Origin of the sequence: Fulvimonas sp. R45 (assembly GCF_030504985.1) — a bacterium.
Taxonomy (GTDB): Bacteria; Pseudomonadota; Gammaproteobacteria; order Xanthomonadales; family Rhodanobacteraceae; genus Rhodanobacter_A.
On the sequence record NZ_JASERU010000004.1, the window covers coordinates 57,438 to 114,315 of the forward strand.

Annotated in this window: 48 protein-coding genes and 1 tRNA gene (1 of these 49 running past the window's edge); 27 read left to right on the forward strand and 22 right to left on the reverse strand. The window is 70.7% G+C overall.

The genetic code is table 11. The features are described 5' to 3' along the window. The 4 genes in view from QMK61_RS04805 to QMK61_RS04820 are tightly spaced (at most 50 nt apart) and all read left to right on the forward strand, a layout consistent with a single transcriptional unit that may run on beyond the window. On the forward strand, window positions 1-797 hold the 3' portion of the coding sequence (locus QMK61_RS04805; RefSeq protein WP_302070856.1) for a LegC family aminotransferase. 376 nt of this gene lie to the left of the window's left edge; the window shows 797 of its 1,173 coding nt (coding positions 377-1,173); the start codon falls outside the window, past its left edge; the stop codon is at window positions 795-797. 50 nt (window positions 798-847) lie between these two features. Next, entirely contained in the window at window positions 848-2,035 is a 1,188-nt protein-coding gene (locus tag QMK61_RS04810; RefSeq protein ID WP_302070870.1) for a UDP-N-acetylglucosamine 4,6-dehydratase, read from the forward strand. Window positions 2,036-2,037: 2 nt separating this feature from the next. Beyond that, window positions 2,038-2,715, forward strand: coding sequence for a sugar transferase (locus QMK61_RS04815; protein ID WP_302070872.1), 678 nt, complete (start codon window positions 2,038-2,040; stop codon window positions 2,713-2,715). 5 nt (window positions 2,716-2,720) lie between these two features. Next, window positions 2,721-3,305 carry a GNAT family N-acetyltransferase gene (locus QMK61_RS04820; protein WP_345783619.1) on the forward strand — a complete coding sequence of 195 codons (585 nt, stop codon included), beginning with the start codon at window positions 2,721-2,723 and terminating at the stop codon, window positions 3,303-3,305. A gap of 38 nt (window positions 3,306-3,343) precedes the next feature. Here the strand turns inward: QMK61_RS04820 and QMK61_RS04825 are convergent, their stop codons facing one another. The 6 genes from QMK61_RS04825 to QMK61_RS04850 all read right to left on the reverse strand — a co-directional run bounded on the left by QMK61_RS04825 (window position 3,344) and on the right by QMK61_RS04850 (window position 11,460). Further along, window positions 3,344-4,486 carry an undecaprenyl/decaprenyl-phosphate alpha-N-acetylglucosaminyl 1-phosphate transferase gene (locus QMK61_RS04825; protein WP_302070874.1) on the reverse strand — a complete coding sequence of 381 codons (1,143 nt, stop codon included), beginning with the start codon at window positions 4,484-4,486 and terminating at the stop codon, window positions 3,344-3,346. 362 nt (window positions 4,487-4,848) lie between these two features. Next, window positions 4,849-6,666, reverse strand: a complete 1,818-nt coding sequence (locus QMK61_RS04830) for an SLC13 family permease (protein WP_302071166.1) — start codon at window positions 6,664-6,666, stop codon at window positions 4,849-4,851. 614 nt (window positions 6,667-7,280) lie between these two features. Beyond that, complete coding sequence (gene trmB / locus QMK61_RS04835; RefSeq protein ID WP_302070875.1) at window positions 7,281-7,976, reverse strand: tRNA (guanosine(46)-N7)-methyltransferase TrmB; 696 nt, start codon at window positions 7,974-7,976, stop codon at window positions 7,281-7,283. A 175-nt stretch (window positions 7,977-8,151) separates the two neighbouring features. Next, complete coding sequence (locus QMK61_RS04840) at window positions 8,152-8,952, reverse strand: thiazole synthase (RefSeq protein WP_302070876.1); 801 nt, start codon at window positions 8,950-8,952, stop codon at window positions 8,152-8,154. A gap of 87 nt (window positions 8,953-9,039) precedes the next feature. After that, window positions 9,040-9,240 carry a sulfur carrier protein ThiS gene (gene thiS, locus QMK61_RS04845; RefSeq protein WP_302070877.1) on the reverse strand — a complete coding sequence of 67 codons (201 nt, stop codon included), beginning with the start codon at window positions 9,238-9,240 and terminating at the stop codon, window positions 9,040-9,042. Window positions 9,241-9,300: 60 nt separating this feature from the next. Then, window positions 9,301-11,460 carry a DUF6600 domain-containing protein gene (locus QMK61_RS04850; protein ID WP_302070878.1) on the reverse strand — a complete coding sequence of 720 codons (2,160 nt, stop codon included), beginning with the start codon at window positions 11,458-11,460 and terminating at the stop codon, window positions 9,301-9,303. A gap of 184 nt (window positions 11,461-11,644) precedes the next feature. Between QMK61_RS04850 and QMK61_RS04855 the strand changes: the two genes are divergently transcribed. The 6 genes from QMK61_RS04855 (at window position 11,645) to QMK61_RS04880 (ending at window position 15,794) form a co-directional block, all read left to right on the forward strand. Then, window positions 11,645-11,718: transfer RNA gene (locus QMK61_RS04855), tRNA-Gly, on the forward strand. Window positions 11,719-11,803: 85 nt separating this feature from the next. Then, on the forward strand, window positions 11,804-12,271 hold the full coding sequence (locus QMK61_RS04860; RefSeq protein ID WP_302070880.1) for a RimK/LysX family protein: 468 nt from the start codon (window positions 11,804-11,806) through the stop codon (window positions 12,269-12,271). 74 nt (window positions 12,272-12,345) lie between these two features. Then, on the forward strand, window positions 12,346-12,621 hold the full coding sequence (locus tag QMK61_RS04865) for a DUF2845 domain-containing protein (RefSeq protein ID WP_302070882.1): 276 nt from the start codon (window positions 12,346-12,348) through the stop codon (window positions 12,619-12,621). 37 nt (window positions 12,622-12,658) lie between these two features. Then, window positions 12,659-13,537: a 30S ribosomal protein S6--L-glutamate ligase gene (gene rimK, locus QMK61_RS04870; protein ID WP_302070884.1), complete on the forward strand. Its 879-nt coding sequence runs from the start codon at window positions 12,659-12,661 to the stop codon at window positions 13,535-13,537. 300 nt (window positions 13,538-13,837) lie between these two features. Next, window positions 13,838-14,524: a response regulator transcription factor gene (locus QMK61_RS04875; protein WP_302070886.1), complete on the forward strand. Its 687-nt coding sequence runs from the start codon at window positions 13,838-13,840 to the stop codon at window positions 14,522-14,524. Then, window positions 14,508-15,794 (forward strand): HAMP domain-containing sensor histidine kinase, encoded by a 1,287-nt coding sequence (locus tag QMK61_RS04880; RefSeq protein WP_302070887.1) that lies wholly within the window; start codon window positions 14,508-14,510, stop codon window positions 15,792-15,794. The genes QMK61_RS04875 and QMK61_RS04880 overlap by 17 nt, the downstream gene beginning before the upstream one ends. Window positions 15,795-16,153: 359 nt before the next feature. Here the strand turns inward: QMK61_RS04880 and QMK61_RS04885 are convergent, their stop codons facing one another. Next, window positions 16,154-17,536, reverse strand: coding sequence for an L-serine ammonia-lyase (locus QMK61_RS04885; RefSeq protein WP_302070889.1), 1,383 nt, complete (start codon window positions 17,534-17,536; stop codon window positions 16,154-16,156). An 86-nt stretch (window positions 17,537-17,622) separates the two neighbouring features. After that, complete coding sequence (locus QMK61_RS04890; RefSeq protein WP_302070891.1) at window positions 17,623-19,779, reverse strand: TonB-dependent siderophore receptor; 2,157 nt, start codon at window positions 19,777-19,779, stop codon at window positions 17,623-17,625. Between the two features lie 138 nt (window positions 19,780-19,917). Here QMK61_RS04890 and QMK61_RS04895 point away from each other — a divergent pair, with 138 nt between their 5' ends. Then, window positions 19,918-20,172: a glutaredoxin family protein gene (locus QMK61_RS04895; protein WP_302070893.1), complete on the forward strand. Its 255-nt coding sequence runs from the start codon at window positions 19,918-19,920 to the stop codon at window positions 20,170-20,172. A 229-nt stretch (window positions 20,173-20,401) separates the two neighbouring features. Here QMK61_RS04895 and QMK61_RS04900 read toward each other — a convergent pair whose 3' ends face one another. From QMK61_RS04900 to QMK61_RS04920, 5 genes are all read right to left on the reverse strand, one after another. Next, window positions 20,402-21,721, reverse strand: coding sequence for a GTP-binding protein (locus QMK61_RS04900; RefSeq protein WP_302071168.1), 1,320 nt, complete (start codon window positions 21,719-21,721; stop codon window positions 20,402-20,404). Between the two features lie 42 nt (window positions 21,722-21,763). Next, window positions 21,764-22,309, reverse strand: a complete 546-nt coding sequence (locus tag QMK61_RS04905) for a YceI family protein (RefSeq protein WP_302071170.1) — start codon at window positions 22,307-22,309, stop codon at window positions 21,764-21,766. Between the two features lie 11 nt (window positions 22,310-22,320). After that, window positions 22,321-22,902, reverse strand: coding sequence for a cytochrome b (locus QMK61_RS04910; RefSeq protein WP_302070894.1), 582 nt, complete (start codon window positions 22,900-22,902; stop codon window positions 22,321-22,323). Next, window positions 22,899-23,519: a YceI family protein gene (locus QMK61_RS04915; protein ID WP_302070896.1), complete on the reverse strand. Its 621-nt coding sequence runs from the start codon at window positions 23,517-23,519 to the stop codon at window positions 22,899-22,901. The genes QMK61_RS04910 and QMK61_RS04915 overlap by 4 nt, the downstream gene beginning before the upstream one ends. Before the next feature lie 90 nt (window positions 23,520-23,609). Beyond that, the gene (locus tag QMK61_RS04920; RefSeq protein ID WP_302070898.1) at window positions 23,610-25,088 is read right to left on the reverse strand and encodes an Era-like GTP-binding protein; all 1,479 of its coding nucleotides are present in this window, start codon (window positions 25,086-25,088) and stop codon (window positions 23,610-23,612) included. A 136-nt stretch (window positions 25,089-25,224) separates the two neighbouring features. Here QMK61_RS04920 and QMK61_RS04925 point away from each other — a divergent pair, with 136 nt between their 5' ends. Next, a complete protein-coding gene (locus QMK61_RS04925) occupies window positions 25,225-28,845 on the forward strand; it encodes a hybrid sensor histidine kinase/response regulator (RefSeq protein WP_302070899.1) in 3,621 nt (1,206 codons plus the stop codon). A 54-nt stretch (window positions 28,846-28,899) separates the two neighbouring features. Next, entirely contained in the window at window positions 28,900-32,511 is a 3,612-nt protein-coding gene (locus QMK61_RS04930; RefSeq protein WP_302070900.1) for a hybrid sensor histidine kinase/response regulator, read from the forward strand. A gap of 27 nt (window positions 32,512-32,538) precedes the next feature. On the opposite strand, the gene QMK61_RS04935 is transcribed toward QMK61_RS04930, so the two are convergent. Together QMK61_RS04935 and QMK61_RS04940 are read right to left on the reverse strand one after the other, a co-directional pair. Beyond that, the gene (locus tag QMK61_RS04935; protein ID WP_302070901.1) at window positions 32,539-32,961 is read right to left on the reverse strand and encodes a DNA polymerase III subunit chi; all 423 of its coding nucleotides are present in this window, start codon (window positions 32,959-32,961) and stop codon (window positions 32,539-32,541) included. A 138-nt stretch (window positions 32,962-33,099) separates the two neighbouring features. Further along, entirely contained in the window at window positions 33,100-34,584 is a 1,485-nt protein-coding gene (locus QMK61_RS04940; protein ID WP_302070902.1) for a leucyl aminopeptidase, read from the reverse strand. Between the two features lie 96 nt (window positions 34,585-34,680). On the opposite strand from QMK61_RS04940, the gene lptF reads away from it, so the two are divergent. The 5 genes from lptF (at window position 34,681) to QMK61_RS04965 (ending at window position 39,469) form a co-directional block, all read left to right on the forward strand. Then, on the forward strand, window positions 34,681-35,784 hold the full coding sequence (gene lptF / locus QMK61_RS04945; protein WP_302070903.1) for an LPS export ABC transporter permease LptF: 1,104 nt from the start codon (window positions 34,681-34,683) through the stop codon (window positions 35,782-35,784). Further along, window positions 35,784-36,887 (forward strand): LPS export ABC transporter permease LptG, encoded by a 1,104-nt coding sequence (lptG, locus tag QMK61_RS04950; protein WP_302070904.1) that lies wholly within the window; start codon window positions 35,784-35,786, stop codon window positions 36,885-36,887. Before lptF ends, lptG begins: the two co-directional genes overlap by 1 nt. Window positions 36,888-36,891: 4 nt before the next feature. Further along, window positions 36,892-37,329 carry a PIN domain-containing protein gene (locus tag QMK61_RS04955; protein ID WP_302070905.1) on the forward strand — a complete coding sequence of 146 codons (438 nt, stop codon included), beginning with the start codon at window positions 36,892-36,894 and terminating at the stop codon, window positions 37,327-37,329. A gap of 68 nt (window positions 37,330-37,397) precedes the next feature. After that, on the forward strand, window positions 37,398-38,414 hold the full coding sequence (gene ltaE / locus QMK61_RS04960) for a low-specificity L-threonine aldolase (RefSeq protein WP_302070906.1): 1,017 nt from the start codon (window positions 37,398-37,400) through the stop codon (window positions 38,412-38,414). 71 nt (window positions 38,415-38,485) lie between these two features. Beyond that, on the forward strand, window positions 38,486-39,469 hold the full coding sequence (locus QMK61_RS04965) for a glycoside hydrolase family 43 protein (protein ID WP_302070907.1): 984 nt from the start codon (window positions 38,486-38,488) through the stop codon (window positions 39,467-39,469). 114 nt (window positions 39,470-39,583) lie between these two features. On the opposite strand, the gene phaZ is transcribed toward QMK61_RS04965, so the two are convergent. Beyond that, window positions 39,584-40,849 carry a polyhydroxyalkanoate depolymerase gene (phaZ, locus tag QMK61_RS04970; protein WP_302070908.1) on the reverse strand — a complete coding sequence of 422 codons (1,266 nt, stop codon included), beginning with the start codon at window positions 40,847-40,849 and terminating at the stop codon, window positions 39,584-39,586. A gap of 95 nt (window positions 40,850-40,944) precedes the next feature. Then, entirely contained in the window at window positions 40,945-41,445 is a 501-nt protein-coding gene (locus QMK61_RS04975) for an RDD family protein (RefSeq protein WP_302070909.1), read from the reverse strand. Between the two features lie 44 nt (window positions 41,446-41,489). On the opposite strand from QMK61_RS04975, the gene xerD reads away from it, so the two are divergent. The 6 genes from xerD to QMK61_RS05005 all read left to right on the forward strand — a co-directional run bounded on the left by xerD (window position 41,490) and on the right by QMK61_RS05005 (window position 50,153). Further along, window positions 41,490-42,404 (forward strand): site-specific tyrosine recombinase XerD, encoded by a 915-nt coding sequence (gene xerD, locus QMK61_RS04980; RefSeq protein ID WP_302070910.1) that lies wholly within the window; start codon window positions 41,490-41,492, stop codon window positions 42,402-42,404. Between the two features lie 91 nt (window positions 42,405-42,495). Next, complete coding sequence (locus QMK61_RS04985; protein WP_302070912.1) at window positions 42,496-43,254, forward strand: disulfide isomerase DsbC N-terminal domain-containing protein; 759 nt, start codon at window positions 42,496-42,498, stop codon at window positions 43,252-43,254. A 462-nt stretch (window positions 43,255-43,716) separates the two neighbouring features. Beyond that, window positions 43,717-47,577, forward strand: a complete 3,861-nt coding sequence (gene purL / locus QMK61_RS04990; RefSeq protein ID WP_302070913.1) for a phosphoribosylformylglycinamidine synthase — start codon at window positions 43,717-43,719, stop codon at window positions 47,575-47,577. Between the two features lie 14 nt (window positions 47,578-47,591). Then, window positions 47,592-48,317: a hypothetical protein gene (locus tag QMK61_RS04995; protein WP_302070914.1), complete on the forward strand. Its 726-nt coding sequence runs from the start codon at window positions 47,592-47,594 to the stop codon at window positions 48,315-48,317. A 49-nt stretch (window positions 48,318-48,366) separates the two neighbouring features. Beyond that, entirely contained in the window at window positions 48,367-49,254 is an 888-nt protein-coding gene (locus QMK61_RS05000) for a glycosyltransferase family 2 protein (protein ID WP_302070915.1), read from the forward strand. Further along, window positions 49,251-50,153 (forward strand): DMT family transporter, encoded by a 903-nt coding sequence (locus QMK61_RS05005; RefSeq protein WP_302070916.1) that lies wholly within the window; start codon window positions 49,251-49,253, stop codon window positions 50,151-50,153. Before QMK61_RS05000 ends, QMK61_RS05005 begins: the two co-directional genes overlap by 4 nt. 20 nt (window positions 50,154-50,173) lie before the next feature. On the opposite strand, the gene QMK61_RS05010 is transcribed toward QMK61_RS05005, so the two are convergent. The 4 genes from QMK61_RS05010 to QMK61_RS05025 all read right to left on the reverse strand — a co-directional run bounded on the left by QMK61_RS05010 (window position 50,174) and on the right by QMK61_RS05025 (window position 54,097). Beyond that, window positions 50,174-51,073, reverse strand: a complete 900-nt coding sequence (locus QMK61_RS05010; RefSeq protein WP_302070917.1) for a TraB/GumN family protein — start codon at window positions 51,071-51,073, stop codon at window positions 50,174-50,176. A gap of 65 nt (window positions 51,074-51,138) precedes the next feature. Next, the gene (locus tag QMK61_RS05015; protein WP_302070918.1) at window positions 51,139-51,645 is read right to left on the reverse strand and encodes a DUF2127 domain-containing protein; all 507 of its coding nucleotides are present in this window, start codon (window positions 51,643-51,645) and stop codon (window positions 51,139-51,141) included. Between the two features lie 150 nt (window positions 51,646-51,795). Then, entirely contained in the window at window positions 51,796-51,996 is a 201-nt protein-coding gene (locus QMK61_RS05020) for a YbdD/YjiX family protein (protein WP_302070919.1), read from the reverse strand. Window positions 51,997-52,006: 10 nt separating this feature from the next. After that, on the reverse strand, window positions 52,007-54,097 hold the full coding sequence (locus QMK61_RS05025; RefSeq protein ID WP_302070920.1) for a carbon starvation CstA family protein: 2,091 nt from the start codon (window positions 54,095-54,097) through the stop codon (window positions 52,007-52,009). A gap of 187 nt (window positions 54,098-54,284) precedes the next feature. Here QMK61_RS05025 and def point away from each other — a divergent pair, with 187 nt between their 5' ends. After that, on the forward strand, window positions 54,285-54,824 hold the full coding sequence (gene def / locus QMK61_RS05030; RefSeq protein ID WP_302070921.1) for a peptide deformylase: 540 nt from the start codon (window positions 54,285-54,287) through the stop codon (window positions 54,822-54,824). Between the two features lie 29 nt (window positions 54,825-54,853). Here def and ftrA read toward each other — a convergent pair whose 3' ends face one another. Then, window positions 54,854-55,825, reverse strand: a complete 972-nt coding sequence (gene ftrA, locus QMK61_RS05035; RefSeq protein ID WP_302070922.1) for a transcriptional regulator FtrA — start codon at window positions 55,823-55,825, stop codon at window positions 54,854-54,856. 113 nt (window positions 55,826-55,938) lie between these two features. Between ftrA and QMK61_RS05040 the strand changes: the two genes are divergently transcribed. Beyond that, complete coding sequence (locus QMK61_RS05040; RefSeq protein ID WP_302070923.1) at window positions 55,939-56,346, forward strand: rhodanese-like domain-containing protein; 408 nt, start codon at window positions 55,939-55,941, stop codon at window positions 56,344-56,346. A gap of 6 nt (window positions 56,347-56,352) precedes the next feature. Beyond that, window positions 56,353-56,832, forward strand: a complete 480-nt coding sequence (locus tag QMK61_RS05045) for a GNAT family N-acetyltransferase (RefSeq protein ID WP_302070924.1) — start codon at window positions 56,353-56,355, stop codon at window positions 56,830-56,832. Window positions 56,833-56,878: the final 46 nt, after the last annotated feature.

A 56,878-nucleotide genomic window follows, 5' to 3' on the forward strand; every position in this document is an offset into this window, starting at 1 on the left:
CGCTGGGCATGAGTCCCGATGCACTGCGAAGGTTTCTTGCTGCCCATGTTACACGCAGGAGTGGCCAAGCCTTCAACAAGAGGACCGGGAGGCGCATTGCGGCGTGCGTACCGATGCATACATTTGGCTTGCCGTGTCGCATCGAGGAAATCGTGGCGCTGTGTCGGGATTCCGGTATCACGGTGATCGAGGATGCCGCCGAATCGTTGGGCAGCTATGTGGGGCGACGTCACACTGGCACGTTTGGTAAGATGGCCACATTGAGCTTTAACGGCAACAAGGTGATCACCACGGGCGGCGGTGGCATGATCATCACGGATGATGACGAGCTGGCCGTGCGCGCCAAGCACCTCACCACTACAGCCAAGATTCCGCATCCGTATGAGTTCGTACACGATCTCACGGGCTTCAACTACCGCATGCCAAATCTCAATGCTGCACTGGGGTGCGCGCAGATGGAGGAACTCCCGCGGTTCCTAGCCATCAAGGCTGATGTGGCGCGGCGCTACGGCGAGTTTTTCGATCGGCATGACATCCAATATATGCGTGCGCCTGCGGGGACCAAGTCCAACTATTGGCTCAATGCCATTGTGCTCGATTCGCTAGCTGAGCGTGATGCATTCCTTGAATACAGCAATGCCCAAGGCGTGATGACGCGGCCGATCTGGCGGCTGATGACTCGGCTGGAAATGTACAAGGACTGTCAGCATGACGGTCTGGAAAATTCACGTTGGCTGGAGGAACGGGTGATCAACCTGCCTTCCAGCGTGCCGGATAGTGCAATAGTTGCGACTTGAGCACGGACAGCGTGTTCCGGGAGGAAGAACCTCGATGTATATGGAATCACATGAACATACTTGAGTTGATTGGCCGTACCAAGCCCCTTTTCGACACGGATGTGTCCCGGGAAGAGGCGATGCTGTCCGAACTTGTTGGTGCTGGTCGCTTTCTGGTCATCGGCGGTGCCGGTTCCATCGGCCAGGCGGTGACGCGTGAGATCTTCAGGCGCAAGCCGCGGGTGTTGCACGTGGTGGACATCAGCGAAAACAACATGGTCGAGCTGGTGCGCGACATCCGCAGCACGCTCGGTTACATCGATGGTGACTTCCGTACTTTTGCCATCGATTGCGGTAGTCGTGAATTCGATGCGCTGCTCGCATCGGGCGACGGCTATGATTATGTATTAAATCTGTCAGCGCTTAAGCATGTGCGTAGCGAAAAGGACCCCTTCACGCTGATGCGCTTGATAGAGGTAAACGTGTTGAACACGGTCAAGACGATTGAGCTGGCCGCTGCCACTGGCGCACGGAAATATTTCTGTGTATCTACAGATAAGGCGGCAAACCCGGTCAATATGATGGGAGCGAGCAAGCGCATTATGGAGATGTTCCTGATGCGCGCGAGCGAACGACAGCCGGTCTCGACGGCGCGCTTTGCCAACGTGGCATTCTCGGACGGTTCGTTGCTGCACGGATTCAATCAGCGTTTTGCCAAGCGGCAACCGATCTCTGCTCCCAACGACGTACGTCGCTATTTCGTCACGCCGCAGGAGTCGGGTGAGCTTTGTCTGATGTCCTGCCTGCTGGGTGAGAATCGCGACATCTTCTTCCCGAAGCTGAGCGAGGCTCTGGATTTAACCCGATTCTCGGATATAGCGGTGCGCTACCTCCACGCGTTGGGGTATGAGGCTTATCCATGCGCCACCGAGGAGGAAGCCCGATCGCGTGCTGCCGAGCTGACTTCTCAGAAGAAATGGCCTTGCTACTTTTTTGCCAGCGATACCACCGGCGAGAAGGATTTTGAAGAATTCTTCACCGATCGCGAGAATTTGGACATGAATCGGTTTGCTAGTATTGGTGTGATCAAAAACGCTCCGGTTTATGATCAGATCAGGCTCGAGGTGTTCATGGAGAAACTCAATGCATTACGAAATCAATCGACCTGGAGCAAGATGCCGATCGTGGACTTGTTCAATTACATGATTCCCGATTTCGCTCACAAGGAAACCGGTAAATATCTCGACGGCAGGATGTGACCATGCAGCGGTTGCTCGATGTCATTTTCTCTGGCCTTGCCTTGCTGGTGCTCTCTCCGCTGCTGGTGCCCATAGCCATCGTGCTGCGGCTTAGCGGAGAAGGTGAGGTGTTCTACGTGCAGCAGCGAGTGGGGCTTGGCGGCAAGCCGTTCGGATTGTACAAGTTCGCCACCATGCTCAAGAACAGTCCTAATCTGGGCACCGGTACTGTGACAGTGAAGGACGATCCGCGCATTCTTCCGGTGGGCAGGTTCCTACGCAAGACGAAGATCAATGAGTTGCCTCAATTACTCAATATCCTGAAAGGTGACATGAGCATCATCGGGCCGCGGCCGCAGACTCAGCGCTGCTTCGATGCTTTTCCTGCTCCTTCGCAAGCCGAGATCGTCAAGGTGCGGCCGGGACTTTCAGGAGTGGGCTCCATCGTCTTCCGCGATGAGGAAGAGCTGATGCACGCTCACGCCGATCCGGACCACTTCTATGACGAAGTCATCATGCCTTACAAAGGCCAATTGGAAGAGTGGTACGTACGGCATCAGGGTGCGCGTACGTATCTCACATGTATTGCGCTGACAGCTTGGGTCGTGCTGTTCCCGAAGTCACGCGCAGCCTGGCGGATGCTGCCTGACCTCCCGGTGCCGTCGGCCGTGCTTGAGTCTGCGCTTGAGGCCGCTGCTTGATGGAGATGGATCGCCGGGAGATTTGCAGGCAAGTCGCGCGATTGCATATCTCCTGCATCGGCCAGGGGTTTCTTCCCCAATTGGGGGAGAGGTTCCTGGCACTGATGTATGAGGCGATCGATGAATGCGACGATAGCGTGCTTATCGTATCGATGGAAGGCAAGCGCGTGGTTGGGTTTGTCTCTGGCGCGATAGGAATGAAGCCGGTCTATACCCGGATGATATGCAAATTTCCTCGCCTTGCTTGGGCTTTGGCGCCGTCAATATTCAAGCCCACGCGTATTCGGCGGATACTGGAAATAATTCGGTATGGTAGTAAAGAAAACGATTCTAGCTTGCCGCATGCCGAGCTGCTGAGCATCGCAGTAGACGCTTTGTTTCGCGGACAGCAACGAGCCGACGGGCTCTATAGCAGGTTATGTGAGTACTTCGCATCAGATGGACAGGACTCTTTCAAGATTATTGTAGGCAAGGCATTGCAGCCTGCACATCGCTTCTACACTAGGATGGGTGCTACTCCTGCCGGCGAGACAAGGGTGCATGCAGGCGATGATGCCTCGATTATCTACGTGCAGCAGCTAGCGCGTTAGGCAAACGCCCTATAGCGGTAAAATCCGTTGCCGGCGAACTAGTCGTTCAAAGCGTTTTGGCTGTTGCCAAGCAGCGTGCCAAGGGACGCATTCGAGCGAACACGGGTCGTGATATCGGAATCGTTTGCTGCCTGCAGGCTTGCGATTCCTTCCTGCTTCGCGACTTGCCGTACCCACAATCGCGTAGCCATCACGGTGTAGACGGCAACAAGTACACCGAACGCAGCAAGGTTCGCTGCTGTACCGAACAGCCTCACCACCGAACCAAAAAACGCCAATGCTGCGGCAAATGCGATCAGACAAATCAGCGTGGAACGCGGCCCCAGCCCGGCACCCATGATGATGTGATGGATATGCCCGCGATCCGGCTTGAACGGCGACTTGCCTTGGCGAAGCCGGCGATACATCACGGCCAGGGTATCGAGTACCGGCAGCGCCACGCACCACAGCACATCAACAGGTGACAGGTGTCGCGGATTGCCCTGGCTGAAGTCGATCAGGGTCCAGGCGAACAGGTAGCCCAGCACCATGCTGCCGGCGTCGCCGAGGAAGACCTTGCGGCCGACCAGGCCCAGGTTGGCGGCCAGGTAGGGCAGCAGGGCGGCGCCCATCAGCAGCATCAGGGCGGCGGGGCCATGGACCTGCGCGGCGTTGCCGTACAGCAGGATGGCGCCGATGCTGACCAGCGACAGGCTGCCGGCCAGGCCGTCGATGCCATCCATCATGTTGAAAGCGTTGAGCAGGCCGATCACCGCGACCACGGTGAACGGTATGCCCAGCCAGCCCAGCATCAGCTCGTGGCCGAACAGGCTGCCAAGGCTGTGGATGTAGACGCCGGTGGTGGCAATGACGGCGAGGATGGCGATGGTCTGCACCAGCAGGCGAGCGCGCACGCTCAGGTCGTAGCGGTCATCGAGGGCGCCCAGCAGGGCCAGCGTTGCGGCGGTGGCGAGCAGGACGTGGACGAAATGCCCGAAGCCGCCCAGCCACAGCGCGCCGGCCAGCATGCCGATGAACACGGAAAGCCCACCCACGAGGGGGATTTCGCCCACGTGGTGCTTGCGGACGTTGGGGCGGTCGACCAGGCCCAGGGACGCGGACCAGCGCACCAGGATGGCCAGGGCGGCCACCGATACGCCCGCTGCGATGGCGCAGGCCAGAACTGTCCGTGTGTCAAGCATGGGATTCTCCTCGCTTATCCCCCTTGAGGGCGGGCCAGGGCCCGTCTCGGCAGGGGCGTCATGCGGCAACCATCCTGGGCACAGCCGTGCTGCGTCCTGATGACGCGCACGAGAAGTTTCGGAGTCGTTCCCCCTGCTTGACGAGTCCTGCCCGTTCCGTGCTGCTTGCGTCAAACGTCCGGCGAGTTTATCACGCGGAACTGGCTGGGGGCTAAATGAAAATGCCCCTTGGCCGATATAGAGGGGTTTGACCTCCGGTTTTCGCAAGGCGCTACGAAAAACTGCAAACCCCGGGTGAAAAGGGTTTTCACGGCGATACTGCGCCCTTTTCATGCGGTTGCCGAAAAGGGTGTGCTGGCGCCTCAATGGAACATGAGGTTGATCGCCACCAGGGTAATGGCCAGCACCAGCAGGGTCAGCGGCAGGCCGGCGCGCAGGAAATCCTTGCCTTTGTAGCCACCGGGGCCGGTGACCATCATCAGCGCGGGATGGCCGGAACTGATCAGGAAGGTGTTGGACGAAGACACCGCCACGATCAGCGCATAGGCGGACGGGTTGCCGCCGGTGGCCACGGCCACGCTGATCGCCACGGGCACCATCATCACGGTGGCGCCCACGTTGGACATCACCTGCGAGAACAGCAGGGTGAGCACCGCCAGCGCCAGCTGCAGGATCCACGGCGAGGCCCCGCCCATGTGCGCCAGCACCTCCTGCGCCAGCCAGGCGGCAGTGCCGGTGGAGTCCATCGACCAGCCCAGCGGGATCAGGCAGGCGGTGACGAAGATGGTCTTCCAGTTGATCGCCTTGTAGGCCTCGTCCATGTTCAGCACGCCGGAGAGCAGCATGCCGATGGCGCCGGTCATCATGGCGATGGACAGGTCGAGGTGGGTGAACAGGGCCAGGCACTTGGCGGTTAGGAAGAAGCCCACGGCCTGCCAGATCTTGTTGGGCCGCTGTTCCTCGCGCGGAATGTCGGTGACTACCACCAGGTCGCGGTCCTCGGCGGTCTGCGCCAGCTCGCGCCAGCTCGAATGCAGCACCAGGGTGTCGCCGGGGCGCAGGCTCACCGAACGCACGTCGTCGCGGTACACGTGGTCGCCGCGGGTCACCGCCAGCACCGAGATGCCGTGGCGCTTGCGCAGACGCAGGTCGCCGACGGTCTGCTTGATGAAGCGCGAGCCGGGCGGGATCACCGCCTCGGAAATGCCCGCCCGGCTGGGGTTGAACAGTTCGCCGAGTTGGCGCATGCGCGGCGACAGGCGGCACAGCTGGTTGTTGGCGAACTGGTTGATCTGCTCGCGCGGGCCCAGCACGCCCAGGACCGAGCCTACCCAGATCACGTGGTCCACCGGCGGCGCCATGCGCGCCTCGTTGCCGCTCTTGATGGCCAGGATCAGCGGCGCGCCGTGCAACTGCTCGGCCTCGCCGATGCTCATGCCCACCAGCGGGCTTTCCGCGGTGACGGTGAGTTCGGCGGCCTCGCCCACGATGCCGTAGGTTTCGGCGAAATAGCTCTCGGTGCGACCGGGGGTCACCTTCTGCCGTGCGTCCTCGCGCTCGGGCAGCAGCTTGCGGGTGAACAGCCAGAAGAACGCCACGCCGGCCACCGCCAGCGCCAGGCCCACCGGGGTCACGCTGAACAGCCCGAACTTGGGGATCGTCTGCGCGCCCGGCGGCAGGTTGTTGTTGGCGCTGGCGATCAGGTCGTTGAGCACGATCAGCGGGGAGTTCGCGATCAGCGTCGTGTTGGTGGCGGTGAGGATGCAGAACGCCATCGGCAGCAGCAGCCGCGAGATCGGCACGCCGGTGCGCGCGGACAGGCGGCTGGTCACCGGGATCATCAGCGCCGCCAGCGCCTGGCTGGGGATCACCGCACTGAACAGGCTGGTGACCGAGTTGATCACCACGCCCAGCCGCGATTCCTTGCCGCGCGCCATGTGCATCACGAAGCGGGCGGTGAGGCTGAGCACGCCGGCGCGGTCCAGTCCCTCGCCCATGATCATGATCGCGATGATGGCGATCACCGCGTTGCCGGCGAAACCGTTGAACACGCGGTCGGCGGGGATCAGCCCGGTCAGGCCGATGGCCACCACCACCAGCAGCGCCACCATGTCGGCGCGGATCCATTCCAGCACCAGCATGAGCATGGTGAAGACCACCAGCCCCAGCACCAGCATCATGTCGGGGGTAAGCGTCAGCCCCACTAGCGGTCGTCCCGGCTGGGCGGGCGGTCAGGTTGGATGCGGATGGGCAGTGGAAGATTCACGCTGCGGCAGCTCGGTCCCCGTTTGCCCGCAAGTATAAGCGGCTTGTCGCACGGGCCGGTGAACACATGGCATATCCATGGTCCGCCGCTTTGCGCTTCTCCCAATGATGACGGGCCGCAGCCTTCCTCTCCGAGTGCAGGGGAGGAGGGGTAGGCAACCTTGCGGCCAGGTTGGGTTGACCCCCTCCCAACCTCCCCCTGCAAGCAGGGGGAGGAGCCGGAGCGTTGCGAGGTTGGGTCTGGCGGAGCAGCTTTTACGCACCCGCACCCGCACCCGCACCCGCACCCGCACCCGTACCCGCACCCCGTACCCGCACCCCGCACCCCGCACCCCGCACCCCGCACCCCGCACCCAGCACCCAGCACCCAGCACCCAGCACCCAGCGCGCGGAGGGCAACGAGGCTGTTGCCCCCTCCCCTGCGTGCAGGGGAGGGCTGGGAAGGGGTAGGCAACCTCGCGACCAGTTCGGTTTGACCCCACTCCCAACCTCCCCCAGCACGCAAGGGAGGGACTGGAGCATTGCATGGTCAGGCGCGGCGGTAGAGCAGGTCCCGCACGCCGTGGCCCAGCTTCAGCCCGCGTCGCTCGAAGTGGGTCTCGATGCGCCATGCCGGTTTCTCGGCGTACTGGCCGGGGGCGATGGCGTTGCGCCAGGCCGGCGCGGCCTCCATCACCTCCAGCATGTGCTCGGCATAGGGCTGCCAGTCGGTGGCCAGGTGCAGCAAGCCGCCGGGGACCGTGCGCGAGGCGAGCAGGGCGACGAATTCCGGCTGGATGATGCGGCGCTTGTTGTGGCGTTTCTTGTGCCAGGGGTCGGGGAACCAGATGCGCGCCTCGGCCAGCGTGCCGGGGACGATCTCGTGTTCCAGCACCTCCACCGCGTCGTGCTTGTAGAGGCGCACGTTGGCGGCGTCGCGCGCGGCCAGCGCGTTCATCAGCCGGCCCACGCCGGGGCCGTGCACTTCCACGCCCAGGTAGTCGCGCGCCGGGTCGTGCTCGCTGGCCCAGGCCAGCGCCTCGCCGTTGCCGAAGCCGATCTCCAGCACCAGTGGCGCCTGCCGTCCGAAGAGGGTGGCATGGTCCTGCGCGGCGCCCGTGTAGTCGATGCCGTAGCGGGCCCAGTGTTCGTCGAAGGCGCGCTGCTGGGCGGGCGTCATGCGGCCTTCGCGCAGCACGAAGCTGCGGATGCGGCGGAGGTGTCCGGAGGGAGTGTCGTCGGTCATGTCAGGCGAAACGCGTCGAGTGAATCCCTCTCCCTTCGGGAGAGGGGGCCGGCAGGCGGGTGAGGGTGCGGGCGGAGCGAATTATGGATGGCTTGCGCAAGACTTCGGCCGCGTACTGCAACCGAACCCTCACCCCCGACCCCTCTCCCACAGGGAGAGGGGAGAAAGCAGCGAATCAGCCGATGGTGCCGTCGAGCGGGCTGGAGGCCGAGGCGTAGCGCTTGCGCGGGATGCGGCCGGCCTTGAACGCGGCGCGGCCGGCCTGGATCGCCAGCTTCATCGCGTGCGCCATCAGCACCGGATCCTTTGCGCCGGCGATGGCGGTGTTCATCAGCACGCCGTCGCAGCCCAGCTCCATCGCCACCGCCGCGTCGGAGGCGGTGCCCACGCCGGCGTCGACGATGACCGGCACCTTCGCGTTCTCCACGATCTCCAGCAGGTTGTAGCGGTTCTGGATGCCCAGGCCCGAGCCGATCGGCGCGGCCAGCGGCATCACCGCCACACAGCCGATCTCCTCCAGTTTCTTGGCCAGGATCGGGTCGTCGCTGGTGTACACCATCACCTCGAAGCCGTCGGCCACCAGCGTCTCGGCGGCCTTGAGGGTTTCCACCACGTCGGGGAACAGGGTCTTCGCGTCGCCCAGTACTTCCAGCTTCACCAGGGCATGGCCGTCCAGCAGCTCGCGCGCCAGCTTGCAGGTGCGCACGGCGTCGACGGCGTTGTAGCAGCCGGCGGTGTTCGGCAGCAGGGTGAACTGGTCCGGCGGCAGCGCGTCGAGCAGGCTGGGCGCGTTCGCGTCCTGGCCGATGTTCACGCGCCGGATCGCCACCGTGACGATTTCCGCGCCGGCGGCCTGCGATGCCGCGCGGGTCTCGTCGAAGTCCCGGTACTTGCCGGTGCCGGTGAGCAGGCGCGAGGCGTAGGGCTTGCCGGCGATGACCAGCGGGTCGGCGATGTCGATGGGCTTGAGGTTCATGGGAAAGCCGGTTTTGAAGAAGCGGCCGCTGCGCGGCCGGAACGGTGCGCCAGGTCGTGCCGTTGGCCAGGCATCGACCGGGCGCGCTTACCCGCCGCCGATGGCGTGGACGATCTCGACGTGGTCGCCCTCGGCCAGCACGTGTTCCGGGTGGCGGCTGCGCGGCACGATCTCGTGGTTCACCTCCACCGCCACGCGGCGGCCGGCATAACCGGCCGCTTCCAGCAACCGGGCGAGCGTGGTGGCGGGGGCGCAAACGTGCGGCTGGCCGTTGAGCTTGATCTGCATGCGGCCATTGTAGCGGCATGCCACCGCAGGCGCCGGTGAATGCCGTGCATGCGCGGGCTTCTAGTGCTCCCGGTATGCGGGCGCCTTGCGCGCGGGCGCCGCATTGTTGCCGCGACGCGGCGCTTCCGCCGGGCGGGACGGCTGGTAGCGAGGCATCGCCGGCGGGGAGGCGCGCTGGAGTTCCGGCTGCGGCCGCCAGGCCGGGCGCGGCGCGGGCTCGCGCATGGGCTCGATCCGCGGCGGCTGGCGGAACACCGGGCGGACCGGCTCGGCGCGCGTGTAGGAAGGCGCTGGCGGCGCCTGCCGCAGGCGCTCGAAGTGCGGCGGTTGCGGCAGCATGGGCGCGCGTTCGTCGCGGTGTCCGGCCGGCGGACGGTAGGCGGTGGGGCCGCCGATGAAACTGACGCCCGGCCGCAGGCCGCCCTGCGTGGGCGGCCTGCGCTCGATGCGCGCGGTCTCGCCCGGGCGCCAGCCGCGATCCTGCGGCGAGGGATGCGCGAAGCGCGCGGAGGGAAGCTCGCCCGGGCGTAATGGTTCAGCCCGTTCGAAGCGTGGAGCCACCGGCAGGCGGCCGGCCGCGATGGGGTGGACCGTGTCATGCCAGGCGCCGGCCGGCCGCGCCGGCGGCCGGCCGGCCGCAGGAGGCGCCGCACCGCGATGGCCCAGCACGCGGACGTTGGTGAAGGGGGCTGCCGGTCCGCGTTCGCCGCGCATGGCGGCGTGCGTCGCGGCCGCGAGCGCGGCGGGCGGCGGGGTGTGCGCCACCACGGCGCGACGGAACCCGGCGACCGGCAACGTCCGCGCATGCGGCGCGCGCCATGCGGTCGACGCGCGCGGCTCGGGGCGCGGCATGCCGACGCCGCGCGTCAGCACCGGCGCGGCGGCGAGCGTGCGCGGATCCACGTGCAGGCGCCCATGCGGCACGCGCTCGCCGCTGGCGAAGGCACGGCCCGGCATCGCGGTGAAGCCGCGCGTGCGGTCGCGGTCGACGTAGCGGCCGTCGCGCGGCGGGCGGCCTGCACGATACCAGCGGTAATGGTTGTCGATGTCGTTGATGATGGTGGTGCGGTTGTAGATGTTGCGCACGCGGATGTTGGTGATGTTGACGCGCTGGTAGTACGCGCGGTCGCAGCGGTACCACGGGTTGTAGACCTCGCCCGGGCCCAGCGGGAACCAGCCCACCGGCGCGGGGCCGAAGCCGAGAGATACCCGCCAGCCGGCGCCGCCGACGAAGGCGACCAGCGCCGGCGCGTACACCGGGCGGACCATTGCCGGGCCCGGGATCCAGCCCCAGGCGCCGCCGATCCAGGCCCAGCGGCCGTAGTGGTAGGGCGCGAAGCCCCACGGCGAGTCGTCCACCCAGGTCCAGCCCCACGGCGCGATCCAGGCCCAGTGGCCGTCACGGTACGGCGCCCAGTCCGCCGCCACGTCGCGCGGATACCAGACTTCGCCGTAGCCGGGGTCGCTGCGCCAGTCGCCGTAGTCGTCCAGGTCCTGGTAGCCGACCACGTCGGTGGAGACGTAGCGGCTCGTGGCGGACTGCGCGTAGCGGCGGTCGCGCCCGGTGCACCAGGCGTCGAAGGCGTCGCCGCCGCCGAGGTCGGCGATCGACACCATGCCCAGCGAGGCGTCGTCGAACCGGTAGCTGCGGCCGGCGAACACGTCGTGCCGGGCGCCGTTCTCGCCGTACACGGTGGCCTGGCCGTCGAACACCTCGACGCGGGTGCCGTTGCCGTCCCCGTCCACGTCCACCCGGTAGGTGCCCGGGCTGTTCACCACCAGCGCCACGGTGGGGGTGTCGATCTCGTAGCTCTGGCCGGGGTCGAGGCGGCGCACGCCGAGGTTCAGGGTGCCGCGGGTCAGTTCCAGCTGGGCAAGGTTGTCGTCGAGGTTGAGCAGGCCGACGTCGGTGTCGCCGGCCATGCGCAGGCTACCGCCGCCCAGCTCCAGCTCGGCGCGCGCACCGTCGCCGGTGGACAGGCGGTCGCCGGTGGTCAGCGGCCGGTTGACGTCGGCGCTGCCCCAGTCCTGCGCGCCCGCCGGCTGGAAGCCGAGGTCGCCGGCGACGTAGGACAGTCGCGCCACCCGGTCCGGCGGGGCGGCGCCGGTGTCGTCGGCGGACTGCGCCCGGCCCGGCCCGGCCGCGAGGCCGAGCAGGAGCAGCCCGGCCAGGGCAAGCCAGTGGCGGCGGGAGACGAACCGTTCGGTGAAGACGCGCATGGGATCCTCCGCGGGCCACGACGTGCATCGACGGACCGATTATGCGCACGCCGCGGATCAGGACTTGCTTAGTTTCCCTGCCGTCCGCGCCGGCGGTTCAGCCGGCGGATATCCGGCGCTGGGCGACGATTCATGCCGACCGGTTCCCTGCGCGCGCATCGCCCTGCTACCATCCGCCGGCGACGCGGGTGTAGCTCAATGGTAGAGCTGTAGCTTCCCAAGCTACTGACGAGGGTTCGATTCCCTTCACCCGCTCCAGTTTTCCCGCCGCCGCCGCACCGGCGTCGGCACGACCGGCCCGCTCCCCACGGGCCACCCGACCACCAGCCGCAAGCGTGTGCCGATGACCGCAGACGTGATCACCCTCGGTTGGCGGGAACGGGTCGCCCTGCCTCGGCTCGGCATCGAGCGGCTGCGGGCCAAGCTCGACACCGGTGCGCGTTCCAGCGCGCTGCACGTGGACTCCCTCGACGTGTTCGAACGCGACGGCGTCACCTGGCTGCGCTTCGGCGTGGGCCTGGGCCGGAGCGCGCGCCGCGTGGCGGCCTGCGAGGCGCCGGCGCTGGGCCGGCGCGCGGTGACCGACAGTGGCGGCCATCGCGACGAACGCTGGTTCATCCGCAGCCGCATCGTGCTGGCCGGGCGTGCCTTCGAGGCCGAGATCGGCCTGGCGGACCGGCGCGGCATGCTGTTCCCGCTGTTGCTCGGGCGCACCGCGCTCGGTGGCCGGTTCAGGGTGGACCCGGCGTTGTCCTACGCGGCGGTGACGCCGGGACATGGATCAGCCGTCGCACTTTCCTTCCCGGGATGAGCCGGTAGTCGTGCACGCCGATTCCTGTCGCTGCATGTATAAGCTTGGATTACTCAATGGCATGGAGAAAAGCGATGAAACGAGGGATTGTCCTTGCGGCCGGCCTGGCGCTGGCGTTCGCTGCGGCGGCATCCGACAGTGTGCGCTTCGGAAACCAGCTGGTGGTACTCGGGGACGCGGAGGCGCACGTGCTGAAAGTGGCGGGCCGGCTCAGCCTGCGCGCCGACGTGCAGAACCAGTACGGGGCCGTGGTCGGCCATCGGCTGGATTACGACGTAGGCAACAAGACAGTATCCATCTATGTCGGTCAGGATGGACGCGTGACGAAGATCGCCGAAACGTACAACTGAGCCGTAACGGTCCAACAGCCCCGCTTCCACCGACGCCATGAAGATCGCCATCCTCTCGCGCAATGCGCGGCTGTATTCCACGCGCCGGCTGGTCGAGGCGGCGCGCGCGCGCGACCACGTGGTGCGCGTGCTCGACCCGTTGCGCTGCTACGTGCGCATCGCGCCGGAGGCGGTGGAGATCCGCTACAAGGGCAAGCCGCTGCGCGACATCGACGCGGCGATCCCGCGCATCGGCAGCACCAGCACGTTCTACGGCACCGCGGTGCTGCGCCAGCTGGAGATGATGGGCGTGTACACGCCCAACCCGTCCGACGCGGTGCTGCGCGCGCGGGACAAGCTGCGCTGCCTGCAGATCCTCGCCGCGCAGGGCATCGCCATGCCGGTGACGGTGTTCGGCGACAACCCGGACGACACCGACGACGTGCTGGCGATGCTCGGCGACCCGCCGCACGTGATCAAGCTCAACGAGGGTAGCCAGGGCACCGGCGTGGTGCTGGCGGAAAAGCGCAGCGCCTCGCAGAGCGTGGTGGAAGCCTTCCGCGGCCTGTACGCCAACTTCCTGGTGCAGGAGTTCATCGCCGAGGCGAAGGGCTGCGACCTGCGCTGCTTCGTGGTCGGCGGCAAGGTGGTGGCGGCGATGCAGCGCGAGGCCAGTCCCGGCGACTTCCGCGCCAACCTGCACCGTGGCGGCAGCGCGAGCGCGGCCGACCTCAGCGCGGCGGAGAAGCGCATCGCGGTACGCGCCGCCGGGGCGCTGGGCCTGGGCATCGCCGGCGTGGACCTGCTGCGTTCCCGGCGCGGCCCGCTGGTGCTGGAGGTGAACGCCTCGCCGGGCCTGGAGGGCATCGAGGCCGCCACCAGCGTGGACGTGTCCACCTGCATCATCCGCCACCTGGAGCGGCACGCCGCGAAGTAGCGTGCGGCCGTTCGCATTCTCCACCGTTCATGAACGGCGCGGCGGGCGGTTAACCGTCACGTAACCGGAGCGCCCCTATAAAGGCCCCACTGTTTTTTGCTCGGCACTCAACCGCAAGGTCTCGGTGGCAGCAGACGACGGTATCGGGGCAAGTAGCTTCAGCCCGGGCGGGATGGCCAATGGCCGGACGCCCGGGCTTTTTTATGCGTGCCGTTCAGCATGAACGGCTTACCCGGCGCGCCTCCGCCTATTAAGCTTGGGGTTCCGCCGGCCCGCGCCGGCAGCGTAGCGGAGCGACGCATGCGCGTACTGGTGATCGAAGACAACAGCGATATCGCGACCAACATCGGCGATTATCTGGAAGACCGGGGCCATGTGGTGGACTTCGCCGGCGATGGCGTGACCGGCCTGCACCTGGCGGTGGTGCACGACTTCGACGTGATCGTGCTCGACCTGACCCTGCCAGGCATGGACGGGCTGGACGTGGCGCGCAAGCTGCGCCACGAGGCGCACAAGCAGACGCCCGTGCTGATGCTGACCGCGCGCGACGCGCTGGAGCAGAAGCTCACCGGCTTCGAGTCCGGCGCCGACGACTACATGACCAAGCCGTTCGCGCTGCAGGAGCTGGCCGCGCGGCTGGAGGTGCTGGCGCGCCGCGGCAAGGGCCCGCAGAGCCGCGTGCTCAAGGTGGCCGACCTCACCTACAACCTCGACACGCTCACCGTGAACCGCGACGGCAAGGCAATCCAGCTCAATCCGATCGGCCTGAAGCTGTTGCAGGCGCTGATGGAGGCCAGCCCCTCGGTGGTGACGCGGCAGGACCTGGAGCAGAAGGTGTGGGGCGAGGAACTGCCCGACAGCGACAGCCTGCGCGTGCACATCCACGGCCTGCGCGCCGCGATCGACAAGCCGTTCGACAAGCCGCTGATCCACACCCGGCACGGCATCGGCTACCGCATGGTCGATCCGGATGCAGTCCAGGCGTAAGCTGCGGTTCCGTTTGGTCGTCTCGTTCGCGCTGTTCGGTTTCGGCCTCAGCGCGTTGTTTGCTTTTGCGGCATTGAACATCCGCACGCGGGTGGAGGACCAACTGGTCAACTCCAGCCTGCTGGACGATGCCAAGTATGCGAACCATTACGCCCAGGAGCACCCGGATTCGCCGGGCGTCGCCTCGCGCCTGCTCACCGGCATGACCAAGAGCGACCGCACCTTGTACAAGGCGCCGCTGGCCTGGCAGAACATGGGTACCGGCGTGCACGACATTACCGAGCAGGGTGACGACGGCAAGCCGCACCATTACAAACTGGCGGTATATCGCGAGAACCACATCATCAGCTTCGTGCGCTACGACGTCACGCGCGAGGAGCTGGGCAAGCGGCAGCTCCTGTTCAGCGTGATTGGTGCGGTGTTCCTGTTCGGCCTGCTCTCGCTGGCGATCGGCCTGTGGCTGTCGCGCAAGGTGCTCAAGCCGGTCACGCAACTGGCGCAGCGCCTGCGCGATTTCCGCAGGGCGGGCAAGGCCGAGCCGCTGGCGGGCCATTTCGCCGACGACGAGGTGGGCGAGTTGGCGCTGGCGCTGGACGAATACGCCGAGCGGCTCACCGCGATGGTCGAGCGCGACCGCGAGTTCAACTCCGACGTCAGCCATGAACTGCGCACGCCGTTGGCGGTGATCTCCAGCACCACCGAGCTGCTGCAGGGCTCGCCCGACCTCACGCCCAAGCTGGCCGAGCGGCTGAAGCGCATCGAACGCGCCTCGCGCCAGGCCACCGAGCTGATCGAGGCGCTGCTGCTGCTGTCGCGCGCCGAGCGGCGCGGTCCCACCCGCGGCGAGACCACCAACGTGGGCAAGGTCGCCGCCGACGTGATCGAGAGCCAGCGCCCGCAGCTGCGCGGCAAGCCGGTGGAGGTCAAGCTGGACGAGCGCGAGGCGGTGAGCGTCAATGCGCCGGCCTCGGTGTTGTCGGTGGCGCTGACCAACCTGATCGGCAACGCGATCAAGTACACCCTGGAAGGCACCGTGCGGGTGGACGTGGGGCAGGGGCGCATCGAGGTGATCGACACCGGCCCGGGCATCAAGCCGGAAGACGCCGAGCGCCTGTTCCAGCGCGGGGTGCGCGGCGAGGGCGCCGGCGGCAGCGGCGCCGGCCTGGGCCTGGCCATCGTGCGCCGGCTGTGCGACCTGTACGGCTGGCAGGTGTCGATGCGCCCGCGCCAGGACACCAACGGGGCGATCGCCAGCATCGTGTTCGGCTGAGCGGCTGCGTTGGATCCTTCTCCCCCTCGGGGAGAAGGTGCCCCGCAGGGGCGGATGAGGGGCGGGTGCTCGCGGTGACGCGTGTCGAAACCCGCTTCGAAGGTGTGTTGTCGCGAGGTTGACCCCTCACCCCGACCCTCTCCCCGGCGGGGAGAGGGAGCAAGGCATCGGCAAGCGCAGCGCGGCTTTGAATCCTTCTCCCCGCCGGGGAGAAGGCGCCCCGCAGGGGCGGATGAGGGGCGGGTGCTCGCGGGAGCACTTGATCGAAGCCCGCTTCGAAGGCACGTCACCGCGAGGCCCCAGCCCCCTTCGACATGCTCAGGGCGGCGCTCTCCCCGAAGGGGAGAGGGAGAAAGGCGTCAGCACTCGATGACGTTCACCGCCAGCCCGCCGCGGCTGGTTTCCTTGTACTTGTCCTTCATGTCGCGGCCGGTGTCACGCATGGTCTTGATGACCTTGTCGAGCGAGACGCGGTGCTTGCCGTCGCTCTTCAGCGCCATGCGGCTGGCGTTGATCGCCTTCACCGAGGCCATCGCGTTGCGCTCGATGCAGGGGATCTGCACCAGGCCGCCGATCGGGTCGCAGGTGAGGCCGAGGTTGTGTTCCATGCCGATCTCGGCGGCGTTCTCCACCTGGTGGATGTTGCCGCCCAGCGCGGCGGCGAGGCCGCCGGCGGCCATCGAGCAGGCCACGCCCACCTCGCCCTGGCAACCCACCTCGGCGCCGGAGATCGAGGCGTTCTCCTTGTACAGGATGCCGATGGCGGCGGCGGTGAGCAGGTAGTCGATGATGCCGTTCTCGTCGGCCTTGGGACAGAAGCGCAGGTAGTAGTGCCCCACCGCGGGGATGATGCCGGCGGCGCCGTTGGTGGGTGCGGTGACCACCCGGCCGCCGGCGGCGTTCTCCTCGTTGACGGCGAGCGCGTAGAGGTTGACCCAGTCGAGGATGGTGAGCGGATCGCGCAGCGAGGCTTCGGGCTGGTTGCGCAGTTCCTCGGCCATCGCCGGGGCGCGGCGCGCCACGTGCAGGCCGCCGGGCAGGGTGCCGGGCGAGCGCAGGCCGCGCGTCACGCAGTCCTGCATGGCCTTCCATATCGTCAGCAGGCCGGCGCGGGTCTCCGCCTCGGGGCGCCACACGCTTTCGTTCGCCAGCATCAGCTGGGCGATGCCGAGGCCGTGTTTCTCGCACTGCGCCAGCAGCTGTTCGCCGGTGGAGAACGGGTAGGGCTGCTCGGTGGTGTCGGCGACGATGCGGTCCTCGGCGGCCTCGTCGGTGTTCACCACGAAGCCGCCGCCGACGGAATAGTAGTCGCGCGTGGCCAGCTCGTTGCCTGCCGCGTCGTAGGTGGAGAAGCGCATGCCGTTGGTGTGGAAGGGCAGCTTCTGGCGCTTGTTGAACACCAGGTCGCCCTTCTCGTCGAAGGCGATCTCGCGCTTGCCGAGCACGCGGATGCGGCCGCTGCCGCGGATGCGCTCGAGGATGCCGGGGATCGCATCGGGATCGACCGTGTCCGGATGCTGGCCCTCGAAGCCCAGCAGCACCGCCTTGTCGGTGCCGTGGCCGCGGCCGGTCATCGCCAGCGAGCCGTAGAGCTCGGCGCGCACGCGCGCCACGCGGTCCAGCACGCCCTTCTCCTCCAGCCAGCGTTCGGCGAAGCGCGCGGCGGCGCGCATCGGGCCCACCGTGTGCGAGGAGGACGGCCCGATGCCGATCTTGAACAGGTCGAATACGCTGACGGCCATGGCTGCGCTGCGAAGAGGGTGAAACCACCATTCTACGCGGTGCATCGCCATCCGGCAGTCCATTCGCGGACGAATGCGCGCGGCGTTCAGAACCGGTAGCGCAGGTCCAGCATCCAGCGGCGCGGCGCGCCGTAGTAGGCCTGGTCCCAGTACAGGCTGGTGAGGTACTTGCGGTTGGTGAGGTTGTCGAGGTTGAGCGTGGCGCTCCAGCCCGGCGCGAAGTCGTAGCCGGCCATCAGGCCCAGCAGGGCATAGCTGCCCTGGCGGGTGACGATCTCGCGGCCCTGCGTGTCGAGCGCGCCCTGGTCGCGGCGGATGGCGTCCTGCCAGCGCAGCGTGGCGCCCAGGCGCAGGCCGGGCACGGCGGCCACGCGGTAGCGTGCGGCGAGGTGGACGTTGCGCCGCGGCACATAGGTGCGCACGGCCTTCCCGTCCGGCGCGTCGAGGCGCAGCTGGGTGTAGCCCGCGGACAGTTCCCAGTCGCGGCCGAGCCGGCCGCCCGCGTCGAACTCGAAGCCGCGCGAGGTGGCGTCGATGCCGCGGTAGTAGTCGCGGTTGGTCTGCGCGTTGTGGCCGGCCGCTTCGGCGAGGTGGTCCTGCTTCGCCCGGAACAGCGCGAACGAGGCGTTGAGCGCGCCGTCGTACCACGCACCCTTGAGGCCGGCTTCCAGGTTGGAGCCGGTGACCGGGTCGAGCACGCGGTTGTCCGCGTCCAGCTGCGTCTGCGGATTGAACAGCCGCGCGTAGCTGGCGTACAGCGAGTAGTGTTTGGAGAGGTCGAGCACCGCGCCGGCGAAGGGCGTGGCGCGGGTGCGGCTGTAGGCGTTGGGCACGCCGTAGTTGGCGCCCTCGGCGCGCACGTGGGCGAGGCTGCTGCCGGTGATCAGGGTGAGGCCGTCGGCCAGGTTCCAGCGCGCGGTGAGGTAGGCGCCCTGGCGCTCGCTGCGGATGTGCGCGCCGCTGTAGGAGTCGTCGAAGTCCGGGCGCGGGAAGTCGCCGTGCCAGTCCTGCAGCGGTGGCAGCGGCTGGCCGATGGTGCCGTTGGAGTAGCCGGAAAGTTCGCTGTCGTCGTCGCGCGCCCAGTCCACGCCGACCACCAGCTCGTGCTGCCGTCCACCGAGCATGAACGGGCCGCTGGCGTAGACGTCGGCCACGTACTGCTTTTCCGCGCCGCCGTAGCGGGACGGGTAGGAGAGCAGGCCCAGGCCGGTGGCCGCGTCCGGCGTGCCATAGACGTAGAACAGGTTGCTGTCGTTGACCAGGCGGCGGTAGTTGAGCGCGGCCTTCAGGCTCCAGCCGCCGGCCAGTTCCCGTTCGAGCCGGACGAAGGCGCGGGTGTCGTCGGTGTCCCAGAACGACCAGTCGGCCGAGGTGCTGGCGGAACGGGCGTAGCGGGTGGGCGTGCCGTCGGTGTGGTACAGCGGCAGCGCGCCCCACAGGCCGCCGCGCGACGCGTTCTTCTGCGCCGTGAGGCCCACGCTGAGCAGGGTGCCGCGGCCGAGGTCGGCCTCCAGCGTGCCGGATACCACCTTGCGGCGCGGGCGGTAGCGGTCCAGGTAGCTGTCGCCGTCCTGTGCGGCGGCCACCAGCCGGCCGCGCACGCTGTGCGCCGCGTTCAACGGGCCGGACAGGTCCATGTCCAGCCGCCGGGTCGCCCAACTGCCGAGACCGAACCCCATGCTGCCCTGGAAATCCGCGGTGGGCCGCTTGCGCACGAAATTCACCGTGGCGGACGGGTTGCCGGTGAAGGCGAGCAGGCCGTTGGCGCCGCGCAGCACTTCGATGCGCTCGTAGACCGCGGTATCCAGGTCGCCCCACTGCGCCCCGTTGGCGAGGGGCAGGCCCAGGCCGTCGACGAGGAAGTGGCCCACGTCGAAGCCGCGCGCGCTGAAGTAGGTGCGGTCGGTCTCCACGCGCTCCACGTTCACGCCGGTGGTGTTGGCCAGCACCGCGTTGATGTCGTTGAGGCCGAAGTCGTCCATCTGGGCGCGGGTGACCACGCTCACCGACTGCGGCGTCTCGCGCAACGACAGCGACAGGCGGGTGGCGCCGCGGCTTTCGTGCACGCCGTAGGCATCGGGGTCCTGCGCCGCGACGGCGGTGACCTCGACGCCCTTCAGCGTCACCGGGTGGTGCTGGTCGTGGACCGGCGGCGGATCGGTTTCCGCCGCCGCCGTGGTGGCGGCGAGGCCGATGGACAGGACGAACGGCAGGCAACGCGGACGAAGACGCGGCAAAGGCATCGTGGAGAATCCTCGGGAACGGAACGGCGGGGCAGCGGCGGCGTTCCCGGATTGAATCAAATGATAATCGTTATCATTTGATGGTCAAGGGCGGCATGCCGGTTCACGTCCGCCGGGCGAGCGGCTATCGTCGTCGCCATGTCCCTGCGCTTCGTGCTCTACCAACGCGACTACTGCCACCTGTGCGACCTGGCCCTGGCCGCGTTGGCCGAGGCGCGCGCGCCGGAATTCGACAGCGTGTGGGTGGACGACAGCGCGGAGCTGGAACGTCGCTACGGCACGCGCGTGCCGGTGCTGCGCGACCTGCGCGACGGCCGCGAGCTGGACTGGCCGTTCGACGCGGCGGCGGTGCGTGATTTCCTGGACGTCAAGCCCCGCCCGGCTGTCCTCTGATCGCGTCGCCACGACTCGAAAATCCCCCTGTAGGAGCGCACCTTGTACGCGAAAGGCTCTGGCGCCTGACCGGAGCGAAGAGCCTTCGCGCACAGGATGCGCTCCCACACGGCTTCGACGGTCTGTAGGAGCGGCTTCAGCCGCGATGCTCCTGGCAGGATGTCGCGAAAAGCTAGAGGCATCGCGGCTGAAGCCGCTCCTACAGGGGGGAAGCCGGGGGCGGTTGGGGTTACGGCGACCGCTTCAGCCGCTTGAGGATTTCCTCGCGCGCCTCGCGCAGGATCGAGTCGCGGTCGAGGCCGGCGACGATCTCGGCCACCGCGCGCTTGGCGCCCTGTTCGCCCCACGACTTGCCGGCGATGAGGTAGCGCTCGGCGGCGCGGCCGATCAGCACCGTGGCGTACCAGCCCAGCGCGCCCTGCGCCGCGGCGGTGAGCACGGTGGACAGCCCCGCGCTGACGCCCTTCAGCGCCGAGGCCACCAGCTGCACGCCCCAGATCGCGCCCATCAGCGCGGCGAGCTGGGCGGAGATCACCGCCACCAGCCGGCCGGATTCCGCGCGCGTCAGCGGCAGGCCGTACACGCGCGACAGCTGCACCACCATCGCCGCGTCGAGGCCGGCGGCGGCGAGCAGGTCGGCCACGGGGACGGGGTTCAGTGCCACCGCCACGCCCTTGGCCAGGCAGTAGTTGCGGATCACCCGGCTCGCCATCGCGCGCCGGGTCGCGGCGATGCGCGCGCTGACCTGGTCGGTGAGCCGGCCGGCGTAGAGACCGGCGTTGAGCGCGGAAAGCGTCCTGCCTTCGCGCGCGGCGATGGCCAGCAGGCGCTCGCGCAGCGCGGCGACGTCGGGCGGCACCGGCTGCGCGCGCGTGGCGTCACGGCCGTGCGCGCCTTCGTCGAGCACGTGCAGCGGGGCGGGGCGCGCCGCCACCGCCAGCACGTCCTGTCCGCGCACCAGCCCCTGCGTGCGCTGGCGCAGGTGGTCGAGCAGGCTGGCCAGCTCGTCGGCGCCATAGCGGTCGGCCTTGTTCAGCGCCAGCAGCAGCGGGCGCTGGGTCGCGGCCAGGGTCTTCAGCGCGTCGAGTTCCTCGCGGGTGAGGTCGCCGTCGCAGACGAACACCACCAGGTCGCAGACCTCGGCCACCTCGAAGGCGAGCTTCTCGCGCGCCTCGCCGTCCAGTTCGTTGATGCCGGGGGTGTCGATCAGCACCAGGCCGTCGTGCGCCGCTTCGTCCAGCGGCGCCTGCGCGGCCTCGGTGGTGGTGCCGTGCAGGACGCCCACCGCGAACGCCTCGCGCCCGAGCAGCGCGTTGCCCAGCGCGGACTTGCCCGCGGAGACGCGGCCGAACACCGCCACGTGCAGTTCGCCGCGTTCCAGCCGCGCCAGCATGCTTTCGATGCGCGCGAAGTCGGCGGCCAGCTCGTGGCGCAGCGCGGGCGGGATCGCGGGGTCGTCGAGCAGGCCGCGCAGGCTGTCGGCCATGCGCGCGTCGGCGCCGGCGGCCGGTTCACCGCGCGCGGGCGCCGGCGCGGCGGGCGGGGCCAGCCGCGCGCGCAGTCGACGCCACAGCGCGTCGAGGTCCACGTGCTACTTCGCGACCAGCACCAGGTGCGCGCTGACCTTCACCTCGGCGCCGATCACCGAGGCGTCGGCGTACTGGCCGCCGCCCACGCCGAAGTCGAGGCGCTTGAGCGTGGTGGCGACGTCCAGCGTGGCGCCCTGGCCCTGCGGCCTGAAGTCCACCGCGAGGCTCACCGGCCGGGTTACCCCGCGCAGGGTGAGCTGGCCGTCGGCGACCACCTTGCCGCCGACGCGGCGGAAGCCGGTGGTGACGAAGTGCGCCCGCGGGAATTTCGCCGCGTCGAAGAAATCGGGGCCGGGCAACGCGCCGTCGCGGTCGTCGTCGCCGGTCTTCGCGCTCGACAGGTCCACGCTGACGTCGAACTTCGAGGTCGCGAGGTTGGCCGGGTCGTAGCTGATCGCCGCCGTCCACTGGCCGAAATGGCCGTCGAAGGCCTGGCCCTGGAAGGTGTCGCTGAAGCCGAGCGTGCTGGCGCCCGGCTGCACGGCATAGTCGGTGGCGCCAGCGGCGCCGGGCAGCGCCAGCGCGGCGAGCAGCAGCAGGCGTTTCATCGCGGCGGGGGTCATGTCGGGTCTCCTTCGTGCGGGGAGCGGGGAAGCGGGCGGCCGAACGGCAGCATGCGGCGCAACACGTTGTCGCGGTCGAACACGTGGTGCCTGATCGCCGCGCCCACGTGCGCCACCAGCACCAGCAGCAGCAGCCAGAACAGGTACTCGTGCACGGCATGGGCGACGTGCGCCATGTCCGGGTTCTTCGCCGCCAGCGCGGGCAGGTTGAACAGCTTGAACCACTGCAGCGGGTAGCCGTGCAGCGAGTTGAACCACCAGCCGCTGAGCGGGATCGCCGCGATCAGCAGGTACAGCAGCACGTGCGTGGCGTGCGCGGCCCGGCGCTGCCAGCGCGGCATCGGCTCGTCCGGCGGCGCGCGCTCGGTCATGCGCCAGGCCAGGCGCAGCAGCAGCAGCGCCAGCAGGGTCAGGCCGATCGACTTGTGCAGCGCGTACACGTTGATCTTCGCCATCGACGGCGACATGCCGGTCATCAGCAGGCCCCACACGCCGTTGCCGAGGATGCCCAGCGCCATGATCCAGTGGAAGGACTTGATGACCGCGCCCCATTGGCGGTCGTCGTTGCGCAGTTTCATGGCGTGGTTCCGTGGTGGGTCCGGGCGTGGTCGTCGCGGATCGCCTCGATCTCCAGCCACATGGACACGCCATGGCCGATGGAGTTCGGGAAGGCGCCGATACCGAACGCGGTGCGGTCGAGCGTGGCGGTGGCCGAGAAGCCGGCCACGGTGTGCAGGCCGTACAGGGTGCGGCCCAGCCGGTTGAGCCGGAACGGGATGTCCAGCGGCCGGCTGGCGCCGTGCAGGGTCAGCGTGCCGTGCAGCACGCCGTGGGTGGCGTCGGTGCGTTCCACCGAGGTGCTGGCGAAGTGCGCGTAGCGATCATGGCCGCAGTCGAGCAGCGAGGCGCCGCACACCGCGGCATTCCATTTCGCGTCGCCCATGTCCACGCTGGAGAGGTCGATGTCCAGCGCGGTGGCCGAACGGCTCCAGTCGTCCGCGTCGAAGCTCAGCCAGCCGCGCGCGATGCGCAGTCGGCCGAACGGCCGCGAGTAGCCGTCGTGGTCGATGCTGAAGACCACCTGGCTGTGCACCGTGTCGTAGCGGTAGTCGTGCGCGTCCGCCCACGCGGCGGCCGGCGCCAGCAGGACGGGCAACAGGAACGGCAGCCGGCGGATGGCGCGGGGAATGGGCATGCGCGAAGTCTGGCCGAACGGCCGGATCGATGCCAGTTGCGGGGCCGGAACGGATCGTTCGCGGGGCGCGGCGAACCCGCGCTGTGCCGTTCAGTCGCCGCCGGCGTGGCCGGCGTCGCGTTCGCGCCAGGCTTCCATCGTCAGCGTGGCCAGTTCGCGCAGGCGCGGCCCGTGGTCGTCGGCCAGCAGGGCCTTGAGGCGCGCCCCGGCATCCTCCTGGTCCAGCGTGTTGCGTTCGGCCAGCGAGGCGGCCAGCGCCCTCCCCATCGAGTCGAAGATCAGCGCGTAGGCGAAGGCGTGCAACACGCCGCCGCCCAGCGTGCCCAGGCCGGGGAAGGCCTTCAGCGCGTTGCCCGCCACCGCCAGCGCGATGGAGCTGCCGGTGCGCAGGGTGAGCCGCGCCTGGCGCACGAAGTCCTCCACCTGCACCTCGGTGGCGCGCACGCCGTGCAGGGCGGCCAGCTCGCGGGTGAGCGAGGCGGCCAGCGCGCCCTGGATCACCAGGTCGCTGCCCGGCGCCACCGCGGCCAGCGCGCCGACCACGGCGCGGCGCGCGTACTTGCGCACGATGCGCTCGGCTTCGGCGGCGCGGGTCTGCGTCTCCAGCGCGCCGGTGCGCTCGTGCAGGCCGGCCAGCACGGCGTGCTCGCGCAGCGGTTCCAGCTTCTCGGCGCCGGGCGCGGTGAGCCTGTCCAGCGCCTGCAGCAACGGCGCGATGGCGGGCGTGCGCTGGCGCTCGACCTGTTCCACCGAGCCGTCGGCGAGGCGGCGCTGGAAGCGCTCGCTGCCGCCGGCGCTGATCGCCACCACTGCGGCGGCATGCCCGCGCGCCTGCCGGCGCAGCCGTTCCAGCAGTTGCGCGCGCTCGGCCTCGTTCCACTGGTCGGCCTTGTTCAGCGCCAGCAGCAGCGGCTTGCCGAAGCCGGACAGCCAGCGCAGCTCGTCCGCCTGCGTGCGGGTGAGGTCGCCGGCGCAGAGGTAGACCACCGCGTGCGCGCGCAGCGCTTCCTGCCGCGCCATCGCCTCGTGCGCCTCGCCGCCGGCTTCGCGGCTGCCGGGCACGTCGGCCAGCACCAGGGGGCGGCCGTCGGGCAGGCGGCCATCGTAGTGGCGCACGTCGCGCGTGGTGCCGCCGCGCGCGTCGCTGGCGGCCAGCGCGCCGGGCGCCAGGGCCCGGATCAGGCTGCTCTTGCCGGTGGAGATCTCGCCGAACAGTGCCACGTAGACACGCTGCGCCGCGCGACGGCGGTCCAGCTCGGCCAGTTCCGCGTCGAGTTCGCCGGTGCCGGTGCCGCGTTCGCGCAGGGCGCCGATGCGCCGCTCCAGGCTGGCGCGGTCCGGCGCGGGCACCGGGCGCCGCCGGCGCCGCGGGCGCAGCAGCCACCACAGCACCGACAACCCGGCGGCGGCGAAGACCAGCAGCACCGCGCCCAGCGTCCACTGCAGCCAGGCGGGCAGGGCCAGGAAGCGCTGCGCCAGCGCCAGCGCGCGCTCGGCCGCGGCGAACAGCAGCCACAGCAGGGCGGCGACGGCGATCGCGGCGAGCAGCAGGCGGGTGCGTCGGGTCATGCACGGCAGTGTAGCGGGAGCGGCCCGCCCGCCAGGCGCCGGCTCGCCGGGCCGGCGCGGTTTTGGCATCATCCGGCGGTCGGCTGACCGCGCCGCGGAGGTCGCTGCGCCGTCGACGGGGACGAGAGGGGAGTACATGGCCGGGGCGTTTGCGCTGGGACTGGCGATGCTGCTGGGCACCACCATGCCCGACGCGGCAGCCTCGGCGGCATCCGTCGTCGCGCCGCCTGCCGTTGCCGCAGCGAACGCCGCGGGCGCACTGCCCACCCCGCAGTTCCGCCGCTACGGCACCGCGGACGGCCTGCCCAGCACCAGCGTGTACGCGGTGGCGCAGGGGCGCGACGGCGCGTTGTGGTTCGGCACCAAGGGCGGCATCGCGCGCTTCGATGGCGTGCACTTCACGGTGTTCCGCCATCGCGCGGACGATCCCGGCTCGCTGTACGACAACGGCATCGCCTCGCTGCTGGTGGACCGCCAGGGCCGCCTGTGGGCGGCCGGCCTCAATGCCGGCCTGAATCGCTACGACGAGGCCGGCGGCCGCTTCCGGCACTGGGGCCACGACCCCGCCGACCCGGACAGCCTGTCCAGCGATCGCGTGTGGGCGATCGCGCAGGGCGCCGGCGGCCGCCTGTGGGTGGGCACCGGGGCCGGGCTGGACCACCTGCGCGCCGATGGCCGCGGCTTCGACCATGTCGCGGCGCCGCCCGGGCCGGACGGCCATGTCCGACACTTCGGCACGGTGGGTGCGCTGTACGTCGACCCGCGCGGCCGGCTGTGGATGGGCTGCGACCTCGGCGTGCTGCGCCGCGATCCCGACGGCAGCTGGCACGCGATAGCGCAGGCGGACTCGGACAAGCCCATCGACGCCTGGCGCATCGACGGCGAGGGCGACGAGGTGCGCATCGCCGCCGCCGGATACCTGTTGATCGTAGGCCGGGACGACGTGGCGCGGCCGTTCGCCGCCGCGAACATCCCGAAGACCAACGTCATGGCCAGCACCCGCGACGCCTCCGGGCGGCTCTGGGTGGGCACGCAGAAGGGCCTGTTCGTGCAGATGCGGCCGGGCGGGCCGGTCACCCCGGTGAGCGACCACCCGGTGCTGTACGGCAACCTGCCCGGCACCTGGGTATGGCAGATCCTGGCCGACCGCGAGGGCGGCCTGTGGGTGACCCTGCTGGACGGCGGCGTGGCCTACCTGGCGCCGGACTGGGACAACTTCAGCCGCTTCACCCACATCCCCGACGAGCCGGGCAGCCTGCGCGACGCGGCGGCCACCACCATGGCGCGCGGCCGCGACGGCGTGCACGTCTGGGTGGGCGAGCGCCGCGGCCGCATCGACCGGCTCGACCCCGCCACCGGCCAGGTCGAGCACGTGTTCTCCGGCCTCGGCGGCGACGTGGTGGGCATGACCGAGGACGCGCGCCAGCGCCTGTGGGTGGCGGTGCAGGGCCACCTCCTGGTGTGCGACCAGGGCACCCGGAAGTGCGGCCAGGTGGACCTGGAGGATGCGGGCACCGACCACCCGCTGGAAGTGGAGCCGGGACCGGACGGCCAGCTGTACGTGCGCACCTTCGGCCAGGGCCTGTTCCGCATCGACCCCGGCACGCTGGCGGTGAGCCGCATGCCGATGGAGCGCCCGAACGAGAAGGTGCTCTGGGGCAGCCAGATGACCCTGCACGGCGGCGTGTTCTGGTACGCCAGCGACGGCGGCATGATGCGGCTGGACGCCGCGCACCGCCGCTTCGAGATGGTGCCGGGCGGCCCGGCCGGGCAATCGGTGGACGCCTTTGCGTTCGATCGCGGCGGCATCTGGACGGCCAATACCGACGGGCTCGCGCATTACCGCTACCAGGGCGACGGCCTGGCGCTCGACCGCCGGGTGGGCACCGCGCAGGGCTGGCCCGCGGCAAGCGTGGTGGACCTGTACGTCGACGCCCGCGGCCGGGTCTGGGTGTTCGGCCACGACGGCCTGTGGCGCTACGACCCGGACAGCGGCCGCTTCCGCTCCTTCGGCCTGCAGGACGGGCTCACCAACGGCGAGTTCTCGCGCGGCTACGCCCTGATGCCCGATGGCTACATCCATGCGCCCACCCTGGGCGGCGTGGTGGTGTTCGACCCGGACCGGGTGCAGGACCACTGGGGCAGGCCGCACCTGGCGATCACCGACGTGCGCGTGATGCGCGGCCGCGACTGGCACATGCTGCCGGTGCGCGACGGGGTGGCGCGCGTGGGCTGGCGCGATCGCCAGCTCACCATGCAGGTGCGCGCGTTCTCCTACGTCGACCCGGCGTCCAGCCGCTACTGCTTCCGGCTGGACGGCTTCGACAACGGCTGGCTGGACACCGGCAACCGCGGCGAGCGCGAGTTCATCGGCCTGCACGCCGGCGACTACACGCTGGAAGTGCACGCCGAGGTCACCAACGGCCATTGGACCGAGCTGGCCACGCCGTTGCGGGTGCACGTGCAGGCGCCGCCATGGCTGCGCTGGTGGGCGTGGCTGGTCTACGTGGCCCTGGCCGGCGCGGTGGTGTGGCTGCTGCTGCTGGCCTGGCGCCGGCGCATGGCGCATCGCGACCGCATCCGCATGGCGGAGCAGCAGCGCAGCGTGGCCGAGCAGGCCAGCGCGGCGAAGAGCCAGTTCCTGGCCACGCTGAGCCACGAGATCCGCACCCCGATGACCGGCGTGATGGGCATGGCCGAACTGCTGCTGGCCACGCCGCTCAACCCCGTCCAACACAGCTACGCCGAGACCATGCAGCGCTCCGGCGACCTGCTGCTGAAGCTGGTGAACGACGCGCTGGACCTGGCGCGCATCGAGGCCGGCAAGCTGCAACTGGAGACGGCGCCCTACGACCCCTGTGCGCTGGTGCAGGAGATCGGCCGCCTGCAGACCGGCCAGGCGCGCGCCAAGGGGCTGGAGTTCGACGTGGAGATCGAGACCGACCTGCCGCCGCGCGCGCTGGGCGACGTGTTCCGCATCCGCCAGATCCTGCTCAACCTGGCCAACAACGCGCTGAAGTTCACCGAGCACGGCCGGGTCACGCTGGGCGTGGGCTGCTACGGCGACGAACTGGTGTACAGCGTCAGCGACACCGGCCCCGGCATTCCCGAGAACGTGCAGGCGCGCCTGTTCGAGCCGTTCGAGCAGGGCGTCGGTCCGCAGCACCGAGCCGGCACCGGGCTGGGCCTGTCGATCTGCCGCGAGCTGACCCTGCTGCTGGGCGGCCACATCAGGCTGGCGTCGCGGCTGGGGCAGGGCACCACCTTCCGCGTGTACCTGCCGTTGCGCGAGGCCGCCTTGCCGCTCGTCCCGCTGGCGTCCACCCGCCATGCCGAGCATGCCGACCACGGCCACCGGCGGCACGTCCTGCTGGTCGAGGACGACGCCATCGTGGCGGCGGTGATCCGCGGCCTGCTGGAGCGCCAGGGACACGCGGCGACGCACGCGGCGAACGGCCTGGAGGCGCTGGCCGAACTGGCCCAGGCGCGCTGCGACCTGGTGCTGCTGGACCTGGACCTGCCCGGCCTCGACGGCTTCCAGGTGGCGCGCCTGATGCGCCAGCACGAGCCGCCGGGCCGGCACCTGCCGATCATCGCCGTCACCGCGCGCACCGGCGGCGACGACGAGGCGCGCAGCCGCGCCGCCGGCATGGACGGGTTCCTGCGCAAGCCGCTCACCGGGGCGCAGCTCGCCGCGGTGCTGGAGGCCTGGCCCGCGCCGGAAGCGGCCGCACCGGTGGATGCCAGCGAGGCCTGAGCCTGCGGCGGTGGCGCGGTTTTGGCATCATGGGCGGACGTAGTGGGGAAACGCATGCCGCCGACATTCGCGCTGAGTGCTGTCCTGGCCGCGGCCTTCGCATGGGTCCCCGCGCACGCGGCGCTTGCCGCGGCCGACGCGTCGGCCGCGCCCGTGGCGGCGCCCGCCGCGATGCTGCCCACGCCGCAGTTCCGTCACTACGGCGAGGCCGACGGCGTGCCGGCCGGCGCCGTCTACGCCATCGCGCAGGACCATGCCGGCGCGATGTGGTTCGGCACCGCCGAGGGCCTGGTGCGCTACGACGGCGTGGGCTTCAAGGTGTTCCACCACGAGCCGGATGACCCCGCTTCGCTGCCGGCGGACCAGACGTACGCCCTGTACGTGGATCGCGGCGACCGGATCTGGGCCGGCGGCGTCACCAGCGGGCTGATCCTCTACGACCAGCGCAGCCGACGCTTCCGCCAGTGGACACACGACGCGAAGAACCCCGCCAGCCTGTCCGGCGACGAGGTCTGGAGCATCGCCCAGACCCCGGACGGCGCAGTGTGGGTGGCGACCCAGCACGGGCTGGACCGCCTGCGCCCGGACCTCGCGGGCTTCGATCACGTCGCGCTGCCGGGCGAGGGAAACGGAACGGGCGGCGCGGTGCGCGCGCTGCTGGCCGACGCCGACGGCCACCTGTGGATCGGCGCGGGCAGCGGCCTGTTCGTGCGCGATCCGGACGGGCGCATCCGGGCCGTGCCGGTGGCCGGGGCGTTCCACGGCGACCTCGGCAAGGTCTGGCGCATCCAGGGCCGGGCCGGCGAGATCCGCGTGGCCGTGCAGGACGGCCTGCTGGTGATCGGCCGCGACGGCGTGGCCCGGCCGTTCGACGACGCCCGCCTGTCGCAGCTGCATGCCTCGGTCACGTCCAGCGCGCGCGACGCCCAGGGGCGGCTCTGGGTCGCCGGCACCAAGGGCCTGCTGCTGGACGACGGCGCCGGTTCGCTGCGGACGGTCGTCAGCCATCCGCTGCTGCGCGGCGGCCTGCCCAGCGACCGCATCTGGCAGGTGACGCGCGACGGCGAGGGCGGGCTGTGGTTCGCCCTCGACCAGTCCGGCATCGCCTACCTGCCGCCGGACTGGAACAGCTTCACCCGCTTCACCCACATCCCGGACGACCCGGACAGCCTGACCGGGATCTCCGCGCTGACCGTGGAGCGCAGCCGCGACGGCAAGCTGCTGGTCGGCGGCTTCGACGGCTGGCTCGACAAGCTGGACGTGGACACCGGCACGGTGGAACACCTCAGCCGCGCCCTGCACGGCAACATCACCGCGATCGCCGAGGACGCCAGGGGCCGCCTGTGGATCACCGAGAGCGGCGCGGTGTTCGAGCTCGACGGCGGCAAGGCGCGGGCGCTGGACATCGCCAGGGCGCACGTGACGCGACCGGTCTTCGTCCGCGCGGGCGGCGACGGGCGGATCTACGTGGCCTCGTGGGGCGAAGGCATCTTCGCCATCGACCCGGACAGCCTCGCCATCACCCCGGTGCCGTTGCCGCAGGGCGTGGACAACGTGGCGATCGCCGACCAGCTGAGCGTGCACGATGGCACGCTCTGGTACGCCAGCGGCGGCGGCCTGCTGCGCCTCGACCCGGGCAGCGGCCGGATGGCGATGGTGCCGGGCGTGCCGCATGCCGAGGTGACCGCGGTGGCGTTCGACCAGGGCGGCTTCTGGGCGTCGTCGCAGCAGGCGCTGTCGCACTACCGCCTGGTCGACGGCAAGGCGGTGCGCGACGGCACGGTGGACATCAGCCACCAGCCGTTCCTGCCCAACCTGATGTCGATGCGCGTGGACGGCGGCGGCAACGTCTGGCTGTTCGCCAACCCCGGCCTGTGGCGGATGGATGCGCGCACGCACCGGTTCGAGAACTTCGGCACCGCCCAGGGCCTGTCGAACACGGACTTCACCAACGGCTCGGTGGCGATGTTTCCCGACGGCACCCTGTTCGCCGCCAACGGCGGCGGCGTGGTGGCGTTCCGGCCCGGCGCGCTGTCGCGCCCCCGGGTGGCGGCGCCGCAGCCGCTGATGCTGAGCCGGCTCAGCGTGAACCGCGGGGGGCGGGTGCAGGAGCTCGACGACCCGCGCGGGCAGGCGCCGGTGCGCATCGGCTGGCGCGACCGCGACCTGCGCGTGCAGGCCCGGCTGGCTTCGTACGTCGATCCCTCCGCCAACGACTACCGTTTCCGCCTGCACGGCCTCGACGCGGACTGGGTCGACGTCGGCAGCCACGGCGAGCGCGAATTCGCCGGCCTGCCCGCGGGCGACTACACGCTGGACGTGGAGGCCGCCGGCGCCGGCGGGACCTGGTCGCGGCTGGCCGCGCCGCTGCGCATCCACGTGCAGGCGCCGCCGTGGCTGCGCTGGTGGGCGTGGCTGGCCTACCTGGTGCTGGCGGCGCTGCTGGCGTGGGCGGTGCTGCTGGCATGGCGACGCCGGCTGGCGCACCGGCACCGCATCCAGCTGGCCGAGCAGCAGCGCAGCCTGGCCGAACAGGCCAGCGCGGCGAAGAGCCAGTTCCTGGCCACGCTGAGCCACGAGATCCGCACCCCGATGACCGGCGTGATGGGCATGGCCGAGCTGCTGCTCGGCACCGAGCAGACGCCGCGCCAGCGCGAGTACACCGAGGCCATGCAGCGCTCCGGCAGCCTGCTGCTGAAGCTGGTGAACGACGCGCTGGACCTGGCGCGCATCGAGGTGGGCAAGCTGGTGCTGGAGCCGACGCCGTTCGACCCGCGCGCGCTGGCCTGGGACGTGGCGCGGCTGGAGCAGGCGCAGGCGCAGGCCAAGGGGCTGGCGCTGGACCTGCAGCTGGACGAGAGCCTGCCGGCGCGCCTGCTCGGCGACGCGCTGCGCATCAAGCAGGTGCTGTTCAACCTGGTCAACAACGCGCTGAAGTTCACCGAGCGCGGCGGCGTGACGCTGGGCCTGCGCTGGCAGGGCGACGCGCTGATGTGCACGGTCAGCGACACCGGCCCGGGCATCCCCGAGGAAAACCAGGCGCGCCTGTTCGAGCGCTTCGAGCAGGACGACGGCCCGCAGCGCCGCTCGGGCAGCGGTCTGGGCCTGGCGATCTGCCGCGAGCTGGTGGCGCTGATGCATGGCACCATCGCGCTGCGCTCGCGTCCTGGCCACGGCAGCAGCTTCAGCGTGCGGCTGCCGTTGCCGATGGCCGCCGGCGGTGCCGTGTCCGCGCCGGCGGGGCCGGCGGCGCCCGCCACCGGCGGCGATGCGCTCGACGTGCTGCTGGTGGAGGACGACGCCATCGTCGCCGCCGTGATCCGCGGCCTGCTGGAGCAGCAGGGCCACCGCGTGCGCTACGCGGCCAATGGCCTGCAGGCGCTGGCCGAGCTGGCGCAGGGGCCATGCGACGCGGTGCTGCTCGACCTCGACCTGCCCGGCGTCGACGGCCTGCAGGTGGCGCGCCTGATCCGCCAGGGCGAGGCCGGGCGCGGGCGCGTGTGGATCGTGGCGATCACCGCGCGTTCCGGCGGCGACGAGGAGGCGCGCAGCCGCACCGCGGGCATGGACGGCTTCCTGCGCAAGCCGCTCACCGGGGCGCAGCTGGCCGAGGCGCTGGCGGTCGTGTCGCGCGCCCGCGCGGCCGTGGAGGCCGATCCGGCGTGACCCCGCCGCGCGGCGGGGCGGCGCGCGCTACATGTCGAACTTGCTTACCTGGAATCCGCGCCGCTGGTATTCGCGCCAGCGCGTGCGCGAGCCTTCGCGCGCGGACGGGTCGGCCGCCACCACTTCCAGCACGCGCTCGCCGGCCTCCGCCGGGCAGTCGTCGCGCAGGTTGATCGCCAGCGGCCGCGGCGGCGTGTCGATGCCGGGCGGCACCACCAGCACCGCGGTGTCGGCGTCGTCATCGTCGCCGGCGAGCTGGTGCGGGATGAACGCGTCCTCGTCGAACGACCACAGCAGCTCGTCCAGCGCCTCGGCCTGGGCGAAGTCGCGGCACAGCACCAGCGTGGGCTGCCGCGCCGCGCAGGCCTTCTTCGCCAGCTCGCACACCAGCAGCAGCGGCTGCTCGCGGAAGCGCGGCTTGTCGATCAGGTAGAAGTCGGCGCGGGGCATGGTGGCATCGGCTCTTGATCGTCATCCCGGCGCAGGCCGGGATCCAGTTGCCTCGGTTTCCGGCGGGGCCCCAGGGCGACATCGGGTGTTACCGCCACTGGTTTCCGGCCTGCGCCGGGATGACGGTGTGCGGGTAGTCTACGCGCAGCGATCGATCAGCCACTGCGCCAGCAGCGCCACCGGGCGGCCGGTGGCGAGGCCCTTGCGGCCCTCGTCCCAGGCGGTGCCGGCGATGTCCAGGTGGGCCCAGCGCTGGCCGTCGGTGAAGCGCGACAGGAAGCAGCCGGCGGTGATCGCGCCGGCGCTCTTGCCGCCGATGTTGGCCACGTCGGCGAAGGCGGAGTCGAGCTGCACCTGGTAGTCGTCCCACAGCGGCAGGCGCCAGGCGCGGTCCAGCGTGGCCTCGCCCGCGGCGAGCAGTTCGGCCGCCAGGTCGTCGTGCTTGCTCATCAGGCCGCTGGCGTGCTTGCCCAGCGCGGTCACGCAGGCGCCGGTGAGGGTGGCGGCGTCGACCATCGCCTGCGGCTGGAAGGTGCGCGCGGTCCAGGTCAGCGCATCGCACAGGATCAGCCGGCCCTCGGCGTCGGTGTTGAGCACCTCGATGGTCTGGCCGGACAGGCTGGTCAGCACGTCGCCGGGGCGGTAGCTGTCGCCGTCGGGCATGTTCTCGGCCGCGGGCACCACGCAGGCCAGGTTGAGCGGCAGGCCCATCTTCACCGCGGCCACGAACGCGCCCAGCACGCCGGCGGCGCCGCCCATGTCGAACTTCATCTCCTCCATGCCCGGGCCGGGCTTGAGGCTGATGCCGCCGGTGTCGAAGGTGATGCCCTTGCCGACGAAGGCGTAGGGCTTCGCGTCGTCGGCGCCGCCGCGGTATTCCAGCGCGACCAGCTTCGGCTTGTTCGCCGAGCCGCGGCCCACCGCCAGCAGCGAGCCGAAGCCGAGCTGTTCCATCTCCTCGTGGTCGAGCACGCGGCAGGCGACCTTGTCGTGCGCCTCGGCGAAGGCCTGCGCCTGCGCGGCGATGTAGGCCGGCGTGCAGATGTTCGGCGGCAGGTTGGCCAGCTCGCGCGCGAAGCGCACGCCCTCGGCGATGGCGATGGCCTGGTCCAGGCCCGGTTGGGCCTCGGCGCCGGTGGCGAAGGCCAGCGCGGCCAGGGTCGGCTGGCCGGCGCCGCGCGGCTTCACGGTGGCGGTGTAGCGGTAGGCGGCGTGGTCGGCGGCCAGCGCGGCGGTGCGCACGCGCCAGGCGGCGTCCTGGCCGGGCACGTCGACGTCGGCCAGCCAGGACACCGCGCTTTCCAGCGGCAGCCGGCCCAGCGCCCGGGCGGCCTCGATGTTCACCTTCTGGAAGCGCGCGGCATCGAAGCTCTTCTGCGCGCCAAGGCCCACCACCAGCACGCGCTGCGCCGCCACGCCGGCCGGCGCGAACAGCAGGTTGACGCTGCCGGCCTTGCCGCTGATGTCGCCGCTCTCCACCTGGCGCTTGATCGCGCCGCCGGCGGCGCCGTCCACCCGCGCCGCGGCGCTGGTGAGCAGGCCGTTCTCGTACACGCCGACCACCACGCAGGGGCTGTCGACGGATTCGGGGGCGGCGGCAACGAGGCTGAACTGGAGCGTCATCGGGAAGATCCTGCGGAGCGCCGGCGGGGTGGAACCGGCTAGACTTGGGGTTTGCCGGCCGCGTGGCGGCGGCGCGAAAGCCATTGATTCTAACGCATGCTGAGCATCCTCGACCGCTACTTCCTGCGCGAGCTGGGCCAGACCGTGGCCGCCACGGCGATCGTGCTGCTGGCGATCATGTCCGGCACCACCTTCGCGCAGGTGCTCAAGCAGGTGGCCAACGGCAGCTTCCCGGCCAGCGTGATGTTCGAGGTGCTGGGGCTGAGCATGCTGGACAGCCTGTCCACGCTGCTGCTGTTCGCTGGCTTCATCGGCGTGCTGCTGGCGCTCGGGCGGATGTACCGCGAAAGCGAGATGCACGTGCTGGCCTCCTCCGGCATGGGGCCGCGCGGCCTGCTGCGGCCAATGGCGCTGCTGGCGCTGCTGCTGGCGCTGGCGGTGGGGACGGTGTCGCTGTGGCTGGGGCCGTGGGCGGCGGCGAAGTCGAACGCGGTGGTGGCGGCGGCGAACCGCTCGGTGATCGCCGCGGGCCTCGACGCCGGCCGCTTCACCGACCTGCCGGGCAAGGGCGGCATCATCCTGGTCGACACGCTCAGCCGCGATGGCAGCCGGCTGGGCCGCACCTTCATCGCCGCCGAGCGCACCGGCAAGGACGGCACGCGCCGCATCAAGCTGATCACCGGCGCCCACGGCCGGCTTTACCAGGGCAGCAGCGGCGAGGACCGCTACCTGTCGCTGGAGGACGGCTGGCAGTACGAGGTCCCGCTGGGCGGCGACAACTGGCGGCGCATGCAGTACGTGCGCAACGACACCTCGCTGTCCAACGTGCAGTCCGACGACGGGGACGACGATCCCGCCCACGCGCTGGACACCTTCACCCTGGCACGCACCGACAACGCCGACGCGCGCGCCGAGTTCGCCTGGCGCACGATTGCGCCGGCAATGGCGCTGGTGCTGGTGATGCTGGCCGTGCCGATGGCGCGGCAGAGCCCGCGCGAGCCGCGCTTCGGCCGTCTGCTGCTGGCGGTGCTGGGCTTCTACGTCTACTACCTGCTGCTGGCGTTGTGCCGCAGCCAGATCATCAAGGGCCACTGGCACCACGGCGGCTCGCTGTGGGCGGTGAGCGCGCTGGTGTTCGCGGTGGGCGCCTGGCTGTTCTCCCGCCAGTACGCGGTGCGCAAGCCGCGCGGGAGCGCCTGATGGAGGCATTGCGCATCAAGCGGGTGGACTGGCTGGTGGGCTTGAGCGTACTCGGCTCGATGCTGGCGGTATGGCTGGCGCTGACCGCCTTCGACGCGGTATTCCAGTTCCTGCAGCAACTGCGCCACGTGGGCAAGAACGGCTTCACCGTGGGCAGCGCGGCGGTGTACGTGCTGGTCACGGTGCCGCGCCGGCTGTACGAGATGTTCCCCAACGCGTCGCTGATCGGCGGCCTGCTGGGCCTGGGCGGGCTGGCCTCCAGCGGCGAGCTGACCGCGCTGCGCGCGGCGGGGCTGTCGCGGATGCGCATCGCCGCCTCCGCGGCGGGCGTGGTGGCGGCGCTGCTGGTGGCGGTGGTGGTGATGGGCGAGACGGTCGGCCCCTGGGGCGACCAGCAGGCGCAGGCGATGCAGTTGCGCCTGCGCTCCGGCGACCTCGGCATGACCAGCGGCAGCGGCCTGTGGGCGCGCGACGGCGACCGCATCATCAACGCCAAGGGCAGCGTGTTGCATCGCACGCCGGAAGGCGGCAACGAGGTGCAGCTCGACGACGTGCGCGTGTTCACGCTGACCCCGGACGGCCAGCTCAGCCGCTTCGACTGGGCGAAGACCGCCGAGCACGAGGGACGGCAATGGGTGCTCAACGGCGTGCGCAGCACCACGCTGGACGCCACCGGCACGCACAGCACGCAAAGCGCGCGCGTGCTGTGGGATTCCCGGCTCAACCCGCGCATCCTGGAACAGTCGCTGATCCAGCCGCAGTACCTGCCGATGCGCGACCTGCGCCGCAGCATGCGCTACCTGGAAGGCAACGGCGAGAACCCCGGCCCCTACGCCACCGCGTTCTGGGCGCGCGCGCTGTACCCGCTCGACGTGCTGGTGCTGGTGCTGTGCGCGATGCCGTTCGCGTTCGGCACGCTGCGTTCCGGCGGCCTGGGCAAGCGCATCTTCATCGGCATGCTGCTGGCGATCGGCTGGTATTTCCTGCAGAAGGCGATGGTCAGCTTCGGCACCGTGTACGGGGTGCCGCCCGCGCTGGCCAACCTGCTGCCGGCGCTGCTGCTGGTGGGGCTGGCGTGGCTGTACTTCCGCAAGCGCGTCTGAAGCGATGCCGCCCGCGCCGCGCGTGGTGCTGGACACCAACGTCTGCCTCGACCTGTTCGTGTTCGGCGATCCGCGCTGTGCCGGCCTGCATGAGGCGCTGCGCGAAGGCCGCCTGGAGGCGGTGACGCGCGACGACTGCCGCGCGGAATGGCATGCGGTGCTGGGCTACCCGCAGCTGGTGCTCGACGAGGCGAGGCGCGGGCAGGCGAGGTCGGCGTACGACGCCTGCGTGCGCCGCCTGCCGGCATTGCCGGCCGCGCCGCGCCTGCCGCGCTGCGCCGACCCCGACGACCAGATGTTCCTGGAACTGGCCGCGGCGGCCGGCGTGCAGGCGATCCTCAGCCGCGACGATGCGCTGCTGAAGCTGGCCCGGCGCACGCGGCGCGACGGCCTGTTCGAGATCCTGCCGCCATGGGCGTGGCGCGATCTGCTGCGGGCGTGACGACGCGCACTTGCCGCCTGTCCCGGCATCGTCCACCCTCGGGGTTTTCCTGGCGGCAGAGGTGGACCGTGGATTGGGTGGACCTGCGCAGCGACACGGTGACGCGCCCCACGCTCGCGATGCGCGCGGCGATGGCGGCGGCCGAGGTGGGCGACGACGTCTACGGCGAGGATCCCACCGTCAACGCGCTGCAGCGGCGATTGGCGGACGAGCTGGGCTTCGAGGACGCGCTGTTCGTGCCCAGCGGCACGCAGTCCAACCTGCTGGCACTGATGTCGCACTGCGAACGCGGCGACGAGTACCTGGTCGGCATGGATGCGCACACCTACAGGTTCGAGGGCGGCGGCGCGGCGGTGCTGGGTTCGATCCAGCCGCAGCCGGTCGCGCACGACGTGGACGGCACGCTGCCGCTGGACCGGCTCGCCGCCGCGATCAAGCCGGTCGACCCGCACTTCGCGCGCACGAGGCTGCTGGCGCTGGAGAACACCTGGCACGGCCGCGTGCTGCCGCCAGACTACCTGCGCGCCGCGCACGACTTCGCGCGCGGGCGCGGCCTGTCGCTGCACCTCGACGGCGCGCGGCTCTACAACGCCGCGGTGGCGGGCGGGGTGTCGGTGCGGGCCATCGCGCAGCACTTCGACAGCGTCTCGGTGTGCCTGTCCAAGGGCCTGGGCGCGCCGGTGGGATCGGTGCTGGTGGGCTCCGCGCCGCTGATCGACAAGGCGCGGCGCTGGCGCAAGGTCGCCGGCGGCGGCTGGCGCCAGGCCGGCATCCTCGCGGCGGCGGGCCTGCACGCGCTGGACCATCACGTCGCGCGGCTGGCCGACGACCACGCCCGCGCGGCGCGCCTTGCGGAGGGCCTGCGCGACATGCCGGGCGTGGAGCTGCTCGGCCAGCACACCAACATGGTGTTCGTCGGCGTGCCGGCGGAGCGCCTGTACGAGCTGGACGCCCACATGCAGGCGGCGCGCATCCGCATCAGCATCGGTTACCTGCCCACGCTGCGGCTGGTGACGCACCTGGATATCGACGACGACGGCGTGCAACGCACGTTGGAGGCGTTCGCACGGTTTTTCGCATGTTGAGGGAGGTAGGGATGGTCCGGTCATCGCACAGCACGCAGCGCCCACGCCGGCCAGGGGGCCGATGGCCGGCCGTGGTCCTGGCCTGGGGCCTGTGGATCGTCGCGGCCGCGGCGTGGGGCGGCACGCCCCCGGCTGCCGCCGGAGCGAAGAAGTTCTCCGGCAACCCGATCCTGCACGGCTGGTACGCGGACCCCGAGTCGGCGATCTTCGGCAGGCAGTACTGGATCTATCCCACCTACTCGGCGGACTACGACAAGCAGTTGTTCTTCGACGCCTTCTCCTCGCCCGACCTGGTGACCTGGACGAAGCACCCGCACGTGCTCGACGTCGGCGCGGTGTCCTGGGTGAAGAAGGCGCTGTGGGCGCCGGCGATCGTGGCCAAGGGCGGCAAGTACTACCTGTTCTTCGCCGCCAACGACATCCACAGCGACAGCGAAGTGGGCGGCATCGGCGTGGCGGTGGCCGACCGGCCGCAGGGGCCGTTCCGCGACCTGCTCGGCAAGCCGCTGGTCGGGGCCTTCCACCACGGCGCTCAGCCGATCGACCCGGGCGTGTTCCGCGACGACGACGGCCGCTACTACCTGCTCTACGGCGGCTGGGGCCACCTCGTCATCGCGCGCCTGAAGCCCGACTTCACCGGTTTCGAGCCGCTGCCCGACGGTCAGACGTTCAAGGAGATCACGCCCGAGCACTACGTGGAGGGGCCGCTGATGTTCCGCCGCGGCGGCAAGTACTACCTGATGTGGTCGGAAGGCGGCTGGACCGGGCCGGACTACTCGGTGGCGTACGCCATCGGCGACTCGCCGCTGGGGCCGTTCAAGCGCATCGGCAAGATCCTGCAGCAGGACCCGGCGATCGCCACCGGCGCCGGCCACCACTCGCTGCTGCACACCCCGGACGGCAACTGGTACATCGTCTACCATCGCCGGCCGAAGGGCGAGACCGCGGCCAACCACCGGGTGGTCTGCATCGACCGGTTGTACTTCGACCCCAGGGGTTTCATCCGGCCGGTGAAGATCACCCGACGCGGCGTCGAGCGGCATCCGCTGCGGTGAACGCCGAGGCTCCCTCCCCTGCTTGCAGGGGAGGGTCGGGGAGGGGTGCTCTTGGCCTGAGGGAAAAGCGCTACCCCCTCCCAGCCTCCCCCTGCAGGCAGGGGGAGGGGGCCGTCATCGGGCTTCTCGGCCCTTCGCCCGGTCGAACCGGCGGATGAAGTCGCGCACCTGCGGGTAGACGACCTCGCGCCAGCGCCGGCCGCTGAAGATGCCGTAGTGGCCGGCGCCCTCGATCACCTTGTGCGCGCGCCGCTTCGCCGGGATGCCGCTGCACAGGTCGTGCGCGGCCTGGGTCTGGCCGAGGCCGGAGATGTCGTCCAGCTCGCCCTCGACGGTGAGCAGCGCGCTGTTCGTGATCGCCGCGGGGTTGACCCGCTCGCCGGCCACGTCCCACAGCCCGCGCGGCAGCAGGAACTGCTGGAACACGGTGGCGATGGTGTCGAGGTAGAACTCCGCCGGCATGTCGAGTACGGCGTTGTACTCGTCGTAGAAGCGGCGGTGCGACTCGGCGTCTTCCAGGTCGCCGCGCAGCAGGTTCTGGTAGAAGTCCCAGTGCGACTGCAGGTGGCGGCTGGGGTTCATCGCGATGAAGCCGGCGTGCTGCAGGAAGCCCGGGTACACCTCGCGGCCGTGGCCGGGGTAGTTGGCCGGCACGGTGTGGATCACGTTGCCCTTGAACCATGACAGCGGCTGCGTGGTGGCGAGGTTGTTGACGCTGGTGGGGCTGCGTCGCGGGTCGATCGGGCCGCCCATCATGGTCAGGCTGCGCGGCGTGGCCTCGCCGCGCGCGGCCATCAGCGACACCGCCGCCAGCACCGGCACGGTGGGCTGGCAGACCGAGATCACGTGCAGCGTGTCGGCGCCGATGTGGCGGATGAAGCGCTCGACCAGCGCTACGTAGTCGTCCAGCCCGAACGGGCCGGCCGCGGCCGGCACCATGCGCGCATCCACCCAGTCGGTGACGTAGACCTTGTGCTCGCGCAGCAGGGTGCGCACGGTGTCGCGCAGCAGGGTGGCGTGGTGGCCGGACAGCGGCGCCACCACCAGCACCACCGGGTCGTGCTTCATCGTCTCGATGGTGGCCGGGTCGTCGCTGAAACGCTTGAAGCGCTTCAGCTGGCAGAACGGCGTGTCCAGCGCCACGCGCTCGATCACCGCGATCTCCTGGCCGTGCGCCTGCACGTCGTGGATGCCGAAGGCGGGCTTCTCGTAGTCCTTGCCGAGGCGGTGGACCAGCTCGTAGCCGGCCGCCATCCGCTGCGCCGCCGGCCACTGCGACCACGGCTGCGCCGGGTCGCCCAGCGTGCGCGCGCTGGCCTCGGCGAACTGGCTCAGCGGGCCGAGGAAGGCGCGCTGCCATTCGTGGATCTGGTAGAGCATGGGAATGCCACCGGAAGACGGAAACGCGGATTTTAGCGCGTCGGGGCCGGTCGTGCTGCGGTGCCGCATCGTCCGCCCGAGAACGCCGCGGCGCGTCAGCCCGTGCGCGCCACGAAGGTGCCGGCGGCGAGGTCGTGCAGGGCGCGGCGCCGGCGGTCGAACAGCCCGGTGCCGAACCACAGCGCCCAGGCCAGCAGCACGACCCACGCCGCGGCGCGGTGCCCCAGCCAGGGCGCCAGGCCCAGCCCCAGCAGCGGCACGGCGGCCACCAGCAGGCGCAGCATGGCCTGCGTCCACGCCACCCGCGTACCGTCGCCGGCGAGCACGCGGATGCGCCACGGACGCATGCCCAGCGTCTGCCCGCCACGGCGCCACGAAAGCAGGAAGTACGCCGCCACCACCGCGCCCTGCAGCGGCTGGTACCACCAGGCGATGTGCGTCTGCGCGCCGGTGGTGATGAGCTGCCCGTGCGTGGCCAGCTCGCACAGCAGGCCCACCACCATCACCATCGCGACCACCGCGAGCAGGTCGTAGAGCAGGGCGAGCAGGCGGCGCCACAGCGGGCAGGGCGGTGCGGAGAAGGTGGTTGCGGTCATCGGCTCGCTTGCAAGGTGGGCGCGTCGTGCCCAGCATCGCGGGCATGAGCAAGGAAACTGCACCCAGTATCGCCGAAGCCGACGCCGCCAGCATCGCCGCCTTCCTGGAGCGCGCCTGGTCGGAAGACGGCCTGGCCGACCGCACGCTGGACGCCTACCGCCGCGACCTGGAAGCGCTGGCGCGCTGGTTGGCCGGGCGCGAGCGCGACCTGTCGCGCGCCCGGCGCGAGGACCTTTCCGCCTACCACGGCCAGGGCCCGGCGGCGGTGCGCACGATGGCGCGGCGGCAATCCGCGTTCCGCCGCTACTACGCCTTCCGCGCCCGCAACGAGCCGGGCTTCGACGATCCCACCCGCCTGATCGAGCGCCCGAAGGCCCCGCGCAGCCTGCCCAAGGCGCTGGCCGAGCGCGAGATCGAGGCGCTGCTCGGCGCCCCGGATGTCGCCACCACCCTGGGCCTGCGCGACCGCGCGATGCTGGAGCTGATGTACGCCTCCGGCCTGCGCGTGTCGGAGCTGGTGGAACTGCCGCTGGCCGCGCTCAACCCGCGCCAGGGCGTGCTGCGCATCACCGGCAAGGGCGGCAAGGACCGCCTGGTGCCGGTGGGCGAGGTGGCGCTGGAGCGCATCGAGGCCTACCTTGCCGGGGCGCGGCCCGCGCTGGCGAAGGGCCGCCAGCCCGCGGCGCTGTTCCTCAGCACCCGCGGCGAGGGCATGACGCGGCAGATGTTCTGGACGCTGGTGAAGCGCCACGCGCTGAAGGTCGGCATCCAGCCGAAGCGGATCTCGCCGCACGTGCTGCGGCATTCCTTCGCCACCCACCTGCTCAACCACGGCGCCGACCTGCGCGCGCTGCAGATGCTGCTGGGTCACAGCGCGCTCAGCACCACGCAGATCTACACCCTGGTGGCGAAGGAAGGGCTGAAGCGCCTGCATGCGCAGCACCATCCGCGCGGCTGAGCGGGGCGCGGCGCCGTTCACGACCCGCGCGGCGCGCTGTGCCAGAATCGCGTTTTCGCGCCGCCTCCCCACGCGGCCGACGAGGTGGACGATGTTGAGGAAATGGTTGCTGGCGGCCTGTATCGGCGGCTTCGCGCTCGGCGCCTGCGCGGCGGGCGATCCCGGCGCCGCCGCGAACGTGCCGGACGTGGTGCGCCAGGCGCTGCAGAAGTTCGCGCCGGGGCTGAAGATCGACGTGGTCGAGCCGGCGCCGCTGCCAGGCTTCTACCAGGTGATCGCCGCCGGCCAGCTGGTCTACGTCAGCGACGACGGCAAGTACATGCTGCACGGCGACCTGGTCGACCTGGCCAGCCGCAAGAGCCTGGGCGACGCCGCCTGGGCGAAGTTCCGCAAGGCGGAACTGGCCAAGGTGCCGGCGGCCCAGCGCATCGTGTTCGCGCCGCCGGACCCGAAGTACACCGTCACCGTGTTCACCGACGTCAACTGCGGCTTCTGCCGCGCGCTGCACGAGCACGTCGCCGCCTTCAACAAGGAAGGCATCGCGGTGGACTACCTGGCCTGGCCGCGCGAGGGCGTCACCACCACCAGCGGCCGGCCCACGCCCACCTACACCGAGATGGTCTCGGTGTGGTGCGCCGCCGACCGCAAGGCGGTGTTCACCGAGGCGAAGGAGGGGCATGCGCCCAAGCCCGCCAGCTGCACCAACCCGGTGAAGTCGCAGTTCGACCTGGGCGTGAAGCTGGGCGTCTCCGGCACCCCGACCATCATCGCCGAGGACGGCACCGTGATCGGCGGCTACCTCACGCCGGAGCAGATGCTGGACGCGGTGCGCAAGCACAGCGCGGGCTGAGAGCCTGTTCACGATCTCCAAGTACCTCGCGTTGGCCTCGCATGGCCGTCAGGTGGCGGTGCGTGGCGCCGGCCTGCCTGGCTGGCAGGCCAAGCCGCGCGCTGCCGCATGGCGGCCATGCGAGGCCAACCCGGAGGGCCGGGTCTGTTTGCGCACAGGCCGGCGTCATCGCTCAGTCGTGGACGGACGTCCACGCCTTCACTCTTCCTTGGCCTGCGCGCAAACAGCTCCCGGCGCGGGGCACTTGGAGATCGTGAACAGGCTCTGAGGGTCGCCGGGCTTCGCTCCTCCCCCTGCGCGCAGGGGGAGGCCGGGAGGGGGTAAACGGGCTTGCCGCGAGACTGGGCGGCCCCTCCCCGACCCTCCCCTGCAGGCAGGGGAGGGGGCATGCCGCCCGCCCGCTATGCCGTATTGCAGCATCGGGTAGAATAGGCGTTTCACTCGCACAGCGCCGTTCCCCGCATGATCGCACTCGACGGGCAGAGCGCCCTCTCGCCGTTCCGCCTCGACCGCCTCAATGCCCGCCTCGATGCCCTGCATCGCGGCGCGCGCGTGCAGGCCTCGTGGTTCGTCTATTTCATCGACGCCGATGCCGCGCCGGAAGGCGAATCGCGCCAGCGCCTGCTGGCGGTGCTGGAGGCGAAGGACGCCACGCCCGCGCCCGCCACGTTGTGGGTGGTGCCGCGGCTGGGCACGATCTCGCCGTGGTCGAGCAAGGCCACCGACATCCTGCACGGTGCCGGCTTCGGCCTGCGCCGAGTGGAGCGCGGCATCGCCTGGCAGGCGGTGGGCCTGCCGCAGCCGGGCGAACCGGCGCACGCGGCCGTGCTGGGCGTGCTGCACGATGCGATGACACAGTCCGTGCTGACCGCGCTGGAACAGGCGCAAGGCCTGTTCCTGGCCGGTTCGCCGGGTCCGCTGGTGCATGTTCCGCTGGGCGGCGACGCCCGCGCCGCGCTGGCGAAGGCCAACGCCGAACTGGGCCTGGCGCTGGCGGAGGACGAGATCGACTACCTCGCCGAGCGCTACGCCGAGCTGGGCCGCGACCCCACCGACGCCGAGCTCTTCATGTTCGCGCAGGCCAATTCCGAGCACTGCCGCCACAAGGTGTTCAACGCGACCTGGACGGTGGACGGCCAGGAACAGGACAAGAGCCTGTTCGCGATGATCAAGAACACCCACCGGCACGCGCCCGCGCACACGCTGTCCGCCTACAAGGACAACGCCGCGGTGATCGAGGGCGGCGAGGGCCGGCGCTTCTACGCCGACGCCGACGGCGTGTGGCGCGCGCACGAGGAGCAGATCGACTACGCGATCAAGGTGGAGACGCACAACCATCCCACCGCGATCGCGCCGTGGCCCGGCGCGGCCACCGGCGCCGGCGGCGAGATCCGCGACGAGGGCGCCACCGGCCGCGGCGCCAAGCCCAAGGCGGGGCTGACCGGCTTCTCGGTGTCCGACCTGCGCATCCCCGGCCACCCGCAGCCGTGGGAGGTGGAACGCCCGCTGCCGCCGCGCATGGCCAGCGCGTTCGAGATCATGCGCGACGGCCCGCTGGGCGCGGCCGCGTTCAACAACGAGTTCGGCCGTCCGTGCCTGGGCGGCTATTTCCGCAGCTTCGAGATGGAGACCGGCGAGACCGGCCTGCGCCGCGGCTACGACAAGCCGATCATGCTGGCCGGCGGCCTCGCCAACATCCGCCGCGACCACGTGCAGAAGCGCGAGATCCAGCCCGGCCACGCGGTGATCGTGCTGGGCGGCCCGGCGATGCTGATCGGCTTGGGCGGCGGCGCGGCCTCGTCGGTGGCCTCGGGCGCGTCCAGCGCGGAACTGGACTTCGCCTCGGTGCAGCGCGACAACGCCGAGATGGAGCGCCGCTGCCAGCAGGTGATCGACGCCTGCTGGGCGCGCGGCGAGGACAACCCCATCGTCAGCATCCACGACGTCGGCGCGGGCGGCCTCTCCAACGCGATCCCGGAACTGCTCAACGACGCCGGCGTGGGCGGCGAGATCGACCTGTCGAAGGTGCCCTGCGACGATCCCTCGCTGTCGCCGATGCAGGTGTGGAGCAACGAATCGCAGGAACGCTACGTGCTCGGCATCGCGCCGGAGAACCTGCCCGAGTTCGAGGCGTATTGCGCCCGCGAACGCTGCCCCTGCGCCGTGGTCGGCACCGCCACCGCCGAGCGCGTGCTGCGCGTGACCGACCCGCGTCGCGACCTCACCGTCATCGACCTGCCGATGGACGTGCTGTTCGGCAAGCCGCCGCGCATGCACCGCGACGCCACCCGCATCAAGCCGCGCGTGGACCTGATCCCGGACCTGTCCGGCATCGGCATGGACGAGGCGCTGCTGCGCGTGCTGCGCCTGCCCACGGTGGGCAGCAAGAGCTTCCTCGTTACCATCGGCGACCGCACCGTGGGCGGCCTCAACCACCGCGACCCGATGGTCGGCCCCTGGCAGGTGCCGGTGGCCGACTGCGCGGTGACCCTGGCCGACTTCGACGGCTACGCCGGCGAGGCGATGGCGATGGCCGAGCGCGCCCCGGTGGCGCTGCTGTCCAGCGCCGACGCCGCGCGCCTCGCGGTGGGCGAGGCGATCACCAACCTCGCCGCCGCGCCGATCGCCGCGCTGGGCGAGATCCGCCTGTCGGCCAACTGGATGGCCGCGGTGGGCCACCCCGGCGAGGACGCGGCGCTGTTCGACGCGGTGAAGGCGGTGGGCATGGAGCTGTGCCCCGCGCTCGACATCTCGATCCCGGTGGGCAAGGACTCGCTCTCCATGCAGACGGTGTGGAACGACGGCGAGCGACCGCAGCGCACGGTGGCGCCGGTGTCGCTGGCGATCACCGGCTTCGCCCGCGTGGACGACGTGCGCCGCACGCTCACCCCGCAGCTCAAGCTCGACCGCGGCGATTCCGACCTGTGGCTGGTCGACCTCGGCGCCGGCCGCGACCGCCTGGGCGGCTCCGCGCTGGCGCAGGTGTTCAACCGCAAGGGCGGCGTGCCGCCGGACCTCGACGACGCGCGCCGCCTGAAGGCGCTGTTCGAGCTGGTGCAGGAAGCCAACCGCGCCGGCCTGGTGCTGGCCTACCACGACCGCTCCGACGGCGGCGCCATCGTCGCCCTGCTGGAGATGGCCTTCGCCGGCCGCTGCGGCCTGGAGATCCACCTCGACGGCTGGGCCGAGGCCACGCTGCGCGCGCTGTTCAACGAGGAACTGGGCGCGGTGCTGCAGGTGGCCGCGGCCAACCGCGAGGCGTTCGAGGCGCTGCTGGTGAAGCACAACCTCGCCGGCATGAGCCATCGCATCGGCCGGCCGAAGGAGAAGCTCGGCATCAAGCTGTTCCAGGGCAGCGAGACGGTGTTCAAGTGGCAGTGGAGCGCGCTGTTCCGCGCCTGGAACGAGACCAGCCACGCCATGCAGCGCCTGCGCGACAACCCGCTCGGCGCCGACGCCGAGCTGGAATGGCGGCTGGACGACGCCGACCCGGGCATCAGCCCGAAGCTCGCCTTCGACCCGGCCGAGGACGTGGCCGCGCCGTACGTCGCCAAGGGCGCGCGTCCGCGCGTGGCGATCCTGCGCGAGCAGGGCGTCAACGGCCAGGTCGAGATGGCCGCCGCGTTCGCCCGCGCCGGCTTCGAGGCGGTGGACGTGCACATGTCCGACCTCGCCAGCGGGCGCCACAAGCTGGCCGACTTCCGCGGCTTCGCCGCGTGCGGCGGCTTCTCCTACGGCGACGTGCTGGGCGCGGGCCGCGGCTGGGCCACCTCCATCCTCTACAACGAACGGCTGCGCGCCGGGTTCGAGGCGTTCTTCGCCGACCCCGCGAAGTTCGCGCTGGGCGTGTGCAACGGCTGCCAGATGCTCAGCCAGCTCAAGGACATCATCCCCGGCGCCAAGCACTGGCCCAAGTTCCTGCGCAACGCCTCGGAACAGTACGAGGCGCGCCTGTGCACGCTGGAGGTGCTGGACTCGCCCAGCATCTTCTTCAAGGGCATGGCCGGTTCGCGCATCCCGGTGGCGGTGGCGCACGGCGAAGGCCGGGTGAGCTTCCCGTACGAGTGCAGCCCGTCCAAGTCGGGCGGCGTGGTGCGCTTCGTGGACAACCGCGGCAAGCCCACCGAGAACTATCCGCTCAACCCGAACGGTTCGCCCGGTGGCCTGGCCGGCTTCACCGCCGCCGACGGCCGCGTGACCATCCTGATGCCGCATCCCGAGCGCGTGTTCCGCAGCGTGCAGCTGAGCTGGCGCCCGGAGAGCTGGGGCGAGGACTCGCCCTGGATGCGCATGTTCCGCAACGCGCGGGTGTGGTGCGGCTGAGCCCGGGCCTGCCCTTGCCGCGATGGCCGGCGCTGCTGCTGGCCATCGCCTGGATGCTGTTGCTGGCGCTGCTGCCCTGGTGGATCGACCTGCCGCTGCTGCTGGCCCTGGCCGCGGCGCGGCTCGCCCACGCGGAACATGCGTTCGCGCGGGCGCATGATCTGCGCCGCGCGCTGCGCTGGGGCCTGCCTGGCTTGCTGCTGTCGCTGCTGCGCATGCTGGGCAGCGACCCGCGCGCCTGGGTGCTGGTCCTGCTGGCCGCGTTGGCCGGCTTCTCGTTGCTGATGCTGCTGGAAGGCTGGCTGGTTCGCGGGCATCGGCGCGGCCCGGCGCAGCCCTCGCCGGAATGGAGCGAGCTGGCGATGGCGCCGGTCGGGCCGGCGCCGGCGATCATCGAACTGCAGCCGCCCGACTGGCACGACGTGGACGACCGCCTGGCCGATCCGCGCGGCGGCGAGCTGCGCCGCGACGGCCACGCGCTGGTGCTGGCCGACGGCACCCGGCTGGACGGCGTGGCTCCGCGCTGCTGCTTCGATCCCGATGCGCGCTGGCTGGCCGTGCCGCTGGCGCCGCGGCGCGGCCTGCTGCTGCTGGACCGCCGGCGTGGCCGGCTACACCGCCTGCGCGGCTGGCAGCTGTGCGGCTGGCATGCGGGGCTGCCGTGGCTGCAACGCGGCGGGGACCGCGCGCCGCTGGCGCTGCCGCACGTGCTCGGCCACGACGAGGACGGGACGGGTTGAGGCGCGCGGCGGCATTCTCCGCCGCCGCCGTCTCCCGCATACTTGCGCGGTGAACACGCCCGCTCCCCTTTCCCCCGGGGCTTCAGCCCTGCCGCTCAGCGTGATCGTGGTGTCCGCCGACAGCGGACCCACGCTGCGCGAGGGCGTACGCCACGTGCTGGCCTGCGATGTGCCGCTGGAGCTGATCCTGATCGACAACGCTTCGCGCGACGGCGTGCCGGAACAGGTCGCGCGCGAGCATGCGGGCGACGCGCGGCTGCGGCTGCTGCGCAATGACGCCAATCTCGGCTTCGGCCCGGCGGTGAACCGCGCCGCGGCGCAGGCGCGCGGCGACGCGCTGCTGGTGCTCAATCCCGATTGCATGCTCGACGAGCCCGCGCTGCGGCGGCTGCTCGACGTGCTGGCGGGCGAACCACGGGCCGGCCTGGTCGGCGCGGTGGTGTGCGACGCGCAGGGCGCACCCGACCCCGCCTCGTACCGGCGCGATCCGCTGCTGCGGCGTGCGCTGGTCGGCCTGTTCGGCGGCCGGGGCGAAGGCGTCAACGTCGAAGGCGGCATGCCGGACCGCGTGGTCGAGGCCGAGGCGGTGTCCGGCGCGGTGATGCTGCTGCCGCGCGCCCTGTTCGAGCGCATCGGCGGCTTCGACGAAGGCTACTTCCTGCACTGCGAGGACCTGGACCTGTGCCGCCGCGTGCGCGACGCCGGCTGGCGCGTGCTGCTGGCCGGCGACGTGCGCGTGTTGCACGGAAAGGGCGGCTCCAGCCGCCACCGGCCGGTGTTCGTCAGCCGCTACAAGCACCGCGGCATGTGGCGCTGGTTCCGCAAGTTCGACCCGGCCGCGCGCAACCCGTTCGTGGCGGCGGCGGTGTGGCTGGGCCTGTGGGCGCATTTCCTGCTGCAGATCCCCGGCCAGCTGTGGCGGCTGTGGCGTCGATGAACGCGCCCGCGCGCCTGCGCCTGCTGGCGACCGTCGGCCTGCTGGCGATGACCGCCGTGTGGGGCTCCACCTTCGTGCTGATCAAGGACGTGGTGGCGCGCATGCCGGTGGCGGACTTCCTCGCCGTGCGCTTCCTGATCGCGGCGCTGGCGATGCTGGCGCTGTTCCCGCGCCATGCGTGGCGGCTCGGCCGCGGCGGCATCGCGCGCGGGCTGGCGCTGGGCGTGATCTACGGCGCGGGCCAGCTGCTGCAGACCTGGGGGCTGGCGCTGATCTCGCCCAGCGTCAGCGGCTTCGCCACCGGCATGTACGTGGTGTTCACCCCGGTCCTGGCCACGCTGCTGCTGCGCCAGCGGTTGCAGGGGCGGGTGTGGATCGCGGTGGTGCTGGCCACGGCCGGGCTGGCGCTGCTGTCGTTGAACGGCCTGTCGGTGGACGCGGGCGTGTGGCTGACCCTGGCCTCGGCGGTGTGCTACGCGCTGCACATCGTGGCGCTGGGGCAATGGTCGCGCCCGGACGACGCGCTGGGCCTGTCGGCGGTGCAGATGGTGGCGATCGCCGCCGTCTGCCTGCTCGCCACGCTGCCCCACGGCGGCCCGACCGCGCCGCCCGACCACGCGGCGTGGCTGGGCGTGCTGTACATGGCGCTGGTCGCCGGCGCCGGCGCGATGCTGATGCAGACCTGGGCGCAGGCGCACCTGCCGGCCACCCGCGCCGCCATCGTGATGACCACCGAGCCCGTGTTCGCCGCCGCCTTCGCGGTGGCCTTCGGCAGCGACGTGGTCACCTGGCGCATGCTGGCGGGCGGGGCGCTGGTGCTGGGCGCGATGTACCTGGTGGAGCTGGCACCGCGGCGCAAATCCGGGCTGCCGGCCGAGGCCGTGCACCACGAGGTGTGAGGTGGCTGGCCCGGTCGGCGCTAGAGTGCATCCACCGTCCAGCCTTGCCGGCTGGCGCTGGCGAGAAGGCCGGACGGGCCGACCATGTGGTACAGGCCGACGACGACCAGCGGCGTGCCCGGGGCATCGAGCATCTTCTCGAACCGGGGCAGCCAGGCCTGGTTGCGCGCGAACGTGAGCCGCTGCGCCAGCTCCGGGTAGGCCCGGCTGTAGCGCTCCACTTCCGCCGCCGCCAACCCACGCCGGCCCATCGTCCAGGCCTCGAAGATGCGCGCATCGGCCGCTGGCCCGGCGAGCACTTCGTCGAGCACATAGCGCAGGAACTGGACGTCCTGCAACGGCGTCAGCGCGCCGAACCAGGCCAGCACCTCGTCCTTGGTCTCGAACTCGCAGTGCCAGGGTATGCCCGCCCGCGTGGCCTGCCCGGCCAGCACCTCGCGTGCGGATTTCCCCTTCCACCCGGCGACGCGGTAGTACTGGTCCTGGAGCAGCGAACCGACGATCCACGGCCTGTACGGCGCCAGGTCGTCGAGATGCGTCTTGCAGTAGCTGGCGGCCCTGGCCAACCGCGCCTTGTCGCGCGCATCGAGCCAGGCGTCGAGGGGGCGCTTCGGGTCCATGCCGTAGCGCTGGATGAGCGCCCCTTGCGGCTGCCGGTAGACGTTGTTGGTCTCGGTCCAGAAGGACGAGCAATGCGCGAGAAGCTGTTCGATGCGCGAGTCGCGCCAGTCGGCCGGCTGCGGCGGCGTTTCGGCCGTGAGGTAGAGGTTGCGGCCACCGCGCCGGATCGACCACAACGGCCAGCCACGTGCCGCCGGTTTCGCCAGCGACTTGAAGGGCAGCAGCCCACCCGTTCCGGCGACCAGCGCGGCCGCCAGCATGCCGGCGAACTTGCGCCGGCGGATGTCGATGATGTCCATGTTCGGCTCCCGGTGTCCCAAGCGCCAAACTAGAACGGCTGGGCCGTCCGGATCAGTGCTACAAGTCATCGCCCCCGGCGCATCGCGCGGGTCTGCAGCGCCACGCGCACCAGGTACACCACGATCGCCACGTTGCCGAGCAGCGCGGCCAGCTTCAGCCAGCCGAAGCGGTGCAGGGTCTCGTAGAGTTCCAGCGGGATCAGCGAGGCGGTGGCGATCACGGTGAACCATTCCGCCCAATACTTGCCCATCAAGAGGCCCACGCCCTCGATGCCGAACAGCACGGCGTAGCCCAGCACGACCAGGCCCACCGCCACGAAACGGCTGGGACCGAACGCCTGCAGCGCGGCGACCAGCTTCCAGCGCAGGCCGCTGCTGCCGGTCAGCGGCAGGTGTTCCAGCCAGTGCACCAGGCGCTCGAAGTTTTGCTGGTGCTCCAGGTGGAAGGCCGCGATCGCCACCAGCAGCAGGCACAGCGTCTTGGCGATCTCGTAGATCGCGATGACGCGCAGGCCGGCGCGGTGCGGGTGCACGGCGGCGGGCACGGCGGCGGTGTCGTGGGTCGGAGGCATGCGGGATTCGCGGGCGGACAAGCGGCTATTGTCGTCGTACCGACGGGGATGACCAGTGCCGGAAGAATGGAGGCGCCGCGGACGAAAAAAAGGCCGCGCCGAGTGAACCGGCGCGGCATCGAGGGGAAGAGCCAGAGCCTGTTCAGGCTCTCAGCAGCAGCGCCCGCCGGTGCCCTTGTAGCGGGCTTCCTGGCGTTCGCGGAAGAACTCGGCGTAGCTGGGCACCGGGCGCTCGGGGTGGTGTTCGCGCAGATGCTTCACGTAGACCTCGTAGTCGGGTACGCCGCAGCACAGGCGGGCGGTCTGCACCGCCCACCTGCGCACGGAACGGAACGCGGTCGCGGCATCCATCGCGGCGCCCTCAGTGGCCCGCGCCCGCGCCGCCGGGCACGCTGTCCAGGGCCACGTAGGGCTCCTCGTGCGCGGTGGGGTGGTTGGTGCGCCAGGCCCTGGCGATCGCGTTCAGCGTGAAGGCCAGCATCACCACGATCAGCAGCATGAAGATACCGGTGAGCGCGGCGTCCACGTGGTTGTTGGTGACGATCTGCTGCATCGCGGCCGGGGTCCTGGCCGGCGCCAGCAGCTGGCCGTTCTGCAGCGCGGTGGCGTACTTGTCCGCCGCCGCGGTGAAGCTGATCGGGCCGCTGAGCTTCTCCCAGCCCGCGGTGAGCGTGCACACGATCAGCCAGATCGCGGGAATGCCCGGCACCCACACGAAGCGCTCGCGCTTGAGCTTCACCACCACCACCGTGGCCAGCATCAGCGCGATCGCCGCCAGCATCTGGTTGGCGATGCCGAACAGCGGCCACAGCGTGTTGATGCCGCCCAGCGGGTCGACCGCGCCCTGGTACAGGAAGTAGCCCCACAGCGCGACACAGATCGCGGTGGCGAGCAGGTTGCCGGCCAGCGAGCTGGTCTCCTTCAGCGGCTTGTGCACCAGCCCGGCGATCTCCTGGATCATGAAGCGGCCCACGCGCGTGCCGGCGTCCACCGTGGTGAGGATGAACAGCGCCTCGAACAGGATCGCGTAGTGGTACCAGAACGCCATCATGCCCTCGCCGGGGATGATGTTGTGCAGCAGCCGGGCCATGCCCACCGCCAGCGTGGGCGCGCCGCCGGCGCGGCTGAGGATGCTCTGCTCGCCCACGTCCTTCGCGGTCTGCAGCAACTGGTCCGGCGTCACCACGAAGCCCCACTGGCTGATCGTGGCGGCGGCATGCTCCACCGTGGTGCCGATGATCGCGCCGGGCGAGTTCATCGCGAAGTACACGCCCGGGTGCAGCGAGGCGGCGGCCACCAGGGCCATGATCGCCACGAAGGCCTCCATCAGCATGCCGCCGTAGCCGACCATGCGCGCCTGGCCCTCGTTCGCCAGCAGCTTGGGCGTGGTGCCCGAGGCGATAATCGAGTGCCAGCCCGACACCGCGCCGCAGGCGATGGTGATGAACAGGAACGGGAACAGGTTGCCGGCGAACACGGGGCCGGTGCCGTCGATGAAGCGGCTCACCGCCGGCAGCTGCAGCGTGGGCGCGGCCAGGAAGATCGCCAGCGCGAGCAGGACGATCGTGCCGATCTTGAGGAAGGTGGACAGGTAGTCGCGCGGCGCCAGCAGCAGCCACACCGGCAGCACCGAGGCGCAGAAGCCGTAGCCGATCAGCCACCAGGCCAGCGCCTTGGCGCCGAGGTCGAACACCGGCGCCAGCGTGGCCGAGTCGGCCACGAACTTGCCGGCCCAGATCGACAGCAGCAACAGCACCAGGCCGATGATCGACACTTCCAGGATGCGCCCCGGGCGCACCCAGCGCAGGTAGGCGCCCATCAGCAGCGCGATCGGGATGGTCATGGCCACGGTGAAGGTGCCCCACGGGCTGTGCGTGAGCGCCTTCACCACCACCAGCGCCAGCACCGCCAGCACGATCATCATCAGCACCAGCACGCCGATCATCGCCACGATGCCCGGCGCCGGCCCCAGTTCCTCGCGCAGCATGTGGCCGAGCGAGCGGCCATCGCGGCGCAGCGACAGGCCGAGGATCATGAAGTCCTGCACCGCGCCGGCGAACACCACGCCGAACAGGATCCACAGCGTGCCGGGCAGGTAGCCCATCTGCGCCGCCAGCACCGGGCCGACCAGCGGGCCGGCGCCGGCGATCGCGGCGAAGTGGTGGCCGAACACCACCCACTTGTCGGTGGGCACGTAGTCCAGGCCGTCGTTGCGCAGCACCGAGGGCGGCGCCCGGGTGGGGTCCATGCGCAGCACGGCGTGCTCGACGAACTTGCCGTAGAAGCGGTAGCCGATCACGAACACCGCGATCGCCGCGGCGACCAGCCAGATCGCATTGATCGGCTCGCCGCGCCGCAGGGCCACCACGCCGAGGCACCAGGCGCCCACGATGGCGATGGCGACCCAGAGGATCTTCGCCGCCGGGCCGGGTTTGACAGTTGCGCTGTGCATAGGGAACTCCCCTGGAAGTCCCGGCAAGGGTCTCGCCGGGCGTGGTGGGGGTCAATGCCGGGGGGCTTAGCCATTGGTCGAATGCCGGTGCGCCCGGCGCCCGGCGGCGCGTTCATGCAACGGCACGCCAGTGTCGCGCGGGCTCGGCTAAAGTCGGCGGGGCCATGGCCGGAGAGGCGAGATTGCGATGATCCGCGAGATCCTGAAGATGGGCGACCCGCGCCTGCTGCGCGTGGCGCCGCCGGTGCCCGACGCGATGATCGGCGGCGCGGAGCTGGACGCGCTGATCGCCGACATGTTCGACACCATGCACGACGCCGGCGGCGTGGGCCTGGCCGCGCCGCAGATCGGCGTGGACCTGCAACTGGTGATCTTCGGCTTCGACCGTTCCGACCGCTATCCCGACGCCCCCGCGGTGCCGCGCACCATCCTGCTCAATCCCGTCATCACCCCGCTGTCGCAGGACATGGAGGAGGGCTGGGAAGGCTGCCTCTCCGTGCCCGGGCTGCGCGGCGCGGTCAGCCGTTACAGCCTGATCCGCTACCAGGGCGTCGACCCCGGAGGCGCGCCGATCGATCGCCGTGCCGAGGGCTTCCATGCCCGCGTGGTGCAGCACGAATGCGACCACCTGATCGGCCGGCTGTATCCCTCGCGCATCACCGACTTCGCCAAGTTCGGCTTCACCGAGGTGCTGTTCCCCGGCATGGATCCCGCCGCCGACGAGTGAGCCGGTTCGGCTGGCGTGCCACCTGGCCGTCAGCCCCGGTTCGCGCGCGGCGCCTGCGCGAACCGGGCCTTGTACGCGCTCGGGCTGGTGCCGAGCTTGCGGCGGAAGTGGTGGCGCAGCGTGATCGCGCTGCCGAAGCCGCATTCGCCGGCGATGGCGTCGATCGACAGCGACGAACCTTCCAGCAGTTCGCGTGCGCGGTCCACGCGCGCCGAAATCAGCCAGCTGGCCGGGCTCATGCCGGTGGCTTCCTTGAAGTGGCGCATGAAACTGCGCTCGCTCATCGCCGCCATCGCCGCCAGTTCGGCGATCGGCTGGGGGCGGGCCAGCCGGCGGTGCATGGTGTCGATCACCTTCGACAGCGCGTTCGTTTCGCGCCTGGGCATCGGCCGCTCGACGAACTGCGCCTGGCCGCCGTCGCGGTGCGGCGGGATCACCAGCCGCCGCGCGACCTGATTGGCGATGTCGGGGCCGTGGTCGCGGCGTACCAGGTGCAGGCACAGGTCCAGGCCCGCGGCGCTGCCCGCGGAGGTGAGCAGCTGGCCTTCGTCCACGTACAGCACCGCCGGGTCGACCGCGATGCGCGGGTACCTGCGCTGCAATGCGTCGGCATAGCGCCAGTGGGTGGTCGCGCGCCTGCCGTCGAGCAGGCCGGTGGCGGCCAGCACGAAGGCGCCCGAGCAGATCGACAGCAGTCGCGCTCCGCGCGCGTGCGCCTCGCGCAGGGCATCCAGCACGCGCGCGGGCACCGGCACGTCGATGCCCGTCCAGCCGGGGATGATGACGGTGCCGGCCCCGGCCAGCCGCTCCAACCCGGCGTCCGCCATCACCCGCATGCCGTACTGCCCGCGCAGCGAGCCGCGCCTGGCGGCGCAGGTTTCGAAACGGTACCAGCCCGGTTGCAGCTCCGGCCGCGGCAGTCCGAACACCTCGGCCGCGCAGGCGAACTCGAACCCGCACAGGCCGTCGTAGACCAGCGCGGCGACCCGTGGATTGCGCATCGCCCCGGGGCGGCGCGAAGTTGGCGCAATTTGATCGACAGGTGTCATTCTTGCCAATTGTGCGCGCACCGGCGGATTCGAACAATGAGGCCTCGCCCACACCCGGAGCCGCCATGTCGAACGCCGTCACCCGCATCCCCGCCGCGCCGTCCGCCCAGGCGCTGCAGCATTTCGAGGCCGGATTCGCCTTCGAGACCGACTGCTGGGATACCCACGATGCCCTGCAGCAGGGGGATCCCGGCTTCGTGCTCGTCGATGCGCGCAGTCCGGCGCACTATGCGCGCGGCCACGTCCCCGGCGCGGTGAACCTGCCGCACGGCAAGATCGTCGAATCGCGCCTGGCGGACTATCCCGCGGGAACCTTGTTCGTGGTGTATTGCGCCGGTCCACATTGCAACGGCGCGGCGCGCGCCGCGGTGCGGCTGGCCCGGCTGGGACGGCCGGTGAAGCTGATGGCCGGCGGCATCACCGGTTGGCTCGACGAAGGCTTCGAGCTGGCGGTGGATGCCGGCCATGGCTGAGTCGCCGTGAGCGCGGCCTGCATTGTGCGGCGGGCGCGGCCCGACGACCTGGCCGCGCTGGTGGCGATGTGCGGTGAGCACGCGGCGTACGAAAGGGCGTCGTATGCGCCCGCAGGCAAGGCCGAGGCCTTGTCGCGGGCGCTGTTCTCGACCCCGCCGCGGCTGCATGCCTGGGTGGCGGAAGTGCTGGGGGAGCCGGTTGGCTACGCTACCGCCACGCTGGAGTTCTCCACCTGGCAGGCCGGCGAATTCCTGCACATGGATTGCCTGTACGTGCGCGCCGGGCGACGTGACGGCGGAACGGGCGCCGCCCTGCTGCACGCCGTCGTCGATTTCGCCCGCAGGGCCGGCTGTGCGGAGATCCAGTGGCAGACACCGGCATGGAACGCGGACGCCGCGCGCTTCTACCGCCGGTCCGGCGCGGTGGAAAAGGCCAAGCGGCGTTTCCTGCTGTCCATGGCCCAGGCGGGTGGGACAGGAGGCTAGCGGCGGGCCGGTCGCGGCCTGGACGCGCGGCGACCTGGCACGATCG

Coding starts and splice junctions, on each gene's coding strand:
- QMK61_RS05025 (WP_302070920.1), bottom strand. CDS start 54,097: ATGCACAGCGCAACTGTCAAACCCGGCCCGGCGGCGAAGATCCTCTGG.
- trmB (WP_302070875.1), bottom strand. CDS start 7,976: ATGACCGACGACACTCCCTCCGGACACCTCCGCCGCATCCGCAGCTTC.
- QMK61_RS05005 (WP_302070916.1), top strand. CDS start 49,251: ATGAACGCGCCCGCGCGCCTGCGCCTGCTGGCGACCGTCGGCCTGCTG.
- lptF (WP_302070903.1), top strand. CDS start 34,681: ATGCTGAGCATCCTCGACCGCTACTTCCTGCGCGAGCTGGGCCAGACC.
- QMK61_RS04925 (WP_302070899.1), top strand. CDS start 25,225: ATGGCCGGGGCGTTTGCGCTGGGACTGGCGATGCTGCTGGGCACCACC.
- QMK61_RS04985 (WP_302070912.1), top strand. CDS start 42,496: ATGTTGAGGAAATGGTTGCTGGCGGCCTGTATCGGCGGCTTCGCGCTC.
- QMK61_RS04880 (WP_302070887.1), top strand. CDS start 14,508: ATGCAGTCCAGGCGTAAGCTGCGGTTCCGTTTGGTCGTCTCGTTCGCG.
- rimK (WP_302070884.1), top strand. CDS start 12,659: ATGAAGATCGCCATCCTCTCGCGCAATGCGCGGCTGTATTCCACGCGC.
- QMK61_RS04935 (WP_302070901.1), bottom strand. CDS start 32,961: ATGCCCCGCGCCGACTTCTACCTGATCGACAAGCCGCGCTTCCGCGAG.
- QMK61_RS04905 (WP_302071170.1), bottom strand. CDS start 22,309: ATGAAACGCCTGCTGCTGCTCGCCGCGCTGGCGCTGCCCGGCGCCGCT.
- QMK61_RS04955 (WP_302070905.1), top strand. CDS start 36,892: ATGCCGCCCGCGCCGCGCGTGGTGCTGGACACCAACGTCTGCCTCGAC.
- QMK61_RS04975 (WP_302070909.1), bottom strand. CDS start 41,445: ATGACCGCAACCACCTTCTCCGCACCGCCCTGCCCGCTGTGGCGCCGC.
- QMK61_RS04860 (WP_302070880.1), top strand. CDS start 11,804: ATGACCGCAGACGTGATCACCCTCGGTTGGCGGGAACGGGTCGCCCTG.
- QMK61_RS04820 (WP_345783619.1), top strand. CDS start 2,721: ATGGATCGCCGGGAGATTTGCAGGCAAGTCGCGCGATTGCATATCTCC.
- purL (WP_302070913.1), top strand. CDS start 43,717: ATGATCGCACTCGACGGGCAGAGCGCCCTCTCGCCGTTCCGCCTCGAC.
- QMK61_RS04840 (WP_302070876.1), bottom strand. CDS start 8,952: ATGAACCTCAAGCCCATCGACATCGCCGACCCGCTGGTCATCGCCGGC.
- lptG (WP_302070904.1), top strand. CDS start 35,784: ATGGAGGCATTGCGCATCAAGCGGGTGGACTGGCTGGTGGGCTTGAGC.
- xerD (WP_302070910.1), top strand. CDS start 41,490: ATGAGCAAGGAAACTGCACCCAGTATCGCCGAAGCCGACGCCGCCAGC.
- QMK61_RS04930 (WP_302070900.1), top strand. CDS start 28,900: ATGCCGCCGACATTCGCGCTGAGTGCTGTCCTGGCCGCGGCCTTCGCA.
- QMK61_RS05010 (WP_302070917.1), bottom strand. CDS start 51,073: ATGGACATCATCGACATCCGCCGGCGCAAGTTCGCCGGCATGCTGGCG.
- QMK61_RS04825 (WP_302070874.1), bottom strand. CDS start 4,486: ATGCTTGACACACGGACAGTTCTGGCCTGCGCCATCGCAGCGGGCGTA.
- def (WP_302070921.1), top strand. CDS start 54,285: ATGATCCGCGAGATCCTGAAGATGGGCGACCCGCGCCTGCTGCGCGTG.
- QMK61_RS04875 (WP_302070886.1), top strand. CDS start 13,838: ATGCGCGTACTGGTGATCGAAGACAACAGCGATATCGCGACCAACATC.
- QMK61_RS04890 (WP_302070891.1), bottom strand. CDS start 19,779: ATGCCTTTGCCGCGTCTTCGTCCGCGTTGCCTGCCGTTCGTCCTGTCC.
- ftrA (WP_302070922.1), bottom strand. CDS start 55,825: ATGCGCAATCCACGGGTCGCCGCGCTGGTCTACGACGGCCTGTGCGGG.
- QMK61_RS04815 (WP_302070872.1), top strand. CDS start 2,038: ATGCAGCGGTTGCTCGATGTCATTTTCTCTGGCCTTGCCTTGCTGGTG.
- QMK61_RS04920 (WP_302070898.1), bottom strand. CDS start 25,088: ATGACCCGACGCACCCGCCTGCTGCTCGCCGCGATCGCCGTCGCCGCC.
- QMK61_RS05040 (WP_302070923.1), top strand. CDS start 55,939: ATGTCGAACGCCGTCACCCGCATCCCCGCCGCGCCGTCCGCCCAGGCG.
- QMK61_RS04910 (WP_302070894.1), bottom strand. CDS start 22,902: ATGAAACTGCGCAACGACGACCGCCAATGGGGCGCGGTCATCAAGTCC.
- QMK61_RS04850 (WP_302070878.1), bottom strand. CDS start 11,460: ATGCGCGTCTTCACCGAACGGTTCGTCTCCCGCCGCCACTGGCTTGCC.
- QMK61_RS05020 (WP_302070919.1), bottom strand. CDS start 51,996: ATGGATGCCGCGACCGCGTTCCGTTCCGTGCGCAGGTGGGCGGTGCAG.
- QMK61_RS04830 (WP_302071166.1), bottom strand. CDS start 6,666: ATGATGCTGGTGCTGGGGCTGGTGGTCTTCACCATGCTCATGCTGGTG.
- QMK61_RS04915 (WP_302070896.1), bottom strand. CDS start 23,519: ATGCCCATTCCCCGCGCCATCCGCCGGCTGCCGTTCCTGTTGCCCGTC.
- thiS (WP_302070877.1), bottom strand. CDS start 9,240: ATGCAGATCAAGCTCAACGGCCAGCCGCACGTTTGCGCCCCCGCCACC.
- QMK61_RS04810 (WP_302070870.1), top strand. CDS start 848: ATGAACATACTTGAGTTGATTGGCCGTACCAAGCCCCTTTTCGACACG.
- phaZ (WP_302070908.1), bottom strand. CDS start 40,849: ATGCTCTACCAGATCCACGAATGGCAGCGCGCCTTCCTCGGCCCGCTG.
- QMK61_RS04865 (WP_302070882.1), top strand. CDS start 12,346: ATGAAACGAGGGATTGTCCTTGCGGCCGGCCTGGCGCTGGCGTTCGCT.
- QMK61_RS04940 (WP_302070902.1), bottom strand. CDS start 34,584: ATGACGCTCCAGTTCAGCCTCGTTGCCGCCGCCCCCGAATCCGTCGAC.
- QMK61_RS04885 (WP_302070889.1), bottom strand. CDS start 17,536: ATGGCCGTCAGCGTATTCGACCTGTTCAAGATCGGCATCGGGCCGTCC.
- QMK61_RS04895 (WP_302070893.1), top strand. CDS start 19,918: ATGTCCCTGCGCTTCGTGCTCTACCAACGCGACTACTGCCACCTGTGC.
- QMK61_RS05015 (WP_302070918.1), bottom strand. CDS start 51,645: ATGCCTCCGACCCACGACACCGCCGCCGTGCCCGCCGCCGTGCACCCG.